This is a genomic window from Rhodothermus profundi (genome assembly GCF_900142415.1).
GTDB classification, from domain to species: Bacteria; Bacteroidota; Rhodothermia; order Rhodothermales; family Rhodothermaceae; genus Rhodothermus; species Rhodothermus profundi.
Map to the genome: position 1 here is coordinate 171,614 of NZ_FRAU01000001.1, position 56,997 is coordinate 228,610.

Genomic DNA, 56,997 nt, shown 5'->3' on the forward strand with positions numbered 1-56,997 from the left:
AAGGGGGTAAATGCTGTCGCGCAGCGCCAGCAGGCGGGTCAAACGTTCGTTGGCAATCAGCGCTTCGCGGGCGCGCGCCAGCTCGCCGGCCAGGCGGATATTTTCGGCGCGCAGCCGTTCGTTTTCCTCCAGCGTTCGAAAGTAGTGACCGGCCCAGGCCAGCCGGGCTTCGGCGCGGGCCGAAAGTTCCAACGCCAGCGCACGCAGCCCGTGCAGCACCGGCTCGTTGTGCGTGAGCAGCAGGCTCAGCGCCAGACCTAATACGACAACCAGAAGTAACGTGTCAATGAGCCAATTGGTGCGCGTCATGATTTTCAGAGCAAGACCCGCTCGTACCGTTCGAGGTCTTCCAGCACTTTACCCGTGCCTCGCGCCACAGCCGTCAGGGGATCGTCGGCTACGTAGACAGGAAGTTCCACGCGATTACGGATCAGGGCGTCCAGGCCTTTCAGCAACGCCCCCCCGCCTGTGAGCATGATGCCGCGTTCCAGAATATCGGCGCCCAGTTCTGGCGGGGTGCGTTCCAGGCAGCGTAGCACAGCGGCAGCGATCTGGTTGACGGGCTCTCGCAGGGCTTCGCGCACATCTTCTGAAGAGATCGTTCGGATTTTAGGAATGCCGCTGACAAGATCGCGCCCTTTGACCGACAGTTCCAGCTCCGGGTCCAGCTCTATAGCACTGCCAATCTCACACTTGATGCGCTCGGCCGTGCGCTGGCCGATCAGCAGGTTATGGTTGCGTTTAAAGTACTGGATGATGGCATTGTCCAGTTCGTCGCCGCCGGTACGAATCGATTCGTTCACAACGATGCCCGCCAGCGCAATAACTGCGATTTCTGTCGTACCACCGCCGATGTCCACTACCATGTTGCCAACGGGCTCTTCGACGTTCAGGCCAATGCCAATCGCGGCTGCCATCGGTTCACTGATCAAGTAGACGCGTTTGGCACCGGCGTGCTCGGCAGAGTCCCGCACGGCCCGCTTTTCCACTTCGGTAATGCCACTGGGAATGCAGACGACCATCCGCCGGATCGACGTGTACCAGTTGCGCTGGACTTTGCGGATAAATCCCCGGATCATTTGCTCGGCCACCTCAAAATCGGCGATGACCCCGTCTTTAAGGGGCCGAATAGTTTCGATTTCTGGGTGCGTGCGCTCGTGCATCTGCAAGGCTTCGCGGCCGATCGCAATGACCTTGCGCGTGCTTCGATGCACAGCGACGATGCTGGGTTCGTTCAGGACAATACCACGCCCTTTGATATAAACCAGCGTGTTAGCGGTCCCAAGGTCTATGGCAACGTCAGAAGCAAAGTTGAACAGCCCCATTGGTTGTTGCTCTGGTTTAGGTCCGGACCTACCGGCTTTCGGGAGCAGGCAGGCCAGGAACGGTTGTACTTCGCGTTAGCATCGCGGGGAATGCGCGCCCTTAAAATAGTAAACCGGCGGGGAAATAGATCCACCCGCCGGCATAAAAGTGCAAAAATCGTCCCTGTTCAGTGCCGGAAGTGCCGGGTGCCGGTAAAAACCATGGCGACGTTGTGGTCGTCGGCCGCCTGGATCACCTCTTTATCGCGGATGGACCCCCCGGGCTGGATGACAGCGCGGGCGCCGCTTTCGACAGCCGCGAGCAGCCCATCTGCAAAGGGAAAGAATGCATCAGAGGCCACCACACTTCCGGTAAAGTCGTGCCCTTCGCGTTTTCCTTTAAGCACGGCAATTTCGGAAGCGTCCACCCGGCTCATCTGACCGGCACCGATGCCCAGGGTGGCCCGGTTGCGCACATAAACAATCGCGTTGCTTTTGACGTGCTTGACCACGCGCCAGGCAAAGTCGAGATCACGCCACTCGGCTTCGGTAGGGGCGCGTCGCGTAACCACCTGCCAGGTGGCGCGCAACTCCTCTAGAGGTGGCAGAGCGCTATCCGGTTCCTGAACCAGCAGGCCGCCTACGGCCGTCCGTATGTCCAGCGTTTCCCGGACAGGCCGGAGCTGCTGGATGATGCGTCGGTTGGCTTTTTTCTGAAGGAAAGCCAGCACGCCCTCGTCGAAGTCCGGTGCGATGATCACTTCGGTAAAGACCTGATCGATAGCCTCAGCCGTGTCGCGGTCGAGCGGTCGGTTGACGACCACGATGCCGCCGAAGGGAGAGCGCCGGTCGGTAGCAAAGGCACGGGCGTAGGCCTCTGCAAGCGTTTCAGCGGTGGCTACGCCGCACGGATTCGTGTGCTTTAGAATCGCGCAGGTAGGATCCGCCTCCCGAAACTCGTCGATCAGGCGGAGGGCTGCGCTCAGGTCCAGCAGATTATTGAAGGAGAGAGCCTTTCCATGAAGTTGGCGAAAGAAGCGTTCCGGCTGGCCATAAAGGGCAGCCTGCTGGTGGGGGTTTTCGCCGTAGCGCAGTATCTGGACGCGGGGCAAGTCGATCAGGAGGCGTGACGGCAGCGGTTCGGAAGGCGAAGGGTGCAGGCGATCTTCCAGGTAGGCAGCGATCGCCCGATCGTAGGCGGCGGTGCGTGCAAAAGCTTTCTGGGCCAGACGGCGGCGCGTAGCCAGCGTCAGGTGTCCCTCATGCTTTTCTAGCTCCTCCGCTACGGCATCGTAGTCAGACGGGTCTACCACAACCGCGGTAAAGAAGAAGTTTTTAGCGGCTGCGCGGATGAGGGTGGGGCCGCCAATGTCAATATTTTCGGCAGCCAGCGCCTCATCCTCAGGCTTCTGGGCAATGGCCTGTTCGAAGGGATACAGGGTAACGACCACAAGGTCGATCGGGGCAATGCCATGCTGCTGGAGTTGGTCCAGATCGTCCGGTACGTTGCGGCGCGCCAGTAGACCGCCGTGGATAGCCGGATGCAACGTTTTGACGCGGCCATCCAGGATTTCCGGGAAGCCGGTCAATTCGGAAACGTCGCGAACGGTCAGGCCTGCTTTGCGCAGCGCCCGGGCTGTGCCGCCCGTAGAGACCAGTTCGATGCCCAGCCTGACCAGACGGTGCGCAAAGGGGACCAATCCATTTTTGTCCGATACCGATAGTAGCGCTCGGCGTACAGGCTGCAGATCTGGAGGAGGCTCGTGGGTGCGTGGTTGATGCAGCATAGCTTATGGCGTGCGATTTTCGGAGGGTTCAGGTAGGATACGAACGCGCCGCCCCTCTACCCGGACACGACCTTCGGCAAACAGCCGCAGCGCCTCGGGGTAGAGACGGTGCTCCACCGCCAGCACGCGAGCCGCCAGCGTCTCCGGCGTGTCGTCGGGCAGGACCGGCACGGGCTCCTGCAGCACAATCGGACCGTGGTCGTACTCTTCATCCACTAAATGGACGGTTGCGCCGGTCCAGCGCACGCCGTAGTTCAGGACTGCCTCATGGACGCGGCGGCCATACATGCCTGGACCGCCAAAGGCTGGCAGCAGGGAGGGATGAATATTCAAAATGCGGTTGCGATAGGCTGCTACCACGTTATCTGGAATCTTTTTCAGGTAGCCGGCCAGCGCCACCAGGCCAACGTCGTGGGCGCGAAGCACGTTAAGCAAGGCTTCTCCGAAGGCCTCCGGGGAAGGATAGTCCCGCGGAGCAAGCACAGCCGTAGGAATGCCCTGCTGCTGCGCGCGCTCCAGTGCGCCGGCTGTCGGACGATCACTGACGCACAGCACCACCTGGGCAGGCAGATGGCCGGCCTGGGTGGCATCTAGGATGGCCTGGAAGTTGGTTCCGCTCCCCGAGGCAAAGACGGCCAGGCGTAGGGGAGGGCGCGTTGATGGTTGGGGCATAGCGTGTGGGCGATGGTTGCCGCCGCAAGTATAGCGTTTTCAAGGGGAGCTTGTTGAAAAATTTTTACGGAAAAGATTCAGGGGACAGACCGGCTGCTCGGACGACGGGTTCCAGCAACGATAGCTGCACGCCCGCTTCACCGGCAATCAGCCGGGCGCGCACGCCAATAGGCAGGGTATTTTTGGACAGCACGTGTCCGTACGGAAAGTCGGTCACTACAGGATACGAGGCCCTGCCAAGATAGTCGTGCAGTACGTCCTGGAGCGTAAGCGATGGCGCAGAAGCGGCTGGTGCGCACTCTGTAAAGTAGCCCAGTATCAGACCGGCCAGCCTGTCGAGTACGCCAGCCAGGTGCAGTTGGGCAAGCATGCCGTCGATGCGATAGGGCGCTTCGCCAACGTCCTCCAGAAAGAGGATGGCACCGTTCAGGTCGGGCAGATAGGGGGTTCCGATCAGGCGCACGAGCACCGAAAGGGTGCCTCCTATCAAGAGTCCCTCAGCCTCGCCAGGACGCAGCACGTGGGGGGATGCATTGCCAACGAAGGAGAGTGGATGTGGCGCAGCGCCTTGCGCCATTTCCCAGAAGCGTTGTTCCGTTTCGCGGTCCAGGAGGGGCCAGTCGGTGGCTACCATTGGACCTGAGAGGCCTGGCACGTGGGCGCGACGCAACAGGGCCAGATGCAGCGCCGTAATGTCGCTGTAGCCAATCAGTAGCTTGGGAGTGCGGGTGGCAGCTTCGTAGTCCAGCAATGGCAGCAGGCGCAGGCAACCGTAGCCTCCCCGGGCGCAGAAAATGGCGCGAATGTCGGTGCGCTGCAGGTAGTGGTTAAGCTCTTTCGCGCGCATCTGGTCGTCGCCCGCGAGGTAGCCCCGTTGCAGGGCAAGAGTTTGGCCTCGCTCTACCGTGAGCCCCGCTGCTTCGAGCCGGCGAATGCCGGCTTCCAGCTTTTCGGGATCGGGAGGACTGGCGGGGGCTATAACGGCCACGCGGTCGCCCGGGCGCAAAGGAGGGGGATAGTGTCGAACTACAGCCATTTTCGCCGAAAGCCATATAGCATGCCTACTACCAGCACAATCATCAATGCCATGACGGCTGGATAGTCGTAGCGCCCGTGTAATGCGAACATGTCCTGGAGCGGTAATCCCTGCACTCCAGTCATGAGTATGAGCGGAATAAAGAGCAGACCAATTACGGTGAGTACTTTCATTGTCTCATGCATGCGATAGCGTAGCTGGGATAGAGATAAATCCATCAGCGTGGCCAGCAGCCCACCGAGCAATTCCGCAATTTCAATCACCTGTGTAATGCGGTGGTAAATGCTGCGCCAGAAAAGATGGGAATCGGGCGCAATGAGGGGAATTTCAAAGCGCTGCAATTCCGCAAAAACATTGCGAAGCGACCCGGCAACACGTCGAACGGCAATTATTTCGCGCTGTAGTGCAGCTAGACGATCCTGCACCGGCCGGTTCACCTGTTCCAGCACGCTGGCTTTAAGCTGATTTGTACGCTCTCCAAGTGTTTCTAACACTTCAAAGTAGTGATCAATAAGGGTATCAATCAATGCATACGCCAGATAGCTTGCATCACGCTGTCGAATGGGACTGATTGGCTGTCGCAGACGGCTTTGTATGGAGGCAAATGCTTGGCTCGGTCGTTCTCGAATCGTTAGCACAAAGCCTTTGCCCAGAATCAACTGGATCGGTTCAATTTCTATTGAACCTGTAGTGGCATTAAAGATGAGTCGCGGACATGGAATGCACAAATAAGCGCTGCCCTCCTGTAAGAGGAGAGGATTGGGATCGGACAGGGGCCTGGGCATAAGCGAAGAAATAGAAGGGCTGTCGGACAGTCCTACGACGTCGATCCAGGTGACTGTGGGGCGGTCTTTGCAACGCAGCACCGATTCGATGGCGTGAGGAGGCAGCGTCCGTTCTTCAAGACGGGTGGCGTTGTAATCGATCAGATGTATGGTAGCTGATAGGCAAGGCGGTTGCTCTGAAGAAGGACGCGTACTCGGTGGCAGGTCGATTTTGCGATACCGTTGGGCCAGTGCTATTGCGCAAATCTGCGACAGCCAGTGACTCATTCGTACGGGCTTTCTGTGATAGAATCCAGGCTTGAAGAGGAGGTAGCTTCGCTGCTGGACTGGCTCAACTGCTTGCGAAGCTGGCGGATTTCGCGTGCGGATCTGAGACGTCCGGGGACGCTGGCCAGGATGCCTACCAACACGCCCAGCGCAAAACTAACCAGTACAACCAGGGCGGTGGACTGCTCTGTCTGGTAAGGGCCGAAACGCAGGGTTACGTAGCCCGGATTCTGCAGGGCAAACATTACAGCCAGGATGGCGAGGAGCAGCGACAGAATCAGAAAGGAGGTTCGCATCGTTGCGCGCAAGATGGTTCACAAACGGTGCTTAAAAGAACAGCTTGAACGAAGAGTTTCCGCCCCATAGATTGCTTATGGGGAGGGGGCAGGTCGTGTCGGCTGCTTGATACGGCGACCTTTCCAGTGGAGCCGGCCGCGCCCGTAGTTCCAGGCTGAATCACCTTGAAGAATCCAGGCCAGGAAGTAGGAGAGCGGAGCCAGGAGACTCAACCACAGGGGGTAACCCTGGAGCCGATCGGTTATCAGCTTCAGACCGTATATGGAAAGCAACAGGGGCCACCAGATAAGGGGCGCCAGCACGAACGTCAGGCCATAGCCTAGCCAGAGGAGCAGAAAGTACAGCGAGCGTCCTCCCATAAGCAGGTAGGCATTTTTTCGGAAGCCCTGCCAGGCAGCTTTCAGGTCGGGGTACATGTGCACGGCCAACTCCCGGCGCAGATCTAACAATTCGGGGATCAGGCCATGCCGTTTCAGATAACGTCCGATCTGCACATCTTCGAGCACTTCAGCCCGGTGATGCCGATGGGGTTCCAGGCGATGGTAGCGGGTCGCATCCATGAGCCAGCATTGGCCGTTCAGCGCGCCTAGCAGGGGATGCGGCACGCGACGCACCAGCGACCAGGGCAATCCGCCTAAAATCAGCAGGGGAACCAGACTGACGAGGAGTTGGCCACCGCCGCGTAGCGATGGCAGAGCGGTCGCTACTGATCCCGGGGGAAGGGCTCGGTAACGTGCCACCAGATGGCGCAGGGCATCGGGCCGTAGCAGTTCAGCGTCGGCGTCCAAAAACAGGTACAGGGAGCCTCTGGCATGGCGGGTGGCCTGATACAACGCGTGCACTTTGCCCACCCAGCCTGGCGGTAGCTCCTTGCCCCGAAGCACGCGCAGATGTGGATCGGCTCGGTAACGTTGCAGCACAAAGGGGGTAGCGTCTTCTGAGCCATCATCGTAAACGATCACTTCGAAGTGCGGATAGTCCTGGCGCAGCAGCGTGGGCAGTAGTCGTTGCAGGTTACGCGCTTCGTTACGGGCAGGAATGAGCACCGAAAGGGAAGGCCACACGTCGGCCGTTGGCTTGGGGCAGGGTTGACGGCGCAGGTAGCGCAGCGAGGAAAGCAGCGTTCCCCAGATCAACAGATGGAGAGTGGTAAGTAAAACTGCCAGGATAATCACCGGACGAGGGTGCGTCTGCAACTGTGGGGTGTGGCGGTTAATTTAACCTAAAAAAAGATACCGACTGATTATGCTGGCTGTTGTACCTCCGGAATATTTTCCGCGGCTGGAGCGGGTAGCGCTGGCGCTTCGGGCCGGGCGTTTGGTGCTGGCCGACACCTTTCAGTACAGTCGGCAGTCTTTTCACAACCGAACGCGACTGCGCAACCCGCAGGGCTGGCAGTGGATTTCGGTGCCGCTGCGAGCGCATCAACATGGCGTCCCAATCGATCAGGCTGCTGTTGGACAATTGCGCGGGTGGCAACGCCGGCACTGGCGCGCATTCTGTTACAACTACCGGACCACCCCTTACTTTGAGTTTTTTGAACCACGTCTGGAGGAGATTTTTCAGCAAGAATGGACAACGCTGGGCGCATTGACCTGCGCAACTGTGCTGCTAACGCTTCAGCTTTTCGAGATCGACACGCCCGTTGTACGCGCTTCCGAACTGGTAGGACGCCCCGCTTCGGTGGCGGCTATTGCGCGCGTGCTGGCTGCCGACACATTGTTGTTGCCAGAAAATACTGCAGCAATCGACCGTACGGCGGCAGCGCAAGTCTATGCGCTCCGCTTTAAAGAGCCTGTATATCGACAAAATTTTGAAGGATTTGTGCCAGGAATGACTGCGCTGGATCTGCTGTTCAACCTGGGGCCTATCGAGGCAAGGGCGTTGCTGGAAGCGCACAGCGAAGTGATGCCGGTCTAACTGTTTCGCTAACCTGCTTGAGGTTGCGATGAGACCGGACCGGAGAAAACGCTGGGTGCTACGCCGTCGCTTCTCGCGTACGCAGCTCTATCTGAGCCATGTCGCTACGGAGCACGCCCGGGATCGTGATCGTGCGGTGCGGAATGGCTAAGGCGCGGGCAGCATGGCTACACCGATCCCGCATCAATGGATCTGGCGCTTTACGCCGACCCTGACGGCCAACCATTGCCAGCTCCAAAGTCCTCATAGAGGTAACCTTACCACCCCGCGGAGCAGGGCATGAGCCCTGTGCTTGCTTCCGTTGCTCCTTCCCTGGTGTCTCATGACCAGTGACGCATGGGCAGTCCCGGAATAGGAGCGCGGAACGTTGGCAATCGCTGCATCCCCAATGATCCCAGATAGACCGTACGTAAATCGGGCCCGCCAAAAGTGATGCTCGCTGGCAGTTGTAGATGAGGACCCGCGCAGGCAACCATATCGGCCGGCGTGAGTTCACCGCTCTCTATTTTCGCCTCGGCATTCCGGATGGCTGCCTCGTTGAGATCGGAGAGAATGGTGTAAACGTCCCCGTCGGGTGTAATAACGACCACCTCATTGCGGATGAGGAGTGTTACCCAGATGTTTCCTTCCGCATCGAAGGCGAAGCCGTCCACATAGGCCCCTCGTCCGAGATCGCCTGGAGGTACCTCTTCCTGGGGGCCAAGCGAACCGTCGGGCAGCACCGGGTAGCGCACGAGGCGCCGTTTCATTGTCTCGGCTACGTAGAGATACGATTCGTCGTGGTTCATGCGCACTTCGTTGGGAAAGTAAATGCCCTCGGCAACGATGCGTGCGCCGTGCTTATCGACCAGGATGATGTACCCATCAGGACGCGGATGTTGAGCTGCAGGCCACCAGGGAAGCTCGAGCGTCGAAACCGAAATCCAATACCGGTCCTGGCTATCGATGAAGATGTAGTTGACCGCGCCGAGAGGAGAACGATCGCCGAGGTGATCTAGAAAAACCGTTTCATTTCCCTGGCGATCCATGCGATAGATGCGCCCATCACCGATGTTGGCGATATAGAGCGTCTGTCGATCGGCACCCATTGCCAGGCCGTTGGGTTCGTGTCCCTGCTTCCCAAGCAATGTTTGCGTCCCATCGGGAGCGATGCGCGTAACGGCTCCACGTGCATCGGAGCACCAGAGCGTGCCGTCTGGTTCGGCGATGATGCTCTCGGGACGGGCGAGATCGTGGCCGACGAATGCGAGTGTGGCTGGATCGACGCGAAAATCTTTGAGTGACATGAGCCGCTGAAGGGTTGGTTAGCAGATGATCGTAAGGAAGATGACAGATAAATGATAAACGGACAAAAAGAAGAATGCAAATTATGGAATGGGTAGCGGTGGCGGGGGCGCCGATTGGCAGAACGGCTGGTGCGGGAATAAGAAATTGACCAGATGCTTGCGGCGGTAGCCGAGGGCATGCGGCAGGGGAAAGCTGCTTCGGAAGGTTGCGTATTTCTCTGTCTGGCTTAAGCGTCGCTGGTCTAAGGCCGATACCCTTGAAGGATAGTTGTACCCCCCCCTCTCGGCCGATTACGAACCAGATGGTCTGCGGATCGATGCGACGTGCGCTTGCTGGATGCCTGGGGCTGCTGCTCTGTGTGAGTCTTAGCCGCTGTGAGATGCCCACCGGAGCTCCTGACTTTTCTTTTGAGTCCTCCTTGCGGGTTCCATTACTGCTGGAGAAGACCTTTGTGCTGCTGGGACCTCAGGAAGGGGCTGACGCACTGATCGACACAACACGCCACGGCGTCGATACGCTCTTTCGGGTCGAATCGGACAATGTGCTGGCCCTGGTTGCTGAAGAAGAGCTGGAGGATTTTATTCAGCTCAACGAGCTTAGCCGCACGTTGGCTGAGCGTGCTACTCCGGCGCCCGTATCGGTATCGGCAGGGGTAGGGAATATTCTGGAGCAGGAGCTGAGCGCGTCCTACAGCTTTGATCTGCAGGTGCTTCGCATTGCCCCGCTGGCGCTGGTAGACACGACCATGCCGGTGCCTGTACTTCCGCTGGAAGCATCGATCCCTTCACCGCCGGCTCGTCTGGATCTGGGAACCGGATTTGTCGATCTGGAGGGAGGAACCGAAGTAATGCTGAGTAATGCCAGTGGGGGTGTCAATGAGCTGCATGTAACGATTTATAATGGGCTAAATGTACCGCTGAGCGATAGTCGAGCAAGTGGTCCCCCCAGGCTGCGCATTCGCTATGCAGACACCGGAGCCCTGCTGCAGGAGGTGGTGCTGGAGCGTACGCCATTGCCTGGAGAAACCGCTTCGGGAATGGCCAGTCTGGCCGGTAAACGGCTGGTGCCAGCGTTGATTTATGAGCTGGATCTAGGAACCCCAGGTGGTGCTGCGCAGCCGCTCGGAGCCATTCAGCTTCGGGTATGGACTACCACGCTGGAGGCAGACCGGGCGCGGGCGGCGATTCCGGCTCAGACGGTGCAGGTGGAGCGTCGGCAGGTAACGATTGCCGGAGAAAGCCAGATGGCCGGTGCCGTGCTGGCTTCCAGTGAGCTAACGTTAACGCTGCATAACCAACTGCCGGTGGCGCTCCAGATTGAGTCGCTTCAGATCCAGACCCGTGAGCCAGTGGGTCCTTATCCGGCCGGGTATGCCACGCTGCGGTTGGATCCGGTTACGGTAGGTCCGAAAGCAACCATAGCTGTGCCGGTCCAGCTTGGCGTTGTCTCGCGGGAAGTAGATGTGCTGGCAACGGTCTCGACGCCCGGCAGCACGACACCGGTAGACATTACAGCGGCTGACCGCCTGGAGATGAACCTGCAGGGGACGGTGCGTCTTGATGCGCTGTACTTTTACCCGCAAGGCGAGACCTTTCAGGCCGAAGGCGCTATTTCGATTGCAAGCGATGACGTAGTCTTTGAAGCAGGCGACTATGTGACGCTGGCGAGCGGCCGGCTGGTGCTGGAGGATCTGCTGAGCACATTGGAAGTGAGTCTGGATACGCTCCGGCTGAGCTTCCCAGATATTCGGCGGCCGCCTTATGGGCCCGGAGATACGCTGGTGATACGCTTTGTGCGCGGCGCAGTTGATGATCCGGCCCGCTACACATTTGCCGGGCTCCCAGCCGGAGTGGCCGTAACCAAAACCCTGCCATTGCAAGACTTACGCCTCTATCCAGCACAGAATACGCTGCGCTACCGCATTTACGGAAAATTAGAGACCGCAACGCAGGCGCGTGCGCTGAAGGCAACGGATTCGATTCGGGCCACCGTGCGTCTGGAACGGCTGGATCTGAAAGAAGCCCGCCTTCGGGTCAACGATCTGGTGGCCGACTTGAACAACGACGTCAACAACGATGGCCGGTTGGATGTGGCGCTGGATGCGGAAGCGCGCGTTTCCCGCATTGACGAGCTGGATGAGCTCGGCAAACGCGTGAGCGGCTTGCAAGTGCAGGGAACCGATCTGACGCTCAGCTTGACCACCAATATCGGAGGAGAGGCTACGCTGTATCTGGCGGTACTGGGGCGGGCTAATGACGGATCCGTGCGTTTCCTGAAGGGACGGGGCCCTTATGCGGTTACGCCCGGAGATCCCATAGTGGCGCCGTTAAGCTATAACGGCATGCCTCTGAATACCGATCAGCTTATCCGATTACCGTTTGTGGGCACCGACGATCCCGATCGACCGGTTACGCGCACGTATGTGCTGGATGCCACGAATTCGAATGTCGATGAGTTTCTGAGTCTGTTGCCCCAGGAGTTGCGTGTGGTGGGACGGGTTGTGGCGGCCGGAAGGGTGCAACTGCGCAAGCCGCTGGCTGTAACGGCCCGGGTCGGTCTGCGCATTCCACTGCACATTGCCGCGGATGTCATTGCAGTGCAGGATACGGTGGCGGTTGACCTGAGCACGCTGGAGCTACCGACAGATCCGCAGGATGATGTGCAGGTCGAAGAAGCGCAGCTCATCTTACGTTACGCAAATAGGATTCCCCTGGCTGTTGCTACGCAAATCGAGTTGCTTGACGCCTATGATCAGCCCATTGGCGTGCGCATTCCCGCCAAAAATGCGCTGCAGGTGGCGGCAGCACCGGTAGATAACCAGGGATTTGCCACAACCTACCGCGAAGGAGAGGTCTCGGTAGTGCTGAATCAAGAACAACTGGCGCTTTTAAAGCAGGGACGCCGGGCTCGACTGATACTGGAGGTGCAAACGCCTGCCGAGCAAGTGGCCGCCGTGCGCATCCGGGCAACCGATGCGCTTCGCCTCCAGCTTCAGGGACGTTTTCGGTACAAGGTACGTGTTCACTGAGGTAAACAAGCCATGGGACGTTTGCAGCGACGGGTTAGCCTGCTGGTGTTGCTGATGCTGATGGCCCAGGCCGGGCATGCGCAGTATGTCCGGCTGAGCGCCTGGGCCATGCAGGCTGGCTTCAATCCGGCAGCGGTTTCAAGTGCCGATGCGTTGTTTCTGAATCCGGCTGCGCTCATGAATGCAGGCGTGACGGGGCCCCGCCTGCGTCTGATGGAGGTCGGCGGATGGCTGGGAGGCAGCCTGGTGCGTTTTGATCTCTACAACCAGTATTTGACGGGGGGACGCCACCTGACATCGGCCGATGTAGATCAGATGCTTGATGCCTGGTTTGGTGACGCTAAAGCCTGGCGTACCGTAGGCGAAGTCGTAGAGATAACGCCGCTGGCACTGACGTACACCGGTTGGTGGTCAGCCTGGGGGGTGGCCTGGCGGGTTCGGCAACAGCAACGTCTGTGGACGAACCGCGGCGTGCTGGATGTGCTGTTAAAAGGGACGGAGGAGCCACGCACACTGCCTGTTAATGGAGAGTTCCGGTCGATGACGTATCATGAGCTGGTCGTTGGATATGCCCGTAAGTTAAATCCTGATCTGATTGTTGGCATAGCGCCGCGCTTGCTGCTGGGGAGCCACTATGTGGGAGGCGTCATGCGGTCGATGGTATCTATCAAGGAGGACGAAATCCAGCATCGCTACACATATACACTGGATCTGACAGGAGCCACCGAGACCCTTCTAGAAGGCTTTGATCTGTTTGATAATCCAAAGCTAAATGGGATAGACCAATGGGCGGTGGGGCGTCAGATGGCCGGTTTAAGGCAACTGGGCTGGGGGGCAGGGCTTGCGCTGGGGGTTCAGTATCGTTTGCTGCCGGGATTGCTCTTTGGCGTTAGCCTCACAGATCTGGGATTCCTACGGTGGAAGCGCGTGCGGCGCTACACGCCCCGGGATTCGGTGTTTACGTTTGCAGGGGTGCAGCTCGACGTTGAGCGCCTGCGCACGGAGTTTAACAGCGACCTGGGCGCCTACGTTGAGCATCAACTTGACAGCTTAGCACGGGCTGCTTACGAAGAGGTCAACGTACAGGAGGCTGGCGTAATAACGCTGCTGCCGGCCACGGTGCATCTGGGAACAACGTACTGGATAGGCGGGGCGACACGGCTGCATGCGGCGCTGTCGCTGGGGGTAAACCGAGCAGGTGTCAATGCACGGGCACCGCAGCTTGTGCTGGGGGCAGAAACCCGATTAGCCGTGTTGCCACTCTTTGGCGGGATGGTAGCCGGTGGCGACGGGGCGTTGATGTTCTATGGAGGAACCGGACTCCAGGTGCGCACCTGGGGGATACGTGTAGCAGCAGCCGGCACTCCGCGCAGCTACCTCATGGGAAGCGGTGCCCGCTTTATGCTGATGGTATCCTTAATGCATATCGGTTTTTAACGCGCAGCGGGGAAATGGATGAGAGAGGAGGCCGGTTGGAAGGTTGTGTTGCGTTTCTTTCAGCGGTTATTCTGGCGGTGCTGCATCCGCTCAAGCAGCTCAAAGTAGCGTTTGATGAGCGCTTCGTAGTCGGGAGCATAGCCACTTTCCAAGGCGTCGATGAGCGCGCGACGCAGGCGGTTGCGCTCCTGCTGGGGGGTGAGTTCGGGGGGGCTTTCGCGCGCAATATCTTCGCCCGGACGGCTCTGGCGGCGGCGTTCTTGTTCCTGTTCACGGATAGCGTGTTGGGCTTCCAGTAGACGAATAAGGATGCGTCGCTGCCGCTCAAGGGTCTGGCGGCTGATCTGGCCTTGCTGGAGCTCCTGAATGGTTTCCTGCATCTGACGGGCCAGTGCGTCGAGGTCGCCCAGCAGGCGGCGTCGCGCTTCGCGGTCGCGGGCCAGTTGCTGAAGCTGGCGACGGATGGCCTCCTGTTGACGGGCGAGCTGGCGCATGCGTTCAAGCTGGTCGGTAGCCAATCGCGTTCCCTGGATGTCATTCAGCAGTTGCTGGATCTGCTCGTTAAGTTGTTGCTGTTGTCCGGCCATGCGTTGTAGCTGTTCAATGATCTGTTCCAGCGAAAGGCCGCCCATTCCTTGCTGCTGTTGCAACTGATCCAGCAGATCGGCCAGCATGCGAGCCAGTTCATTCAGATGCATCATAGCCGTTGTCTGGTAACTGCTGGCCATGCGGGCGCTGCCTTCGGTTAAGGCGCCGATGGCATGGTCCATTGCCTGCAATGCTTCGGCGGCCCTCTGCTGCACGGCGCGGTCCATCTGGGGAATGCGACGCGCAAGCTGGCGAAGGGAGTCGGTGACAGTGCGCGTGCCTTGCACCAGTTGCTCCTGCCTGCGGGCCATAGGGGCCCCCGCGCGTTCTGTGCGGAGTGCCCGGATCTCATTGCGCAGCGTTTCCTGTAACTCGGACAGAAGGAGCACGTGCCGCAGCGCCTGGCGCAGCCCGGCCGCGTTCAACTGACGCTGACTACCCGCCATGTGCTGCCTGAGCCGTTCCAGGCGAGCAGCCAGTTGCTCCAACTGTTGCTCCATTTGCTGTTGCTCCTGGCGCGCCTCCGAAAAGTTACCCTGGCGGAGCTGGCGGGCGTTTTGCTGCATGCGCTCCGGTAGCTGCTGGCGGCGCAGCGTTTGCCGTAGTGAATCCAGGGCTCGACGCGGCATGCCGCGCAGCGACTCCATCTGGCGGCGAATTTCTTCCAGCAGGGATTCCAACTGGCGGGCCTCTTCGCTGGCCTGCTCCTGCTGCCGTGCCAGGGTTGCGGGATGAGGACGTGTGGTAGAATCCACAGGGGCGCGGGAGGGACTGGAGGAAGCGCGTTGCTGTTGTTCGAGCTGGGCTGTGCGCCGAGCAAGACGCTCTTGAAGGCGTGCCAGCGCTTCGGCGCGTCGGACTGCTTCCTCCAGTTGTTGCTGGGTGCGCAGGCGTCTGAACAATGCCAGGGCTCGCTCAATGCGCTCGCGAAACTGGGCTTCGTTGAATTCGATTTGCTCCATGCTTTCCAGCAGGCGGGGCAGATCGAGCGAGCGCAGCGCTTCCTGAAGCCTTTCAAGCGCTTCACGTAGTTCAGGCGACTGGATTTCTTCGACGACCCGTTGCAGCTCCTGATACAGCTCCAGCGTCTCCTCGCTGACCAGCCGATTGGCTTCCATTTCCCGCGTAATACGTTCGAGCTGACGGGCCAGCGTTTCTACCTGTTCTTCGAGCGCTTCCTGTTGACGACGAAGCTGCTCCGCCTGTTGCTGTTCGTCCCATCCGGCCTGCCGCGTGCGCTGGATGGTTTCGCGCAATTCCTGAAACGTGGAGCGAAGCTGTTCGGCCTGCTCACGAACCGACTCTAATCCTTCCGCCACCTCGTCCTGGGCGACGTCCAACTGCTCATACCGTTCGGCCAGTGAGGGCAATCGGAGATGCTGCAGGGGGGTGCGGGCTGTTTTGGGTCCGGAGATCTGGTCGTTGTCCCACACCTGCACATAGTATTCGACAACGTCTCCCGGAACCAGGTCGAGGCCGTCAGCGCGCAGGTTCCAGAGCTGTTGGAGCTCCTGATTGAGAGGGCGGGGAGTGGAGAGTGGGAGCGGGCGGCTTGAAAATTCCGTCTCAGGGGTACGGAAATGGCTTTCTGCCAGACGCCAGTAAAGTCGCAGGGCCGTAAAGCCAAAGTCGTCATGCACGCGCACCTGCAACGGTGCCTGAAGGGCGTCATCAAGCGTGTACACGGCTTCAGGCTGAAGTAAGGTGATGGTCGGGGGATCGTCCGGGACAAGCTCCAGGGAATAGCGTACCGGATCCGGGTTGGTCAGGCCGTCGGGCGTGCGCAGCTCAATCCAGTAGTGTCCTGGCTGGCGCAGAATGAAGCTACCGCGGGCCAGGCTGTCGTGCAGCGTCATGGGCTGTGTGGTGCCGTCGTCGAAGCGTAGCAGGGCCAGGGCGACCGGTGCGGCCCCTGTGCGTACGTTTAGCTCAACCCGGGTGCCTGGCAGGGCGGACACGTTGCCTACGTTGGGTGGTAGCGTCTGCGCGGGCAGTCCAGTGTAGGAGGGGTAGTGCAGCGTTAGCTGGAGACGCCGAACCAGGGGACGCTCGCGCAGCGCAACGCGATACCAGGGGGTCGTGATTGGCGGAGCTTCCACCTGGTAGGTGAGGGGACGTTGAAGGTTGGGCAGGGTGAAGCGGACATGACCGGAAGCACCAGATGGAAGCAGAAACGTCTCGGCGCGCACTTCACCTGCGTAGCGTACCCGAATCGTGAGTTGTTCTGGCCATTGGGTTCCCGTAAGGGTGATCGTAAGGTGAAGTGTATCGCCGCGCGCCAGTTCGGTGGATCCCGGCGAGACAGTCAGAGAGAACGGTAGCGGGCGTTCAAACGGTTGGCCGGGCGCCAGGAGGCGGGCAAATGCATGCTGCAGGGTGTCGGGCGCCAGGAACAGCAGAGTGCCCAGGAGCAGCAGCGGCGTGAGCGTTAGCGAGAGCAGCCGAGGCGGCAGGCGTAAGGAGACCATCTGCTCGAAGGGGACGGGCGCGATCTGGCGCGTCAGTTGTTCACGGGCGCGCAGCAGCAGCGCCTCGGGGGCAGCGCTTCGGCGGCCTGTCTCAAGCTGTAGCAGGTTGACAAGGCGGTCGGCAATTTCCGGAAAGTGCCGGCCGATCTGCCGGGCCAGATGCTCGTCGCTCAGGCGGCGCAGCGTGATCAGCGGGCGTCCTACTGTCCAGGCCAGCACGCCTGCGGAGCCTGCCACCAGCCCCCAGAAAAGTCCGGTGCGCAAACCGACAGGAAGCCACAGCAAAGCTTCTATCAGCGTGGCCGTTCCCCACAACAGCACAAGCAATCCGAGCGCCTGCACACCCCCCTGTAGCAGATAGGCTGCTAGCAGGCGACGTCGCGTGCGGGCCAACCGCTGATGAAGTGAAGCTGTGTCTGTATACGCTGGCCGGTCCATTTTCGCGCTGTAAACCCCCTGGCATGTACCCGGGGGGGCTGTCCCGGTTTCAGCGCCGTAACAAAGTTTTTGTATTCGGCCGTTCGATAATGAGGACAGGCACGTTATCTTTAGTAGGGAAAACCGAAGGATAGGGGTTGGTATGTACGTACTCCACGTAGCTTTTGAATGCGCGCCGATTGCCAAGGTGGGGGGACTGGGAGATGTGCTAGGAGCGTTGCCCAAGTTTTTGCGACGGGCAGGCATTGAGGCGGCTGTTCTCATGCCCCGCTTTGGGGATGCGCAGGTAAAGGCCGAGGCATTGCAGCTCGTGCATGAGGGGACGTTAACGTATCGAGATCGTAAGTTACCCTATCGACTCTGGTTACAGGAAGCAGAAATTCTGGGATTTCCCGTCTACCTTCTGGAGGAGCCCATGCATTTTGGGCGGCCAGGCGTGTATCAAGATCCGAGAACTGGTCTGGATTTTCCTGATCAGGGCGATCGGTTCTTTGTGTTTCAGCGGGGCGTGTTGGAAGTGCTGAAGGCCGGCGTATTGACGCCTGATCTATTGCATCTGCATGATCATCACACCGCGCTGCTTGCGGTCTGGCTACGCGAAGATCCCCTCTATCAGGATTGGGCTGAAATGCCGATTGTGTTTACCGTCCACAATGCAGAGCATCAGGGACGGTATGACTGGTCGGTCTGGGAAGCCATAGGGGTACCGGTAGCCCATCCTGAAGACCTGCAGCATCAAGGGCAGCTCAATGCGCTGAAGGCGGGATTAATCTGGGCGGATGCCGTAACCACAGTTAGTCCGGGCTATGCGCGGGAGTTACAAGAGCGCAATGATATCGCCGCCGGATTGCAGGAGGTTTTTCAGCGGGTAGCCCCCAAGATGCAAGGCATTCTCAACGGAATCGACCCAGAGCTGTGGAATCCAGCGACAGATCCGCTTATCTTTGCAAACTACTCCGTTGATGACCTCTCGGGTAAAGAAAAGAACAAGGTCGCCTTATGCAAGGCGCTGGGGCTTCGTCCTGACCGACCGCTGCTGGTGTTTATTGGACGACTTGTGCAGGAGAAGGGGATAGATCTACTGGTGGCCGGGCTGGAGCAACTGCTGACGCATCAGCTAGATGTGTCGGTAGTAGTGCTGGGGACCGGAAGACCGGCCTACCAGGCAGCCCTGGAGGATCTGCGTTGTCGTATGGTGCGGCCCGGTGGTTTTCCCCGGTTGGCCCTGCGGTTTGAATTCAACAACACGCTCGCTCATCAGCTCTACGCAGCAGGGGACATGCTCTTGATGCCTTCCCGCGTGGAGCCGTGCGGTCTTAACCAGATGTATGCGATGACCTATGGCACGGTCCCCATTGTGCACGCTGTCGGAGGATTGCGCGATACAGTGGAACCCTGGGAGCCCCATGCGCAGCAAGGCACCGGTTTCCGCTTTGAGACCTTTACGCCCCGTGCGTTTCACCAGGCTATACGGCGGGCGCTAACGGTCTACTATCGTCCGGAACAGTGGCGCGTGCTGCAGCGCAACGGGATGCGGCAAGATTGGTCCTGGAGTCGGTCCGCCCAGAAGTACCTGGAACTCTACCGGAGTCTGGTTCCGGTAACTTCGTGAGCATTCTTTTTCGGACGCATGCCTCAGACGCTATGGAACAGGTTCAACTGACCACGGAGCTGGATCTGGAAACTCTTCGACTCAATGAGCGAACCATAGCTGTTATCTTAGGAGGGGGAGCAGGAACGCGGTTGTTTCCGCTAACGCTTAAGCGCTCTAAGCCGGCCGTACCGCTGGCCGGTAAGTATCGTCTCATTGATATTCCCATCTCGAACTGCATTAACTCGGGCATCAATCGCATTTTTGTACTGACGCAGTTCAACTCGGCCAGCCTGAATCGACATATTGCGCAAACGTATCGCTTTGATCGATTCCGCACCGGCTTTGTAACGATTCTGGCGGCCGAACAGACCCCTGCCTCTCGGGAATGGTTCCAGGGGACGGCCGATGCCGTGCGTCGCAGCATGGCTCATATAGAAGTGTTCCGGCATGACTATGTGCTGATTCTATCTGGAGACCAGCTCTATCTTATGGATTACCGGGTGCTGTTGGCCTATCACCGCTCCAAAAAGGCCGACATTACCATTGCGACCATTCCAGTACGTGCTGAAGAAGCTCCGGCTCTGGGCATTTTGAAGACGGATGAAGAGGGCGTGATCACGGAGTTTTATGAAAAACCTCCCCTTCATGAGCTGGCGGGCAAAGAAAGTCCGGTATCTCCCGAAATGGAGGCGCAAGGACGTGTTTATCTTGCTTCCATGGGAATATACCTCTTCAACAAGGAGGTGCTTCGGGCGCTCCTGGAACAGCACCCGGCCGACCATGACTTTGGTAAGCAGATTATCCCGAAGGCTATTCAGCAATGCCGCGTGGTCAGCTATCCGTTTACCGGCTACTGGAGTGATATTGGAACAATTCGGTCGTTTTATGAAGCGAACCTGATGCTGGCGCAGCGACAGCCTCCTTTCGACATGTATAACCCGCAGATGCCTATCTATACCAACGCACGCATGCTCCCCCCGGCCAAGGTCCAGAGCTCCTTTGTGCAGGATTCGATAATTGCCGAGGGGAGTGTGATTATTAACAGCCAGATTGTTAACTCCGTCATAGGAATTCGCTCGGTCATCCGCGAAAATGCCACGGTCAAAAACGTGGTAATGATGGGCGCCGACTATTATCCGTGGCACGATCCTGGCCTGCGCGATCCGGTAGAAGGCCCGGATAATCCAGGGATCGGTGAAGAGTCGTATGTGGAAGGCGCCATTATCGATAAAAATGTCAGCATCGGACGGCGCTGTGTCATTAAAAATCGGGATCAAGTGCAGGAAGGAGAGGGCCCAAATTTCTACATCCGGGACGGTATTGTAGTCCTGCCTAAGAACGCACGCATCGAGGACGGAACAATCATCTAATTGCCGAGCACCATGCTGTTGGTACGGGCTGGCGCTTATACCATTAATGTGGAGCGGGTGCTATTTTTTCGCGAGACGGAGCAGGGACTGGAGGTAACCTTTGCCCTTCACGATCAGGAACGCGCGGCGCTGCACACGCTCCAGCTCTCTGGAAAAGATGCGGCGCAGCTCCGGCAATGGTTGGAGCGTAATGCGGAAGGAGCCGAACGACCCGAAGCAGGCTTTGCGCTAGGCAGTTAATTGAAGGGAAAGGCGTGAAAAAGTTCAGCAAAACGATGGCTGCCCTTCCTTTTGCCTGCGCTTTTTGAGAATTTTCAGCCCGAAGAGACGGTCGTATAGCAAAATGAGTCGGCAAGCTATGAAGCGACACCTTGGCCTTCTTGGACTGCTGGTAGCGCTGATCGGTGCCTCAGGTTGCCGGTTTTATGGCTATCCGGGCGGCGTAGCGCAGACGCTGATGCAAATTGAAGCAGCCAGTGAACAGGCGGCGCAGGATCTGGAGCAGGCGCTGGCTGAAATTGAAACGCTGCGTCAGATGGCCCGCCGAGATGAGGCGCTGGCTCCTTATGTAGCGCAGTATGAGTCGATACTGCATGCCCATCAGCGAGCCGTGCTGGAGTTTGAGCACTGGAAGGAGGAGGTTGTGAATCATCCAGATGATTACCGCCGGGCCAATCGCACGCTGGGCGCCATCACGGCGCGCCACGAAGCCCTCCTGCAGCAGTATGCAGAAGTAGCCTGGGCAGTAGCCCGGCGCGTGAATCCTACGCTACAGGCTCAGGCACCTGTGGCAGTCGGGCCCCGTTTCTTTTTCCATGTGCTACCACCTCAGTATATTCGCCTGGTGAACGAGCAGGCTATTTCACCACTACAGGTGGTGCGGTATCTGGCTGCTCAGCTTGGCTGAACATCCACATAAGCCCTCCTGGAGGGCAAAAGCTATGCTTTCCTGGAAGCGGTTCTGGGTGCTGGGTTGGGTCCTGGGTCGTGTGGCGACGGCGCAGCCGGAAACGGATACCATCCGAACCTATGTGCTGGATCCAGTGGTCATCACGCTGGAACAGGAGCAGGAGGCGTCGGCCCAGATGTCTTCGGTGCACCACGTCTCCCTGGCGGAGCTAGCCGTGGAAGATGCTGTTAGCATCTCGGAGATTGCTAACCTGCTGCCCGGGGTGTCGATTCAAACAAATTCCCGGGGGGAAACCCTGTTGTATCCGCGAGGGAGTGGGGAGCGACAGGTAGCGATTTTCCTGGATGGCGCGCTGCTTACAGTTCCCTGGGACTACCGGTACGATCTGGATCTAATTCCTACCGCCGCCCTGGGAGGTGTTACGCTCATTCCAGGCAATGCTTCGGTGCTGTATGGTACCAATGCGGCAGCCGGAGTGTTGAGCCTGCGTTCGCGCTTGCTTGCTCATCCGGGGCGGTTGACCGAGGTCAGCATGTGGGGCGGTGCGCCGGCCGCGATGCAAGCAAGTGTGGTGCATCTGGGGCATACAGGCCGGCTTGCCTATACCGTAGGGGTAGGGTACGCGTATCGCAGGGCCCTGGCACTTCCCGATGTAGATTTGCCCTATAGTCAGCCCGATCCGGAGCTGCGCACCAACACGGACCGACGTCTCTTCCACGTGCTGTCCCGGCTGCAGGCCGGGCGTGCCGGCCGGCGAATCGGCGTCACGCTTTTTCACATGCAGGGAGCGCAGGGCGTCGCTCCGGAAGGCCATCTTAATCCTCTGGTGGCGTCGGTGCGTTACTGGCGCTACCCCTTACAGCAACATACGCTCCTGATTGTAAGTGGAGAGCAGGCAACGCGCATCGGACTGCTGGAAGGCGCCTTCTGGGGCAGTCTGTTTCGACAGCATATTGATCAGTATCGGGATGTGCAGTATACCGTTCGGGAAGCCCGAGAGGAGGACGCAAACTGGACAGTAGGGAGCCGATTGGTCTGGCGCCGTCGCCTGGATGCCGGTCAATGGCGGCTGGCGCTTAACTGGGTAGGCAGTCGGCATGGGCAGCGAATCGACTCCTATGCAGAAGCCGACATTCCTCCGAGGACAACCTACTATCAGCAGCATCTGTTGAGTATAGGTACAGAGCTGGTGCAGACCCTGGGCTCGCAGACGCAGGGCATGGTAGGCATCAGCTACGATGCGATGTGGACGCCAGAGACCGGGGATAAGCCGGCACGCGATCCGATGAGCGCCTGGAGCCTGGGGATAGGCCTGCACCATCGTTGGAAAGAAGGCGTGGAAGGATTCCTAGCCGCTTCGCGCAAGGTGCGGTTCCCTACTATGCGGGAGTTGTTCAGTGAGGCGCTGGGACGCTTCCTGGTGAATCCCACCCTCCGTCCCGAAACCATCTGGATCGCAGAAGCAGGATTCCGACTCTTTCCAGCCTGGGGATATGCAGAAATCGTGGGGTATATTAACCGAACATTTGATACCATCGACCAGCGCACGGTTGTCGTCGATGGGAAACGCAAACGCCAGCGCGTTAACCTGAACGGAAGTCGCGTCTATGGTATTGAGGCGCGGATAGGATGGGCCTTTCTCAGGACCTGGCAACTGGAAGGCCATGTGGCCGGCCTGCGAAGCCGAGCGTTGCTGCCAGGGGCTGATAGACCCCTGACTGAAAAGCCTGCCTGGCTGGCAACGCTAACGCTGCGACGCATGCCTGGATTGGGGCTGGCGCCGCTTGTGCAACTGCATTATCGGGGACAGGCCTGGGCGCTGGATGAAACGAATCAACTGCAGGAATTACCTGATGCCTGGCTGCTCCATGTGCGTCTGGCTTATCGGCTGCCCATTGCATCAGGCCAGGTGGAAGGGTTTGTGCGGGTCAACAATGTAACCAATACCGCTACATGGTTGCAGCTCGGACTACCCGGCCCCGGTCGTGAATTGCGATTGGGCGTGCACGTATGGTTCTAAGCTTCCGCGTTTCCATTCCCATTCCCGTTCCCATTTCCCTTCAGAAGCATTTGCAGGTATCGCTCTGTCTCGCTGCGCTCTGCTTCGAGTCGTTCAATAAGCTGAGCTTCGGTAAGCGTGTAGCCCAGCAACAGGCGCGCCTGCTCCGGAAGGAAAACGGTGTCATGGTGGGTCAGATGCAGTTGCTCGGCCACAGCACTGCCGGTGGCTACGAGCGCCGCTTGCGTTTTCAATTCAGGGGTAGGTAGCTCCTTGGGGGACTCTAGTTTGCTCAGCATGAGTCCCAGCTCTTCCGGCAGATTCCATGCGTTGGCAGCCTGCTCATTGAGCTCAAGGTAGCTAACGCCAAAAATTGTGCGCTCGGCATCGGCCGAAGGAAGGGCTCCTTCTTCGTTTGTATACCAGAGCGCTTCGTAATCATCCGGCCGGTTGTACAGCAGGATCAGGCGACCGCTGGCATGAAGCAAGGCGGCGGTAAAGACGCGACGCGCGTAGGGCAATTGCAGCCACTGCGACAGGCGTTGGGCATAGATGGCACTGCCAACACTGAGCCGCATCAGGTTGTCAAAGATGTGCTCCTGTTCGGGATTAGAGACCGCCTCTCGAAGCTGCAACATGGCTGCGGTCAGTACAATGTTGCTGACCTCCAGGAAGCCCAGTAGAGCTATTGCTTTTTGAATTTCGGTGATGCGCCGTCGCAAACCGTAATAAGCCGAATTAATGCGTCGCAGCACCAGTTGCGTTACAATAGGGTCGGCATGAACAATTTCGATTAATTGCTCCAGATTCGGTTCGGTCGAATCATCGCTGAGGAGCCGTGCCACCTCGCTGGCCGTGCGGGGTAATGGAGGAAAGCGAACGTTAAGGTCCGCCTGAAACTTGGTAGCGGGAACTGACCGCCCCGACGGTGTCATGGAATTTAGCATGGTTTGCGACGGCCCGAGGGAACGCATGGGTTTGTCTAAAACGAACTAACGGCCCACGGTGCTCCTATCGGTAATCGGCTGAAAATATAACTTCTAAAACTTTTGCGGACTCTTCAAGACGTAAAACCCATTAAATATCGACCTATAGCGCACTTCAAACAGCGAAAGGGTTGACAGTAGGCTCGATAGAGTTGATGAAGTCCTTGTGAATAAAAGGCGTCAGGAGGGACATACCCCAGTTGCGCAAATCGCCGGGTAATCTGGTCACGCTCGGCCGGTAGGAGGTGCAGCAGGGCGTGAAGCTGGGAAGCATCCGAGAGATCAAGGGCCAGCATAAATGGAAAGATCGCATTCATCAAAAGAACGTTGGTGCGCTGCCGGCCCAGTGGAGCGCGGGCATTGTCCGGGCAAAGCAGATGGCGCAGAGCGGTCAGGGGCCGAGCATGTCGCAATGCTTCCTGGAGCTGTTTTATGGGATGCTGGCGAAGCCATCCGGCAGGCGCCAGCCAGGTAGCGGCCTGCACCAGGCGACGTTCGGGCTGGTTGGCGGGACGCAGCTTGCCGCGTTGCCAGAGTAGTGCAGGAAGAGGGGGTACGCGAAGCTGTGGTTGTAGCTTCGCAAAACGGTTGCGTAGCGCATCGCATTGCGCTGCCGTAAACAGGGAGCCAGGCTGAAGCGTTTCCAGCAAGCCAGCTGTGCCCAGCAGAGCCGCTTCGATGTCTTCAAGGGTTGGCAACGTCCGAACGGTGGCAAGCGGAAGACGCTGCGCCAGCAACCGCATCGGGTCAGCATTCGGCGCATAGCCCAGAGCCGTTAGCAACAGCTCGTAGAGAAGCTGGTCCGGTGCGGTTTCGGCCAGACGAGCCCGGATGCGCCGGGCGCGCTGTCGCAGGCGTTCCTGGCTCAATGCGTCCACCCAGGAAGTGCGCAGAGACGCTGGCACTGCTTCCCATTGGAGAGCGCAGGGAAGGGGCAGGCGAGGGCGGCGGTAAAAGGTGTAGAGCAAGGTTCGTAAGGATTGAGGCAGGTAAGGCGCCAGTATCAGTTCAGGAAGCCGGCTTCCGTCTGCTCGCTGGAGCCGACCCGTGGCGCTATCCGATTCGAGCACAACGTGCAGGATGACGCTATTGTAGCGCGGGTCTTGATGGTGACCATGGGCGGTCCAATCGGAGGAATAACTATGCACTTCAACGGTGCCGTACCACCGCGTACCATCGATCAAGAGACAGGCATTGACAAAGTCAGGGCCTGCTTCGGCATTAGCCTGACCGGGATGAAAAATCTGAACGGTTTCACCGGTTACCGTTCGGAGCTGTTTTCCGACCAGTAAGCCCTGGGCCCACAGGTCGTGCAGCAAGGCTTCCGGAGGACGCCTGCGCATGGTAAACAGACAATTGTCTGCTCAACTTCAGATAGGACAGGCTGCTGTCAGTTGGGCACGTAGCGTTTCGGCTGCTCGGGCGGCTGCTTCCATGAAGTCGTCTTGATCGGAAGCGTAGAGAATCTGACGACTGCTATTAACCAGCACAGGGTTGCGCCGCGCCACTTGCAGAATAGGGGGAATAGCTCCTCCCTGGGCCCCAACACCAGGGATAAGCAGGGGCAATCCCGGGCAGGCCAGGTGTACGGCGGCAAGCGCATAGGGATCGGTGGCGCCCACCACCAGTCCAGCTGTTCCCGGCAATTCCTGATCCCAGCGGGCAACAGCGCGCGCAACAGTCAGGTACAGGGGCTCGTTGTCGCAGCGCCGTTCCTGAAAGTCACGGGCGCCCGGGTTTGAGGTGCGCGTGAGTACAAACACCGCCCGATTTTCGTACGCCAGGAAAGGGGCAACGGCGTCACGCCCCATGTAGGGAGAGACGGTGCACGCGTCAAATGGCAATAGCTCAAAGACAGCGCGTGCATAGAAGCGAGCGGACGAGCCAATATCGCCGCGTTTTCCGTCCGCTATGGTCATGACGCCGTCCGGCATGTACTGTAACGTGGCTTCTAATACCGACCAGCCATCACGGCCCAATGCCTCGAAAAAGGCCAGGTTGAACTTGTAAGCGCACGCTACATGACTGGTGGCATCAATGATGTGTTGAAGAAACTTGCGAACGGCGGTGATCAGATTCGACTCGCGCCGAAGGGGCCGAGGCAACCGGGCCGGATCTGGATCCAACCCAACGCACAGAACCGTCTGTTTGCGACGTTGTAGCGCGCGTAGTCGATCGGTAAACGTCATCGGTGTGGCACTGCTGGTGAGGAGCTTCAAAGATACAATGCGAAAAAAACAACGCGTGCGAATTACCCGGAAAGATCCGGATTTTTAACAGCGAAGCGCGGAACCCTGCTTTTCACAAGCAGGTTGGCTTAACGCGCTTGTTCGTTCACGATCGCTTGCCCACATAGAATCAAACCCGCACAGCCATGTCGTTACTGAGTCGTCTGAAGGGCATCTCGGCGCAAGACCGCCGAATGATCGAAGATATTGAGGCCATGCTGGGGCCGGAGCCCGACGAGATGGGCTTCATGAAAAATCTGTTCTGGGGCCGCTTCCGAGAGGATCTGGTCTTTCCCTATCCTGAAGAGTCCAAAGAAGAGCGGGAGAAGTGTGATGCCTTGCTGGCCGAACTGGAAGCGTATCTCAAAAATGAGCACCCGGCCATCCTGATTGATCAGGAGCAGTACATTCCAGACTGGGTGCTGGAGCGGCTGTTCGAAATGGGGGTGATGGGCCTGACGATTCCAGAGGAATATGGTGGATTGGGGCTGGGAGTAACCAGCTACAACCGGGTGCTGGAGCTGATCGGTCGCTACTGCGCTTCGACCGCCGTGGTCGTCTCGGCGCATCAGTCGATCGGCTGCAAGGCCATTATGCTATTCGGGACCGAAGAGCAGAAGCGGAAATATCTCCCCATTGTCGCGCGGGAGAAACTGGCGGCCTTCTGCCTGTCGGAGCCCAATGTCGGATCAGATGCGGCCGGCCAGCAAACCCGCTGTGAGTTGAGCGAAGACGGCCAGTATTACATCCTGAATGGCGAAAAGAAATGGTCCACGTCGGGGGCCCTGGCCGGTGTGCTGACAGTGATGGCCAAGCAGCGCCTGCAGAACCCCAAGACGGGTAAGTGGGAAGACCGCGTGACGGCTCTGATCGTCACGCCCGACATGGAAGGCGTGGATGTCTTTGAGAAAAACCGCAGCAAGGCGGGTATCCGGGGGACCTGGCAGGCGCGCATCCGCTTTACGAATGTCAAGGTACCTCGTGAAAACCTGCTGCACAAAGAAGGCAAAGGCCTGAACGTGGCGCTGACGTGCCTGAACTATGGCCGCTGCACGCTGTCGGCCGGAGTGCTGGGCGGCGCCACCTGGGCGTTGGAGCAGAGCACAAAGTGGGCCCAGACGCGCTACCAGTTTGGCCGTCCTATTGCCGACTTTGAGGCGATCCAGCAGAAAATCGCCAAGATGGCGGCGCTTACCTACGGCATGCGGGCCATGCTCTACATGGTTACCGGCATGCTGGATCGCCACGACCAGGACGTGATGCTGGAGACGGCCGCCGCTAAGGTCTTCTGCTCGGAAATGGGCTGGGAGGTGATTGACGAAGCGCTCCAGATCATGGGAGGCGAAGGCTACATGACCGAAAACGAGATGGAGCGCGTCTGGCGCGACAACCGCATCCACCGCATCGTGGAGGGGGCTAACGAGGTAATGCAGTCGTTCATTTTCGGCTACGGCGGCAAGCAACTTGCCGAGCAGATGCTGGCCATTAAACAGGCGCTGGGATGGGACGCTGACCAGTCGCCTGTCGAAAACCTGCAACGCATTGTCCGCAATGCGTTGAATCCCACGTTGCTACGCCGAGCCTTACCTCTGGCAGCTGAACTGTTCCTGGGCATTCGTCCCCAGGCTCCGCGTATTCGCAACATTCATCCGCAGTTGTGGCCCTGGGCCGACCGCCTGGCGCGTCTGGTTCAGCAACACGCTCACTACTTCAAACTGGTGAGCAAGTGGGAAGGCGATGCTATCGTAACCCGGCAGGCGCAGCAGGCCCGCCTGGCGGACAACGCTATGTATCTGTTCGCATTGAGCGCGGCGCTTTCGGACATGGATCGCCAGCTTCGCAAAGGAGCTTCTGGCGTGGCTTTTGAACGGGACTGGGCCGCTTTCGAACACTTGTTCGATCTGCTGGAAATCCGCATCCAGCAAAACCTGGGGCTGCTGCGCCGTAATGGAGATGCCAGCATGCGTCGGGCTGCCCAGGCTATGCTGCGCTACGTGGACACGCTGCCTAACCGCGACTACTACATCCATGAAGCGTCGCCCGTGGCCAAAGGAACGGGCAAGCCCGTGCAAAAGGAGCATATCAAGCAGTTTCCAGGCGACCGCTACGTAACGACCGGAGGGAATGGAGCCGCTGCGGAATCATCTGCCGCGCGCTCAGAAGCGTAACTGTCCCTCTGGGGATGCCTCCAGGCGGGGCCGCCGGGCAAGTCCGGTGGCCCCGCCTGTTTTGCAGAACCGCTGCTCACACAGGCAGAGGAACCCTGCAGTGAGAGGTATCCGGCAGGCTAACCCCTATGGCGTGGGAGGTGTGTGTTGAAGTGCCTGTTGCACGTACCGGCGCAACCGGTCCGCCGAAACCCCTACGGGCACCCGCCGACCGTTCAGAAAGAATGTGGGCGTGCCTGTCACTCCTACCCGTCGCGCCAGCGATATGTCGCGCGTCAGCAGCGTGTCGATGGGCGTCTCCCACCCGTACAGACATCGCTCCATCGCCTTCCGATCCCGCGCTGGCCGATCGTAGAGCAGGCTTTCGAGGTCCAGCCGCTGCGCTTCCAGCAACCGTCGGTGCATCGTTTCGAACCAGCCTTGCTGCGCCGCACAGAGCGCGATGCGGGCCGCCCCCGATGAATAGGAGGTGACAAAAGGATAGTGCCGATAGCGCAGCTGTAGCGTTGGGTATGTGCGTACCAGGGCTTCCAGGGTGGGATGAATCTGGCGGCAGCCGGAGCACCCGTAATCGAAGAAGGCGACAAGAGTAGCTCGGGGGGAGACTGCACCGACCGGATGACCACCCTGCTGGAGGACCTGCCAGAGCGTGTCGGGCAGGGCGGGCAGCTCCTGCCAGTGTTCGGGGAAAGGCGGCCCGGTCGTCGGAGAAGAGGCGCCCGGAGCTACGAGCCGATAGAGAACAGCGGTGGTAACGATCAGGGCGCATCCGGCGAGAATGCCGGAGAAGAGGAGTTGGAGGCGTTCGGTTGTCATGGTAGTTCGGGGAGGGTGTAGACGTAGAGCAGATCGTCAGGGTTCATCCAGGCAAGCAGCTTGTTTGTCTCAGCGATCACTTCGAAGTAGCCAACCCGGAACCACTGCTGTAGCCAATCGGGCGGCAGCTCGGCCTGCAAGGCCTTTTCGTTGCGGTGCAGCCGGAGCAGGTGAGAAAGCCGCATGCCCTCGGGCGTGACCCGCACCACGATGATCACAGTGACGTCTCGCGAAAGCCCGGGCCAGGGACGGGCAGGCGCCAGGTACAGCCAGCCCTGCTTATAGACGGCGTCTTCCCAGAGGGAATAGATCATAAACGGCTGACCCTTCCGGTGGGCCGTTTCGGTCTGGCGAAGGGCCTGACGGGCCAGCTGCGCAATCGGTCGGAAATGATCCAGTTCCAGCACTTCACGCAGCGTGCCATCGAGGCGATAGCGCTCCACCTGGGGGAAGAGCATAAAGACGCTGAGCAGCTCATCCCATTCCGTAAAGAAGACGCCGACCCGTAGGTTGAACACCCAGCTATTGTCCCGGTCCTGGTAGAGCTGTCGGCCAAAGTTTAAGGGCCGTTCGCGCGGGCGCACAAGCTGTAACGGGGACTGGGGGGATCGACGCGCCCTCAGGAAAAGACTGTCAGTGCGAAGGTCGAGGGCGTGAGGAGCAATGGCCAGGGGGGAAACCGGCAACTGGCCCAGGTACTCAAAGGCCGGCAGGCGGAAAAGCCGTCTTCCCACCACCAGCGTGTCGCCCCAGAAGCGAAGCAGCGTAGCAGATGGGTATTCTTGAGGACCTCCCCCAAAACGTCCCAGCCTCTGGATGGGACGGAACTGAAGGTCCGTTAAGACGAGGCCCCCTACATCAGAGTCTAAAAAAGCATAGCCATACCTGTCTGAATAGGCAATGGCCTGCAACCCGCCTAAATAAAGCGTATCACCCAGCGCGGTGAGTACCGTATCGGGATACAGATCAAAGACGGGCTGGGCCGCGGCGCCTGTGATGATCGCAAGACTAATAATCACCCCTCCTACCACCCTTCGCAGAGGGTGATTCGGGGCACCAGAGCGATTCCACATGTTTGGATGTTTATGGAATGGTACAATGGAAGCACTGCCGCTGTTTAGTCCATTTGTCGAAACAGTTGAGATCAGTGGGGACAGAAGGCACGCGCGCTGGATCCACCTCCTGAGCACACAACCCCTACCGTTTCGCAATTATTCGAGTTTGGAGGATCACATATCTGCACATAATCGCAAGTAGTTCCACCACCATCCGCGGAGCAGGATATCTGAGCACCTCCACCGCAGTTGAGCGAAACGGTACCGCTTGCGTCCACAGCATGAGAAGCAGTGGGTAGGCCCAGAAGCAGGCCGCCGAGCAGTACGATGGTGGCACTGAATAGCTGAATAGTCGGCAACCATTTTTGAATGGTGCGTGTGTACATGAAACCCTCCTTGTTTTAGAGCTGACTGCATCATCAAGTGCAGCAGCATTTTTAAGAAATAAAGAAAAAGATATCAAGGGAGAACGATCCATAGTGAAAACCTCTAACAAATCCGTCAACACTTGCTAAAAAGCGTTTCTCAGCCCCTATTGTCTGAGCTAGTGGGCTGAAGTATCAGAAGTAATCTCCGGGCTCAATCTGGAAAGTGGGAGGCAGAGGATAGCGGATAGCCTGTCTTAACAGTTTGAAGGGGGGCATGGTAGCGGTTTTGCGGGGTTCGTCGTAAAGGGCTACGTCAGGCAGTTGGTGAGGGGGGCAGTGCTTGAAAGTATTCCGCCTGGCTTGCATCTTGGGAGTCATACGTGGCAGGAAGTAGTGCGTCCGATTGGAAGAGAGCATACCGCTAACGGGTTTGAGGCTGCTACGGACCAGCAAGCATCTGCGGCAGACCATGACGCGTCGGCAGCAATGGGGATTCTGGTTGGGGCCGCTGGTTTTTTTAGGATTTGTGTTGTTGCCCCGACCGGAGGGCCTTTCGCAGGCAGCCTGGTATGCCGCGGCCGTCAGTCTCTGGATGGCTATCTGGTGGATCACCGAGGCGATTCCAATACCGGCTACAGCACTGCTGCCCATTGTGCTCTTTCCGTTACTGGGCGTTCGCTCGGTCGGGGACGCCACAGCGCCGTATGCACATCCTATCATCTTTCTGTTCATGGGCGGTTTTTTGCTGGCGCAGGCGATGCAGCGCTGGCGGCTACACCGACGACTGGCGCTGCATATCATTCGGCGGGTAGGTACCCGGCCGGCTCGGCTGATTCTGGGCTTTCTGCTGGCAGGGGCATTTTTGAGCCTCTGGGTCAGCAACACGGCCACCGCGCTGATGATGTTACCGATCGGGCTGTCGGTGCTGGAGCTGCTGGAAGAGCGTGTGGCCGAAACGCCTGCGCTGCACGCCTTCAAGGCAGCGTTGGTGCTTAGCATTGCCTATGGCTGTAACATCGGCGGCATGGGGACGCTGATCGGCACGCCACCCAATGCGCTGCTAGCCGGTTTTCTGAGCGAAACGTACGGCTATGGACTGAGCTTTGCTGGCTGGTTACCGTTAGGTATTCCTGTAGTAGCCCTGGGATTGCTGCTGACGTATCTGTTTTTGGTTTATGGGCTATTCCCGGCAGGACGACAGTTGCAAGTAGAAGCAGCAGAACTGATTCAGGCGGAACTGGAAGCTCTTGGGCCTGTCCATCCGGCCGAGCGGCGCATTGCCTGGATTTTTGCAGGGACAGCCCTGCTATGGATTGCGCGTCCTGTGCTAAGTCGTTGGATCCCTGGTCTTTCGGATGCCGGTATCGCTATGGGGGCAGCTCTGGTGCTGTTTTTACTTCCGGCGGAGCCAGGCCGTCGGTTGCTCGACTGGGAGTCGGCGCGGCATCTGCCCTGGGGACTCTTACTGCTTTTTGGCGGCGGCCTCAGCATGGCTGGTGCCATCACCGGTACCGGCCTGGCTCACTGGATTGGCGAGCAGGTCAGGGTGCTGGCCGGGTGGCCGCCTTGGGTAATCGTGTTGCTGGCAACAGGAACGATCGTTTTTTTGACCGAGATTACCAGCAACACGGCCGTTACGGCTGCTTTTCTACCTGTGCTGGCCTCGGCAGCCGTGGGATTGGGGCAGAACCCGTTGCTGCTGGCCGTGCCGGCTACGCTGGGCGCTAGCTGCGCCTTTATGTTGCCGGTGGCCACGCCCCCCAATGCCGTGGTGTACAGCACCGGACGCGTGTCGATGCTTGAGATGGCACGGGCCGGCTTCTGGCTAAACCTGTTGTTTATTGGGCTGTTGACGCTATTGGCCTTCACGTTGCTTCCCCGGGTGCTGGACGTGCAGCCTGGGGTGGTGCCTCCCTGGGTCCATCCCTGACGCTATGGCGTTACGCGGGTAGCCTGGCGGCGCGTGAGCAGGTCGTCAGGAGCCAGGATGTACACTTCTGGAATGTGTTGTGCCAGCGCTTGAAAGGCAACTTCTAATTTGACCTGCATGCCGCCCCGAATCCATCCTTCACGAAGCCCTGCCTCGAAAGTAAGCCGGTCGCAATGGTGCAGCAGGCTGGTGGGATCGTCTGGCCTGCGCCGCACGCCACCCGTTTCTGTAACGAGCAGGAAGGTGTGGGCCTGCAACGCGGCGGCCAGGGCGCAGGCCACGGTGTCGGCGTTCACGTTGTAAAGCAGGCCTTCGTCGTCTATGCCGAGGGGGGCTACGACCGGCACATAGCCTCCCGCCAGCAGGTGCTGCAATAGCGCGGGCTCAACGCGCGACACATCGCCGACCCACCCAAAATCTACCGTTTCCCCTTCGATGGTCCAGGGAGGGCGGCGCCGGACGCGCAGCGTGCCGCCGTCAGCCGCTGAGAGACCAACAGCGGGCAGGCCATACTGCAATGCTGTGGCCACCAGGCGCAGGTTCAGTTCACCCCGAAGGGCCCATTGCAGGATCTGCAGGTCCAGGGCAGTTGTAACGCGACGTCCCTGAACGATGCGCGGCTGATGGCCCAGGCGTTGGGCCAGCGCAGTAGCCTGAGGACCGCCACCGTGCACCACGACGACAGGAGCCTGTTGGCGCAGGCCGACCACACCCTTCCAGAAAGCCTCAAGGGATTCGGAGGCTTCCAGTAAGGCCCCGCCGATCTTGACAACAATCGGATGGTTGGTCATGAGTCAAACGGAGGTAAGTGCCAGACGTACTCCAGAATGGCTTTCTGCGCATAGAGTCGAAAAGCAGCCTGTTTCAGGTGGATTGCCTGAGGGCTATCAAGCACGGCATCATCTACCACCACGTTACGACGGACGGGCAGGCAGTGCATGAAGGCAGCCTGCCGGGTGCGCGCCATCAGCTCGGGCGTAACGCGCCAGTGACGATATTGCTGGCGCAGGGCCGCTTCTTCTTCGGGCGAGGTGTAGTACAGTCGGCTGCCCCATGATTTGGCATAGACAATGGCCGCTCCGTCGAAGGCTTCGGCCTGGTCATGCACCACGGTAACCCGCCCGCCGCGAGCGGCTGCGTCGGCCTGGGCGCGGGCCAGGACGCCTTCGTCTAGCTCAAAACCCGGGGGATGGGCAACGACTACTTCCATGCCCAGACGTGCTGCCATGAGCAGGGCCGAGTTAGGGACGGCCATGGGCAACGCGCGCGGATGATAGGCCCAGCTCAGCACAAAGCGCCGGCGCTGCACCGAGCCGTCCAGATGGTCGAGAATGGTAGCGGCGTCGGCCAGCGCCTGGCAGGGATGATAGAAAGCAGACTCCAGGTTAATAACAGGTACAGTGGCAGCACGTGCGATTGCGTTAAGCAGGCGCTCCTCTCGATCCTGCTCGTAGTCGGTCTGGGAAGCAAAAATGCGCACGCCCAGTGCGTCGTAGTACTGAGAGAGCACGCCAATAGCCTCCCGGATGTGTTCGGCTGCAGCGCCGTCCATGACCACCCCATCGCGCCATTCAAGCTGCCAGGTGCCCTGGCCGATCACCAGCGTGGTAGCATGGGCCCCCAACTGGACGGCTGCCAGCTCCATGGACGTGCGCGTGCGCAGGGACGGATTAAAGAACAGGAGCCCCAGGCTTCGATGGCGAGCCACTTGGCTCCAGGCCTGTTTGCCTTGGTGGTAATGCTCCAGCGTACGCGTCAGACAGCGTTGCCAGATGTCGTCGCTGAGATACTGCCAGTCAAGTAAATGCCGGGGAGGCGGAAGCTCATCCATTAGACCGTCCGGGTTGCTGGCTGGTTATTGCGGGTGAGAACCTGCAGGAAAATTTCCAGAAACTCGTCAATTGCTTCCTCCGGAGTGTTAAGCGGAGGCATGAGCCGGATAACGTTTGGATGGCTGGCACTGCCGGCCAGGATCCCCTTGGCCCGTAGCTGGGCCAGCACAGGGGCGGCCGGGCGGTCCAGTTCCAGCCCGATCAAACAGCCTCGGCCCCGTACGGCTACAACATGCGCCGCGACCGCCTGGCGGATGCGTTCGAAGATGGCCAGGGCGCGCGCCATCAGTTTTTCGTCACGGATCGTTTCGAGCGTGGCCGTTACAGCAGCCATGGCCAGCATGCCGCCGCCAAACGTAGTTCCCTGGTCGCCGGGTTTGACCGTTGCGGCAATGGCATCAGAAACCAGCACGGCGCCGACAGGCACGCCAGATCCCAGACTTTTGGCCAGCGTGATCAGGTCTGGACGTATGCCATATTGCTCGGCGATAGAAAACGTGCCGGTTCGGCCCACGCCTGTTTGCACTTCGTCGAAAATCAAAACGACCCCGTAGCGGTCGCACAGTGCCCGAAGGCCCTGGTAGTAGGCTACCGGTGCTTCATAGACGCCGGCCATGCTCTGAATAGGTTCCAGGATGATGGCAGCAATGTCGTGATGCCGGGTGAGCAGGTGTTCAATAGCTTCCAGGTTGCCCATGGGTACGAAGTGCGTGGGCGGCAGCACCGACAGGTATGGTTTGCGGTAGCTGAGCGGTTCGGTAGCTGCCAGGCTGCCCAGTGTGCGGCCATGAAAGCTGCGTTCGAGCGCAATCAACCCGGGTTTTCCGGTCCAGGCTCGGGCCAGTTTGAGTGCCGTTTCGTTGGCCTCAGTACCTGAATTGCAGAAAAACACGTGGCGCAGTCCTTCCGGGGCCATCTCGGCCAGCAGGGCAGCCGCGCGTGCCCGTACCGGACTGTAGACAACATTCGAGTAAAACAAGAGCTGGGAGGCCTGGTCCTGGAGGGCCTGCACCACGCGGGGCGGGCAGTGGCCCAGCAGTGTGACACAGTGGCCGCCGTAAAAGTCCAGGTAACGGCGTCCCTCGGCATCCCACACGTAGCACCCTTCGCCGCGCACAAGCGCGACGGGCATCTTGCGATAGGTGGGAAGCTGAACGGTCTCTTCAAGCTGAATGATTTCCTGCGTGTTCATGGGTGCGATTACCATTTGGAGGTAAACAACCCGGGGATCGGGCGGCGAACTCAGGCGTCGACTGCGGCAGGAGTCGGGAGCAGACCGGCTGTCTGCGGGAGCCCCAACAGCAGGTTCAGGTTCTGGATAGCCTGGCTGGCCGCGCCTTTGAGCAGGTTATCGAGGGCAAAGCCCACAACCAGATGGTGGTGGCGCACCACCCAGCCCAGGTCACAGAAGGGGGTATGGACGGCATAACGCAGTTCGGGGAGCTGGTCGGGCCACAGGCGCACGAAGGGAGCCTCTCCATAGGCGGCCTCATACCATTCCGACACGTCACGGGTTGTAATGCCTGCGGGCAGCGTTACATGCACTGTGCCCCAGATGCCCCGCGTCCACGGTCCAGAAACCGGCACAAATGCGATATGGAGATAGGGCCCGACCACCTGTTGCACCTCAGGCAGGTGCTGGTGCGTCAATACCTTATAAGCACGCACGTTGCCGTCGCGCTCTGGAAAGTGCGTGGTAGCTTTCGGACGGGTGCCTGAACCGGAGGCGCCCGTCAGGGCCGTGACGGCAACGGTACGTTCGCGGAGGGGGTGGCGTAGTGGCCAGAGCGCCAAGGCCAGTCCGGTGGCAAAGCAGCCTGGATTGGCCAGCAGGCGGGTGCCCGGTGCGTAGGGCGCATAAACTTCTGGTAGGCCGTAGACAAACCGACCGAGCAATTCAGGGGCAGGGTGATCAAACCCGAACCATTCCGGATAGCGGGCAGCGTCCCGAAAGCGAAAGTCAGCACTCAGATCGATAATCAGGCCCTGATAGCCGTTTTCAAGCAGACGCTGCACCGTGCGGGCCCCCTGACCGTGTTCGGCTGCAATCAGCACCGCGTCCAGCTCCGACAGCGTCAGCGCTGCTTCTTCGACGAACGTCAGGTCGGTCTGTCCCCGCAGGGTGGGGTGGGCACGCCAGAGCGGCTGGCCGGCGAATGTGCGGCTGGTCACAGCAGTCAGCGTGCAATACGGATGCGTCAGCAGCAGACGAATCAGTTCGCCGCCGACGTAGCCGGCTCCATGTAGAATGGCAATGCGCAAAGGCGTTGACATAAGCCCTTCAGAAGGTTCAGGTTGCAGCAACTGCGACACCACTTCCATTATGGTAATGGGGTAAAGGGCGGGCTGCCGTACGTACCGAGCGGGCGATAAGCTGCCCCAGCGCTTCGGCATCCTGGCGGGCGTTAAGCGCTGGGATGCCCATGGCGTGCTGGATATACCGCTTGCCGACGGCGTTGTCGGTGACCGGCCCGGTAATTACCGTAATCGGTGCGTGGTAGCGCGTCCGGAAAAGCTGATCGGCAGCCCAGGCACCGGCCAGGTCGGTGGCGGCTACTACATGCGCCCGCGTGAAGCGCTGCAGTTCTTTATCCAGCAAAAGTTCGTCAACGCCGTAGTAGCCGATAAAGCCGTCGCCGAGCTCGACCACAATCACGTCCGGGGCGAACGTGTTGAGATGGGCAATGAGTCCTTTAGCAAGCGGAGCCATCTCCTTGTTGGTGGATGAGACGACCCCGGCATCGATGAACGTCACGCTGGCAATGGCGCCGTTTTCTTCCATGAGCCGGGCATCGCGCAGCAGGGCGGCACCGGTGAGCTTGCCGGCGGCCACCCGCAGGCCGTGTTCGCTCAAATAGCGGATGATCTGGGCGGCCGCAAACGTCTTGCCCGTGTTCATGGAAGTGCCGCTGATCATGACCAGGGGCGCCGAGTGCGTGAGCGAAAAGACGGGCTCCAGAGCATGATCCTGCACGCGAGCGTGCCGTTTCTGACCGTCCACTTCAACGACTACTGCGCCCAGCACTTCCACGCGCAGCGCTGGACCTAAGTCTGGGTGATCTGAAATGCACTGGCCCAGAATGCCTCCCATGTTTAAGATGTGCAGCACATCCCCTACTTGAATGCGTCGAGGGATGCGGCCGCTGTACCCTTTGAGCGCCTGGCGTTCGCCAAGAGCCCCCACAATCAGGTCACCTCGCCGGATGGTCTGGAACGTACCATCGGTGCACTCCAGCAGGTTGTACGTAGTTTTTTCTTCCAGGGCCCGTACGACCAGGCAGTAGCCCTCTTCTGCAACGATGTACGAAGTGATTTCGAGCTCGTGAGTAAGCTGGCACGGGGCCGTGCTTGATCCGATTTTGTCAACGGTCAGTTGCTGGTACATGGCTCCAGAGGTTTACGGGGTTAAGCGGCCGTCTGGTTGGTTTCGTAGGACGCGGCCGACTGCCGGGCTCGGGCAGCCAGCAGGGCCTGCACACCATAAATGCGCGTGAACCCCTGGGCATCGCGCCCGTCCCAGAGCCGGTTTTGTTCGCCGTAGGTAGCTACTTTTGTATCCAGGAGCGAGTAGGGACTGTCGCAGCCGAGCACCTCGATATGGCCTTTAAAAAGCCGCACCCGGACCGTACCCGTTACGGTCTGCTGGGAAGAGTCCAGGAACGCTTCGATGTCGCGCATAACGGGATCGAAGTACTGGCCTTCGTGGAGCAGCATGCCGTAGAAGTCGGCCAGATGATCTTTCTGATACCGCTGCCAGCGCGTCAGCACGATCTTTTCCAGCTCTCGGTGCGCAGTGATCAGGATCAGGGCAGCCGGGGCCTCGAAGCCTACGCGTCCTTTGATGCCCAGGATGGTGTCACCGACGTGGATGCCCCGGCCCACGCCATGCGCGGCACCAAGCCGGTTGAGGCGCTCAATCAGCGTGACAGGATCCAGCGTCTCGCCGTCCAGGGCCGTGGGAATGCCCTGCTCAAAGGCGATCGTGAGTTCCAGGGGAGTGTCGGGCGCCTGGGCAGGCGGGACCGTGTCGGGATAGGCCGCATCGGGCAGCGGCTCCGAGGAAGTGTGCGTCTCGCGACCACCAATCGTCGTGCCCCACAGGCCCCGGTTGATGGAATAGGCGGTTTTCTTTTCGGGGACTTCGATGCCGCGTTCTTTCAGGTAGGCGGTGGCCGCCTCACGGCTGAGTCCCAGCTCCCGGATCGGTGTCAGAATTTCCAGATCATCGGCCAGGATACGCAGCGCTACGTCGAAGCGCACCTGGTCGTTGCCGGCGCCCGTCGAGCCATGGGCAATTGCCCGCGCGCCAAGCCGACGGGCTACTTCCACCACCTTACGGGCTTGCACAATGCGTTCCGGCCCGACGCAGAGAGGATAGACGCCACCGCGTAATACATTGCCCTTGATCAGATAGCTCAGGTGATCGCGAAACAGGTCGTGGCGGCCGTCAATCGTGAAGTGATCGGCTGCGCCGAGGCGTTGCGCGAGCGTCTGGATTTCGGCAATAGCCGCTTCGGTCAGTCCACCCGTGTTCACGGTTACGGTGTAGACCGGCTCGCCATAGGTCTCCCGCAGGTACGGGACGCAGAACGACGTGTCTAACCCGCCGCTGAATGCCAGCACGATGGACATCGCTGTCTTGGCTCGTTTCGGGTGAAAAAGAAAGGCGCCGGCTCCTTGCTGGAACCGGCGCCCTGTCTATGTTCAACGCTGTCAGCTCAACTCATCCTCATCCTGCCACAGGACAGCATGCGCCGGTTCCACCCCCGCGGGGGCGACGGGGACGTCGCACAGGTCGGATGGGTCGAACCGGCTGCATCCTATGGAACCTCTGTGGCAGCATGATGGCTCGCATGATACAACAAAATTTTATGCCTGTCAAGAGCACATGCCCTGGCGATACGGCAAAAATCCTGCGAATGGACAGGTAGCCTCGTCGTTCGAAAGGTCTGAGGACACCACCACAGGGCGGCAGGAAGGAAGCAGCAGGCACCGGACGCGGTGGTCCTGACAGCATGAAGGGCCGGATCGGTCGACTCGGTTGGGGGTGCGCTTCAGGAAGGACGGCTTGAAGGGCAGGCCAGCGTGACATCTGGACAGACGCCTGGCACGAATGCCGGTCAGAGGTTCGATGTATAACAGACGGGCGAAGGAGGAAGCAACGGTCCTGGAGGTCCGACGACAGGGCTTTTTTTTTTCTGTGGATGCCTGGATAGGGAAATCTGTTAGAGGTCCGGCGACAGGGCTTGCCTTTTTCCAGGACGTCTTTTGCCTGGTGCAGAGAAGTTAGACGACAGAGCTTTTCTGCGGCCCCCGCCCCTCCGAGGAGGGGGTGGCTGTGTCGAGATCGATGGGACCTTCCACAGTTCCCTTTCCTGGGAGAAGAGGGGACGATGGTAGATCGAGCGCATTGGCCCCGGTCTCCCACAGTATCTTCTTCCCTCTCCCCTCTGGGGAGGGGGTTCCAGGTTGAAATTAGCGCTGGCGTTCGGGGCCTTGGTGGTCTGGCTGAGAGCCCCCTCCACCCTTCGGGCAGTTTCCTCTGAGAGAGGGAGCGAGGTTTCTGGGGGGCCAGGGTGGCCCATCTTGCCTGAGCGGTTGGCGCTGGCAGTTTTTCCTGGGAGGTTGCCGTTCTTGCTTGATCCACCAGCAGAGCTTATCTCTTTTCACCCTCTCCCCTCTGGGGGGATCAGGGGGGGCTATTTTCTCTTGGCCACGGTGGTTGATACGGGCGGCGTGCTTATTTTCGCGATGCTCCCCTCCGCCCTTCGGGCAGCTCTCCCCGGACGGAAGGGCAGGTCTTTTTCTTCTGGTTGGCGCTTGGTCCTGGCCTCCCTGCCTCCCCTCAACCTCGTGGTCCAATCCTTCCATCCTGTTGCTCATCCGCCCATCCCGACCGAACCCGAATCGTCGCTGCACGGGAAAGCACGCTGTCCAACAAAGCAATAGATCACCATAATTTATTTTTCAAAACTGTTGCATAAATAGAAGCAATTTCACTCAGGCCAAGCGCTTACCAATCAAAGAAAAACTGACTATTATTCATGGAATCATGATACATGATCACTTGCCCTGTTAAAAAAAAATATAGTAGCGTTTTATGGTACGTTTCTCACACCAAACCTATCTATGTCCTGAAAGGGATGGCTCGTTTTCGCTCCGGACGCCCTGTCGTTGCGATCGGACTTTTCACGCTGCTGGTGGGCCTGTCGGGGTGCGAGGGCTGGACACCAACGCCGAACCAGGAGGCGGTGCTGGATCCTTCGCGTTTTCGGCGAGCGCTGGTCGAAGAGCAGGAGCGTCTGGCGCGTTTCGTGGTGCGTTATGTGCGGCGCCAGGAAGCGTTTCGGGCGGGCAAGCGGCTGGCACCGTCAGGCGGTGAGTCGGTTGCTGGAGGCGGCGCTGGCAGCTTATGAGCGGACGCATGGGGTGACGGGTGTGCTGACGGGGTATCGTCGGGCGCAGTTGGTGTTGGCGCAGGCTCGCTCGGGGGATCGTCAGACGGCCTGGTGGGACAGTCTGGGGTTGGATGCGGAGCAGCAGGTGTGGATGGAGCGATTGTGGGAGGTGTTTCGGACGTCGCATACGGTGGCGGAGTTGGACGAGCGGCTGGGTCGGTATGAGGCGGCGGTGGTGGCGGCGTTGGGGGCGGAGCGTTCGGGGGTGTTGCTGTGGAGTTCGGGGGTGTTGTATAGTGTTGCGGTGTTGGTGTTTGGTCGGGAGGAGTGGGTGGAGGCGTTCTGGTCGGTGGTTCGGGAGTTGTTGGAGAAGTCAGGTAGTGGTGGGATGGCGCGTTGGGGTATTCTGGGTGGTAGGGGATGGATTCGGCTGGCGCAGCAGAACACGACATGTGAGCTCAACAGCATGCCGGAGTATGGAGATTACTGGTCGTGGGAGGGGATCGCTCAAGGCGCGCTCGTCGGTACTGCTGCTGGATGCTTGGGTGCGCTGGGGTTGATGGAAAAGGTTCCTTTCCCGGCATTATGGGGTCCCTTCAAAAGTTGTGTTGTAGGAGCAGCGATAGGCGCAGTCGGGTCAATAGGTGTTTATCTGCTACTCAAACGCGATATATACAAAACAGAAAAAGCAAGGTGGTGCCGCGAGAATTACACAAATTGCAAAAACAATGAGTATTATCTGAACGCATGTGACGAAATAATTAATCCCCAGTAGAGAAAAAAATTAATGGATGCTATGATCGTATATGATCTAATCAGAAAGATTAATAGGCGATATCCTGCTCTAATTCTTTTTGTTTCCATAGTTATGTTTTCTTTAAGTTATGTTTTGACAGTTGTTACGGAGGGATTAAGTCTTCAATGGGACAAATGGTTTTTCACATTTGCTTTTGGATGTCTATTATTTTTTGTAATAACAGGATATATTACCTTCTCTCAAACATTATATATAAAAGAACAGAAATCGATTTTACTTACCTCTATAATATCGAGCATTTTGTTAACATCTCCATTGTACATATTCTTTAAAAGTTTATTTGATGATACAAAAATTCAAATAGGTATTATTATTACTATATTCATATCCACCTCTATCTTTATGTATATAAAAATAAAAAATCGACAAACGGCAACCTGATTCATCTGACCCGTAATCTGGCAGACCGCATGATACACTTCGCGCAAAGGCCTCGAAGCCTGCCGCACAGGCGCCAGGAAAGCATCGGAGCATGAGGAAGGATCGCATTAAACGTCAGGGTAGAAGCAGCGTGCAGCCGCTCAGGCAGCGCAGCAAGTGGCCGGCCGGGCAGGCGCAGGGCGCGTGTCAGAACGTGCGCACCGGCACGGGCAGGCAGTTACGTTCCCGCCCGCAGCGGTGCAGATAATCCCACGGCACGGCCGGCACCCGAAACCGCCCCACAAAATGCAGCTTCGCGTCCGGATACCGACTCCGATACGAACGGAAATCCGGCGAGAGCATCAGCTCGAAGCTTCCTTCGTAAAAGACCAGCAGAAACGGCTCGGTCTGCACCGTATCGATGCGACTGAAACGCACCCAGCTCTGCAACGAATCCTCCCGCGCAATCCAGTACAAGCTGAGCCCCAGATCCCATCATCTTCTCCAAAACTGCCCATCATCCCGCGGAAGCTCTCTCCTGGCGACCCTTTCTCGGTCGAAGGGATTGGCGTTGAACAGGTAGTAAGTGGTGTCGGTCTGGAGCGGTTTTTTGTAGAGGTCAAAACGTGACCACATAGCTTCCCGAGGGCCAGTTGCCTGCGGCCAGCGTCATCCGGTGCCAGTCCGCCGCCATGCAACCCGGCCGCCGACGCACCACCTCCCGACCCAACACGTCGTAGACTACCGGCGCCACCTCCTGCGCCTCCGGCAACGCCTCCACCCCCTGCCCCTGCACCACCTGCACCGAATCCCCCGAGGGCTCCTGCGCCCAGAAAATTTCCTTCCCACCACGCGAATCCAGCACGTAGATTTCCTGCAGCTTGGTGGCCGGCAGCTCCAGCCAGCGTTCCGGCTGGAAAATGGGTAGGGGAAGCCATGGGCTTCTCATGGCACCTTTCGCTTTCGGTTGGGGAAAGGGCTTGCGGATCAACCAAGAACGGCCGGTGACGGGGATCATCCCGTCGCCGTGGTTATAGACAAGAAAACGCGAAAGCGGAAAATGCAAGCCCAGGGGTTGTCTGCATGGATGTGGTCTCCCCTCCCTCAGGAAGAAAAATCATCAAGCATGCCCCTCTTCAGCGGAGAGAGGGCAGCCAAAGGCAGCCTATCCGTATCACGTTCCCTGCACAGTCACGATGATTTCGCGCTGGCGAGCCCGGACGTCGCATTCCAGCAGCACGATCTGCTGCCAGGTGCCCAGCACCGGAGCGCCATCACGCACCGGTACGGTTACTGAGGCCCCTATCAGCGTGGCTTGAAGATGGGAATGCGCGTTGCCGTCGTGCCAGGTGCGTTCATGCAGGTAGGATCTTCCAGGTGGAATCAGCCGATCCAGCACGGCAGGCAGATCTTGTTGCAAGCCCGGTTCGAACTCAATCGTCCCAATTGCCGCCGTGCTGCCTACCACATGGATGTGCACCAGCCCACGCTGCACGCCTGAACGCGCCACAACCGCCGCAACGTCCGGCGTGAGATCCTGCAAATCACCGTGCCCGCTGGTGCTCCGATGCAGCGTCTCCTGATATGTTTTCATTGGGCTTCGAGGGAGAAATTTCCGAATGGCACGGCAAGGTGTCGGCCTCCCAGTTCCATTGGCTCAACATAGACCGGTAGGCATGGGCTGTCAGATCATGTTGTAGCGGCGTTATGGAGACATAACCCTGCTTGACCGCTTCCAGATCCGTATCATCTCCATCGTCCAGATTTACAAAACGTCCGGTAAGCCAATAGTAGGGCCGGTTGTAGGGATCTCGGCGTTCGGCGAAGCTTTCTTCCCAGCGCGAGCGAGCCTGTCGGGTAACGGCAATCCCCTTGATGGCGTCAAGCGGCAAATCGGGAATGTTCACGTTGAGGAGAATACCCGGTGGCAGCCCGCGGGTTAGTACGGTATGAGCAATTCGTTGCGCGTAGTGAGCGGCTGCGCGGTAGTCACGTGCCTCCCAGTTGCATAGCGAAAAAGCGATGGCATCAATGCCCAGAATAGCGGCTTCGGTTGCCGCGCTGACCGTACCCGAATAGATCACGTTAACGGCCGTGTTGGGTCCTCGGTTAATGCCGCTGACGACCAGATCCGGGCGACGGGGTAATAGCTGATTGACCGCCAGCTTGACGCAATCGGCCGGCGTGCCCGAGACAGCATAGGCCGGCACTTCGCCGGAAGGCACCGCAAAGGGCTGCGGGTAAGCGCGTACGGGATCGCGCACGGTGATAGCATGGCCCACCGCACTTTGCTCGGTAGCCGGAGCCACCACGTACACCTCGCCCAGGGCATCCATGGCAGCAGCCAGGGCGGCAATACCGGGCGCATTAATTCCGTCGTCGTTGCAAACCAGAATCAACGGCTGTCGGATTGACTCAGGCGTCCGATGACTCATAGCGCAAGCTCAGTAGCTTTCTTCAGGGGAAGGAAATGCGCGCTGCCGCACGTCCTGCACGTAGTGCTGCACAGCTTCCGTGATCGTTTCTGAAAGTCGTGCATAGCGACGCACAAAGCGCGGGTTAAAGTCGGTGGTCAATCCGAGCATGTCATGCAGCACCAGAATCTGTCCGTCGCACTCCACACCGGCTCCGATGCCGATGGTGGGGATGTGCAGCGACGCGGTTACCTCACGAGCCAGCGCGGCCGGGATCTTCTCCAGCACGATGGCAAAGCATCCGGCCTCTTCAAGCAGCTTGGCGTCGCGCCGCAACTGTTCCGCTTCGTCGGGCTCCTGCGCCCGTACTTTATAGGTGCCAAAGCGATAAATGCTCTGGGGCGTTAACCCTAGATGCCCCATTACAGGGATGCCGGCAGTCACGATGCGCTCCACAGCTTCCAGAATTGCCTGTCCCCCCTCCAGCTTAACCGCATGTGCCCCGGCTTCTTTCATAACCCGAATGGCAGAGGCCAGCGCTTCATTCGGATTGCCCTGATAGGACCCAAAAGGCAGATCGACCACCACCAGTGCCCGCCGCACAGCCCGCACGACACATTGCGCATGGTAAATCATTTGATCCAGCGTAATAGGCAGCGTCGTCTCATGACCAGCCATTACATTAGAAGCCGAGTCGCCCACCAGGATCACATCGATCCCAGCCGCGTCCAGGATGCGTGCCAGCGTGTAGTCATAGGCAGTCAGCGCCGCAATAGGAATGCGGGCTGCTTTCATTTCCTGAAGCGTCTGGGTGGTCACTCGCCGCGCGTTGACCACCGTCGAAGAAGGGACGGTCTGTGTACTCATGCCGAAGCCGGGTCAGGTGCGTTGGAGGTATGCGTGTTTATTCCAACGAAAAAGCGGGCGCCTGGCTCCGACGCCCGCCGAGAACAACCCGATAGCTGGCGTTCAGTTCTGCTGAACCGCAGTTGTATCCTCCGGCACCTGAATGCCCAGGCGGCGTGCAACCTCCCGCGTAATATCCACCACACGGCCTTCCTTGACATACAAAAGCGCTTGTGCCCGCAACACCACGTCCAGGTTCTGCTCCCGGGCTACCTGGTCGATCACCTGCTGCACGCGTTCCAGAAGCGGCTGCATCAGCTCAGCCTCGCGCTGCGCCAGTTGCTGCTGGCGGCGCGCGGTAGCTTCCTGGATTTCCTGCTGAAGCTGCAGCAGCTCCTGCTCTCGCTCCTGACGGCGCTGTTCAGAAAGCAAGGCGCGCTGGCGTTGATAACGCTCCAGCTTCTGCTGGTATTCATTGAACATTTCCTGCAAAGCCGTCTGGCTCTCCTGCGCTTCCTTCTGCAGTTGCTGCTGAATATCCTGGTATTCTTTCATATTGATAATGATCACATCGGGATCGGTGTACCCGATGCGCAGCGGTTGCGCCAGGCTACCTTCGGCCTTGAGTAAGCTGACTGTCAGAGCGGCGCCGACCAGCGCCCACAACGTGAAGCGACGATTGCGCATAGGTGGTTTCCTTGTTGGTTAACCCTCAATTTCTCGAATCAACATTCACATTAAGCTCGGCGAGAACCCGATCACTCAGGTCATGTTCCGGCGGTGCGTACAGCAACACAGGCGCTGCTGCCTTGTCCAGCACATAGTCATACCCCTGGTCACGCGCTACCGCTTCAATAGCTTCTAACACCCGTTCCTGAATAGGGCGCAGCAGCGTCTCCTGCTGACGGAACAGTTCGCCTTCTGGCCCAAAGTATTGCTGCCGCAGACGGTCGAGCGCTTCCTCCGCACGCGCAATCTCCTCCCGCCGCCGTCGCCGTTCTTCTGGCGTATAAAGCAACTCACGCGCCTGATATTCTTCAAACATGCGGTCAATTTCCTGCCGCCGCCGGTCCAGCTCAGCCTGCCAGTCGCGGACCATCTGGTCCAGCCGCTGTTGCGCCGCCTGATATTCCGGCAGTTTACTCAGAATATACTCTGTATCTACATACCCGATGCGGTGCTGCGCCTGCCCTGCGCCGGCCAGACACAGCATCCCTGCCACGAGTACAGGCCATAGCCGCCCCATACGTAAGCCAATCTGTTAGTTATTGAAGCCCTGTCCCAGCGAGAACTGGAAGTACCAGCGCCGTGATCCGTCGTGTCCCTGCGTCGGGATGGGCTGAAATTCGTCAAAGTTGTACCCGTAGACCAGCTCAACCATTCCCAGGATAGGCAGGAAGAGTCGCACGCCCAAACCGGCCGAGCGGAAAAGCTGCGCAGGATTATAGGTAGCAAAGCGATCCCATGTATTGGCCGCATCCATGAACAAATACGGGGCCGCCTGAAGCTGCGGACTTTGCACCGCCAGCCAGCGCAATTCCGAAGTGTATTTGTTCAGAATGCGTCCTCCAATCGGCTCATTATTGAGGCGCGGCCCCAGCACCCCCAGCGGATAGCCGCGCATGTAGACAATATCCTTGCCATAGTAGCCAAAGGCCCCCTGCGTATCAAAGGGCGAGCCGCCTACAATAAACCGCTGAAAAACTACCGGATCACCGGTGATCGATCCAATAAAGCCAAACTCTGTCCCAAAGCCCAGCGACACCTTCTTAAAGAGCGGCACGTTCCAGCTTGTCTTCAGCCGCCATTTGTGGTACTGCACGAAGTCGCCAAACGGCAGCGCCACATCTACCGATAGCCGTACGAGCGAACCGACGGTTGGAAACAGCGGATTGTCCAGTGAATTGCGCGTCAGTCCGGCACGCAGCGTGATCTCTTTGCTAACGCCGCGCGGCAACGTAGCGGTAAAGTTATTGTTTTCAAAATACTGAAAACCTAACCCCAGCGACCCGGTGAAGTAATCATCGGGCCATTTCAGCCGCCGCTCATAAAAGACGCGACTGGTAAAGGTGGTCAAATCGCCTACGTTGTTGAAAAAGGGATAATCGCTAAAGCGTGTGTAGTCGAGTGCAAACCCGACTGGGTTCGGACGCCCCCTGAACCAGGGCTCCGTAAACGAAATCCCGTAGCTCTGATAGAACGTGCCGTTGGTTTGTACGCTCAGAGAAAGCTGTTGTCCATCGCCGGCCGGCAGCGGTCGCCAGGCTTTACCGTTAAACAGATTCTGCGCCGAAAAATTATTGAGCGTAAAGCGCAACATAAGAATCAGACCTAACTGTCCCCACGTGCCCGAAAGCTCAAGCTGGTCGCTGCCTACCTCTTCTACCTTATAGGTCAGGTCAACGGTCTTTTTTTCCGGATTGATCTGGACCTCAGGGCCGGCAGCCAGGGCCTCCTGGTTGAAATAATTGAGCTGGGCCAGGCGTCGAATCGATTCCTGAATGGCATCCCGGCTGAAGGTCTGTCCCGGAATCGTGTACAGCTCCCGACGAATGACGTGCTCCTTTGTCTTGGTGTTACCCACAATGTTGATGGTGCCAAACTCAAACACATCGCCTTCATATACATCAAAATGCAGATCCAGCGAGTCGCGCCCCACTACCCGAATCGTAGGCTCCGCTCGAAAGAGCATGTAGCCCCGGTTCATGTACAGGCTGGAGACGTCGGTGCTATGCCGGTTTCCGTACAGATTTTCTTCCAGCTTCTTTCGGTTGAACGGATCCCCTTTCTTGAAGCCCAGGGCCTCGGTCAACGTCTCGTCCGAAAACACCGTATTTCCTTCCCATTCAATATGGCGAATGTAGTAGCGAGGCCCTTCGTGGACGGTAATTTTAACAATCAGCTCCGGACTCTCCGTATTGTCAGCCAGGTAAACAGTGTCGTCTACGATGCGCGCATCGTAGAAACCTTTTTCGTTGTAATAGTCAATAATAGCTTGCAGATCTTCCTGGAATTTATCCGGATCAAAACGGGCTTTACGCCAGAAGCGCCACCAGCTTTTCTGCTTGGTGTGCTTCATCTTGCCCCGCAACTTGCCATCGGAGATCTGCTTGTTTCCCTCGAAAATAATCTTACCAATCTTGACCTTTTCTCCACGATCCACCGCAAAGTGCAGCACAACTTCGCCGGCCTCATTCTCTTCGCGGTGGGTCGTAACTTTTGCCAGCAGGTAGCCTTTTTCTTTCAGATAGTCGCGAATGATCTGCTCGGACCGTTCAATATCGGTCGGGCGAACCCGCGCGCCCCGAAACAGCGGGAGCCGCTTGCGCAGTTCCTTCCGGTCACCTTTCTTTAGGCCCGAAAACGTATAGCTTGCCAGCCGGGGCTCCTCCTTGACGCGAATGGTCAAATACACGGCATTTCCCTCACGGCGTTGCTCTACAATCTGCACCTGGGAAAAAAGTCCCAGCCGGTAGATGCCTCGGATGGCCTCAGCCAGCGCCGGATCGCCCGGCAGCGTCAGCTCCTGGCCAATGCGCAATCCACTGGCCTGCCGCACAATGTCTTCGGTGCTTTCTCGGCTTACCCCTTCAATCTCCAACCCCTGCAGTACCACACGGCTAACGCCATTGGGCGTAAATGTCTGCGCCTGCGCTACGCCCAGCGCCAGCAGCAATCCACTGCACCACCCCACCATTATCCGTTTTATGAGCGGCATGCCCGGCATAGCAGCTCCTGCGTAGTGCGTTCGGTTCTTTCTTAACGTTTTATCGGACGCCATTCGTATCGGATGCATCAATGCGGCCAAACCGTCGCTCGCGATTCTGATAGCTACGGATGGCCTCGTAAAGCTGACGCCGCCGAAAAGCGGGCCAGTAAATATCGGTAATGTACAGTTCGGTGTAGGCAATCTGCCAGAGCAGGAAGTTGGAGACGCGGAACTCCCCTCCTGTTCGGATCAGCAAATCTGGATCAGGCAGCTCGGCACTGGGCAGAGCTGCTGCAAACGTCTGTTCGTCGATGTCGTCGGGTTGCAGCGCGCCCTCCTGCACTTTGCGCGCCAGCTTTTGCGCCGCCTGCACAATTTCCCAGCGGCCGCTATACGAGAGCGCCAGCGTCAGCACCAGCCGATCATTCCGGGCCGTTTCTCGAACAGCCTGCGCCAGTTCCTTCTGGCATACAGCGGGCAGTTGCGCCACATCGCCGATCACACGCAACTGCACCCCATTTTCAAGAAGCGCTTTTTTCTCCCGTCGAATCGTCTTCACCAGAAGCTGCATGAGCGCATTAACTTCGGAGGCCGGCCGTTGCCAGTTTTCCGTGCTGAAGGTATAGAGCGTCAAATACGGAATGCCCAGTTGCGCACAGGCCTCTGTAATGTCGCGCACTGACTCAACGCCTTCATAATGGCCGACCACCCGCCGCTTACCCTGCTGCTGCGCCCAGCGACCGTTGCCGTCCATAATGATAGCAATATGAACGGGCAGCGGTCCTCGCTGCCGGAGTTCTTCCTGCAACGCCCGGTCTTCCTCGGTCTGCTCCTTGCCCGTGAGCGTCACGGGCTCGGCCATGTTGGTGGTACTGCGCACGTCTTTCCGGTTCAGGTCCCTCAGTTAAACCCGTTACAGCCGCAATAGATCATTCAGAATGACAAACGCCATAAAGGCTATCAGGAGCATCATGCCTACCTGCTGCAGAGCCAGGCGCACGCGCACCGACGGCTCGCGCCGCGTTACGGCCTCATAGAGCAAAAAGAGCAAATGCCCTCCGTCCAGCGCTGGCACCGGCAGAATATTCACAATAGCCAGCGTGATCGATAGAATGGCCACAATATTCCAGAAAGCACGGGCGCCCGCCTCCGCCGCCTCCTTCGTGACCTTGGCGATCATGATGGGCCCTCCTACATTTTCCCGGAAGCTCTCCTGGCCCGTCACCATGCGGCGGAGGCTGGTCAGGATCACGCGCGTGTGCGTCCACGTCTCCTTTGCACCGGCCAGCAGCGCCGACCCGATTCCATAGCGCACCTGCTGCACTCCGAAGTATTCCATCAGGAGCCGCGGCGTAGGCGCCGCAATGCCCAGGTAGTAACGCTTGGTCTCCGGGTCGTAGTACGGCGTGATGGTAGCCTCATATACCACCCCATCGGGACGGCGCGCTACTTCAACCGCTCCTTCAGGCACCGCAGCACTGGTGTCCGCGCGCAGCCAACGCACCCGCATCGGTTGGCCGCTCCGCTGCTGCACCACCGCGACCAGCTCATTCCAGAAGCTAATCGTTACCGAATCGATGGCCAGGATCCGGTCACCTGTTCGCAGGCCAGCTTTCGCTGCAGGCGATCCCTCCAACACCCCGCCTACCAGAGGCGGATCTACCGAAATGCCCAGCACCCCACCCCGACGGCTGAGCTGTGTCATCAGGTCGGGCGGACCGGTAAACGTCAGCGTATCGCCGTTGCGCACAACGGTGACCGTAAACGGATCAGCCAACAAGGCCTCCAGATTACGCAGGTCGCCATAGCGTTCAAGCGGCCGCCCGTTTACCGCCACAATATGATCTCCGGTGCGCAGCCCCATTTCATACGCCAGCGAGCCCTCTGCTACGTACACAGCTTCCACATTCTCAGCAGGAATGTAGAGCTCGCCATAGGCCAGCTTCAGCCCGGCAAAAATGACAACGGCCAGGAGCACGTTAAAAAGTACACCGCCCGAAATGACCAGCATGCGTTGCCAGATGGGCTTCGCGCGAAATTCCCAGGGCTGGGGAGGCCGATGCACAAACTCGGCGTCCAGGTTTTCATCAATCAGACCGGCAATCTTTACATACCCACCTAGCGGCGTAGCCCCAATCACGTACTCTGTTTCGCCGCGACGCCAACGAAAAATTTTTGGAGGAAAACCTATAGAGAACTTCTCTACCCGCATGCCGAAAAGCCGGGCAAACAGGAAGTGGCCCATCTCGTGCGTAAACACGAGAATCATGATGGCCAGGACCACCCAGAACACGTAGGTCAGCAAACTCAGCACGCTTTCCATGCTTGAATGGCAGCAAAAGCTTCAAACGGTGGATCGCTCGCCTTCAATGGGCGGCTACACCTGCGAGTTCCAGCACATATTGCCGCGCCCGCCGGTCGGCTTCCTGCAGATGCTCATAGGAAGGCACCGCATCCGGCTCGCTCAGGTGCTCCAGCGCTGCCTCAACCAGACGCGCTATGTCAGTAAAGCGAATCTGTTCCTGCAAAAAGAGCTGGACGGCCTGCTCGTTCGCTGCATTAAGGACAGCCGGGGCTGTTCCTCCACGCCGCAGCGCCTCGTAGGCCAGCGGCAGGCAGGGAAAGCGTGCCGGATCAGGCGTTTCAAAATCCAACCGTCCCAGCCGCGCCCAATCGATGCGTTCATGAGGGGCCTCCCAGCGTTCCGGATAACTAAGCGCGTACTGGATGGGCAGCCGCATGTCGGGGACGCCAAGCTGTGCTTTAGTCGACCCATCCACAAAGGTTACCATGGAGTGAATGATCGACTGCGGGTGCACCAGTACCTGAATGCGCGCGGCAGGCAGCTCGAAGAGCCAGTGGGCCTCGATCACTTCCAGGCCCTTGTTCATCATGGTAGCGGAATCAACCGTTACCTTGGCGCCCATCGACCAGTTTGGATGGCAGAGCGCTTCATCCGGTGTAATACGATCAAAGGTCTCCAGCGGACGCGTGCGAAACGGCCCGCCCGAAGCTGTTAAGATCAGGGTTTCCACAGACGCAGGGGTCTCGCCGACCAGGCACTGGAAAATCGCCGAATGCTCGCTATCTACCGGAATCAACGTCCCACCATACCGACGCAGCGTCTGCCGCACCAGGGCACCACCCGCTACCAGCGTCTCTTTGTTGGCCAGCGCTACCTGCTTCCCGGCTTCCAGGGCAGCCAGTACCGGACGCAATCCGGCAAAGCCCACGAGCGCTGCCATCACCACATCCACATCCGGCCGCTGGACGCAGGCGCACAACCCCTGCTCTCCCTGCAACACTTCTATGCTTGTGCCTCGAAGCGCCTCACGGAGTTGCCGGTATCCTTCCGGATCATCAATCACCACACAGGCAGGACGAAATTCCAGGGCTTGCTGAAGTAAACGGGCTGCATTGCGCCGGGCCGTCAAGACCTGCACTGTGAGCCGATCCGGAAAAAGCCGTACGATGTCAAGCGTCTGCGTGCCAATCGAACCCGTAGCCCCCAGCACGGCCAGCCTACGGGGCGCAGCAACCGATGAAGCCGATGTTGTATCTGCCGTTTCCTGCATAGGTTGCCTGGTCGGTGGAAACGAATCGGAGCGCTCTCTGTACGACGAAGGGTTCCCTTTTGCTTCCAACGTTCCTGCGTATGCCTCGAAGCTTTGCACGCATAATGGGCAGGATTTGCTTCCCGGTGGTTCTGTCTCTTGTCCTGGCCTATGCTGCCCAGGCGCAGGCTCCCGATAGCCTGCTCATGGTGCGCTATCGCGCTGCCGAGCAATTGCTTCGTAGCGGACAGTACCAGCAGGCCCTTCCACTGCTGGAATCGCTGTACCGGGAACGCCCCGACGTGTACATTTTCTATGATCGGCTCAAACAGACGTACGAAAATCTCAAACGCTACGATGATGCGATCCGGCTTATTGAAGCACGCCTGGACGACCAGGCTCCCAATCCTTCTTTGCTCGCCGAAAAAGGCCGGTTGCTTTACCTGAAAGGAAATGAAACAGCCGCCAGAGCTGCCTGGGAAGCAGCTATCCAGGCAGCTCCCCGGAAAAGTGGCACCTATCGCGTGGTCTACCAGACCCTGCTTGCGTTGCGCCGGTTTGATGAAGCAATCCGCGTGCTGGAACGCGCCCAACAAGCCCTGTCCAATCCTTCCCTCTTCCTACTGGACCTGGCCTACCTGTACAGCCTGAACGGCCGTTATCAGGAAGCTATGGAAGCCTACCGGCGCTTTCTGGAGCAGGATGCCCGTCGCCTTGGTCTGGTGCAGACGCGCCTGGAGCCTTTTCTGGAAGAGCCGGCAGCCCGTGAGGCAGGAATTAACGTCTTCAAGCGAGCGGTCCGCCGCACTCCCTTAAATCCTGCCTTCCGTCAGATGCTGGCCTGGCTCTACCTGCGCAATGACAATTACAACGAGGCGCTGAAGGTCTACCGGGCACTGGATCGACTCCAGCAGGCCCAGGGCCAGTTACTCCTGCAGTTCGCGCTGCAGGCGCGGGATGCCGGCGCCCTGGAGGTAGCCCGGGCTGCACTGGAAGAGATTCTGCGGCAAGCTGGCAGCCCCATCCTCCCAGAAGCCCACTATGAACTGGGGCGGCTCTACGAACAACAGGCGCGTGCTGGCGATACTACGGCGGCCCAGCATGCCCGCATGATGTACCAGCGCTTTCTGACCACTTTTCCCGGTCATCCCCTCTTTCCAGACGTCCTGCATCGTCTGGCCCGCCTGGAGCTGGACGTGCTGCATCATTCCCACCATGCCGACTCCTTATTGGCCGTAGTGATTCGGCGGTTTGGCGGACACGAGGTGGCCTGGCAGGCCCGCTTCGACCAGGGACGACTGGCTTTGCAAAACGGCAACCTGAGCGCTGCACGCCTGGCCTTCCTCCGGCTGCTTGAAACGCGCCGAACGGGCCCGCTGGCCGAAGCGGCCCGTTACCAGCTCGCTCTGCTTGACTTCTACGAGGGTGCCTTCGAGGCAGCACTAGCCCAACTGGATATTCTCGTTGAAGATGCTGCCTCTGACATTGCAAATGATGCCCTCTCGCTCCGGCTGCTCATTCAGGAGAACCGAGGTCCCGACTCGCTCCACACACCGCTGCGACGGTACGCCTATGCCCGGTTGTTGCTGGCTCAGGGCCAGCTCGCTGCTGCGCTCGACTCCCTCAACGCATTGCAACAGAACGTAGGCCTGCATCCCATTGCCGACGACGTAACGTTGCTGCGGGCTCACCTGCTGCGCCAACTGGGACGCCCTGCAGAAGCTCTGGCACTCCTGCTCGAATTTCCTCTGCGCTACCCGCAGAGTCCACTACGAGACCAGAGTTTGTACGAGGCAGCGCGCATTCAGGAAGAAGACTTGCACAATCCAGCGGCTGCGCTTAAAACGTACACGCGCCTGCTTACCGAATTCCCTGGTTCGCCGTTGATCCCAGAAGTGCGCCTGCGCATTCGTACCCTCCGAGAACAAGACGCCTGAACGGCCATGCGACGCGGGTACCTGTTACTGATATGGCTGCTGGCGGCTGCTCCGGCAGCATCCCAGCAGATCCTTATTCCAATGGACGCTTACCAGACCGACCACCTGAAAGCCTACGGCATAGCTTACTGGGCCCTCAACCAGGGCATTGACGTGGACTGGCTGCTCAACTACCGCGGCGGTGCTTTTCTGCTGCAGGACTTTCCCGGCCTGCAGGCCGAACTGCGCATTCGCGGGGTCGCTTTTGAATCCATTGACCCGGCCACCGCCGCTCGCATTTTAGCGGAAGTAGAAGCTGAAGACCGCAACACCGCGGTCGTTCGCCTCGAAAAAGCACCCCGCATTGCCGTCTACGCTCCTCCCTACACCCAGCCCTGGGACGATGCCGTTATGCTGGCCCTTACGTATGCGGAAGTGCCCTACCAGCAGATCTACGACGATGACGTGCTAAACGGGGCCCTGGCGGACTACGACTGGCTACACCTGCATCACGAAGACTTTACTGGCCAATTCGGCAAGTTTATCCAGTACCGAAACCGCCCCTGGTACATTGAACAGCAACGCCAGGACGAAGCCACTGCTCGCAAGCATGGCTTTCGCAAAGTCAGTCAGCTCAAACTGGCCGTAGCCCAGGCCATTCGAGAATATGTGCGCCGGGGGGGCTTTCTGTTTGCCATGTGCTCGGGCACGGATACCTTCGACATTGCGCTGGCAGCGCACAACACCGACATCGTACCGGCCGAATATGACGGCGATCCGGTCGATCCCGATGCGCTTCAGAAACTCGACTATAGCCAGACGCTGGCCTTTACGAACTTCACCCCCGTTTTTAATCCATACGAATACGAGCATTCCGACATCGACGTAGGCCCTCCCCCACCCCAACTGCGCGATCCAGCCCTCGACTACTTCACGCTGCATGAGTTCAGCGCCAAATGGGACCCGGTCCCCACCATGCTCACGCAGAATCATGTGGCCACTATCAAGGGATTCATCGGACAAACAACCGCCTTTCGCAAATCCCTGATCAAACCCGAAGTCGTTATTCTGGCCGAAGCACCAGGTCGAGACGAGGTTAAATATCTTTATGGCCCGTTCGGACGGGGTTTCTTCACGTTCTACGCAGGCCACGATCCGGAAGACTACCAGCACTTTGTGGGCGACCCTCCTACCGACCTGAGCCTGCACAAAAACTCTCCTGGCTACCGACTTATCCTGAACAACATTCTATTTCCGGCCGCTCGTAAGCAAAAACGAAAGACCTGATTTTTCCACGCCTTTCAAACATGCCCTCTTGTGCAGCCCATGCGAGATTGCAGAATTTTGCGCGACGCCACCTTAAACGCAGCGCACGTAACCATGGAAGCGCGACCTGTACGCCACTCTCGATGCGTCATGACCGAAATGGTCATTCCCAATGACCTGAATGGCCTGGGCAACCTGCTGGGCGGACGCCTCCTCCACTGGATGGACCTGTGCGCGGCCATCTCAGCCCAGCGCCATACCAACCGCGTGTGCGTAACGGCGGCCGTCGACTTTGTCGAGTTTCGTTCCCCTATCCGCCAGGGAGAGATCGTCGTTCTTGAAAGCCAAGTCAACCGTGCCTTTCGCACCTCGATGGAAGTCGAGGTCAACGTCTGGGCTGAAAATCCGCTCACGCAGACGCGGCGTTTCTGCAATCGTGCGTTTTATACGTTTGTGGCCGTCGACGAGACGGGACGCCCGGTCCCTATTCCTCCGGTCCAGCCAGAAACCCCGGAGGAACAGGAACGATACGAGCAGGCAGCTCGTCGACGGGAGCTCCGACTTTTGCTGTCCGGCCGTTTACCCTCTGAAAAGGCTCGGCAATTGCAGGCCTCGCTCACTGAGCTGGCTGCTTCGGCCTCTTCCTCCGATGAACCTAACCCCTGAGGGCTTCCTATGCGACGCGTGCTCACTGCACTGCTGCTAACCAGCCTGCTCCCCCTTATCGCCCAGGCTCAGTCCTACTCCCACACGCCCCCGGGACATACTGGCCTGGGCGGCATGATCGGCAATCCCAGCGGTCTATCGCTAAAGGTCTACGGGACCGATCCGGCTTCGTTTACGGCATACGACTTTCTGCTGGCTTACGATCTGGACCGCTTCTTCTTTTTTAGCCTGCACGGCCTTTACGAACGGCCCCTGCCCGACTCTCCGCTGAATTACTTTCTGGGTCCCGGTGCGCTGCTGGGCGTGCGTGAAGGCTCGTCGCACGCAAATGAAATGGTGCTGGGACTCAGCGCGAACCTGGGCATCAACTTTTTCACCGAACGATTTGAGGTATTTCTGCAGGTGACTCCCCGTTTGCATTTGATTCCTGAAACGGAAGGCGACATCGGGGGCGGCATTGGCCTGCGTTACTATTTTGGCA

Annotated in this window: 50 protein-coding genes (2 of these 50 only partly in view); 16 read left to right on the top strand and 34 right to left on the bottom strand. The window is 58.9% G+C overall.

From position 1 onward, the window contains the following. The 8 genes from mreC to BUA15_RS00765 all read right to left on the bottom strand — a co-directional run. Positions 1–309, bottom strand: the 5' portion of a protein-coding gene (gene mreC / locus BUA15_RS00730) for a rod shape-determining protein MreC (protein WP_072713956.1). The gene continues 516 nt to the left of window position 1, outside the view; 309 of the gene's 825 nt are visible here — the first part of the coding sequence; it begins with the start codon at positions 307–309; its stop codon lies off the left edge, out of view. Between the two features lie 5 nt (positions 310–314). Next, a complete protein-coding gene (locus tag BUA15_RS00735; RefSeq protein ID WP_072713958.1) occupies positions 315–1,325 on the bottom strand; it encodes a rod shape-determining protein in 1,011 nt (336 codons plus the stop codon). 167 nt (positions 1,326–1,492) lie between these two features. After that, a complete protein-coding gene (purH, locus tag BUA15_RS00740; RefSeq protein WP_072713959.1) occupies positions 1,493–3,091 on the bottom strand; it encodes a bifunctional phosphoribosylaminoimidazolecarboxamide formyltransferase/IMP cyclohydrolase in 1,599 nt (532 codons plus the stop codon). A gap of 3 nt (positions 3,092–3,094) precedes the next feature. Continuing rightward, complete coding sequence (gene purN, locus BUA15_RS00745) at positions 3,095–3,763, bottom strand: phosphoribosylglycinamide formyltransferase (RefSeq protein ID WP_072713961.1); 669 nt, start codon at positions 3,761–3,763, stop codon at positions 3,095–3,097. A gap of 64 nt (positions 3,764–3,827) precedes the next feature. Beyond that, positions 3,828–4,799 (bottom strand): S66 peptidase family protein, encoded by a 972-nt coding sequence (locus BUA15_RS00750; protein ID WP_072713963.1) that lies wholly within the window; start codon positions 4,797–4,799, stop codon positions 3,828–3,830. Next, a complete protein-coding gene (locus BUA15_RS00755) occupies positions 4,790–5,851 on the bottom strand; it encodes a CorA family divalent cation transporter (RefSeq protein ID WP_072713965.1) in 1,062 nt (353 codons plus the stop codon). Before BUA15_RS00755 ends, BUA15_RS00750 begins: the two co-directional genes overlap by 10 nt. Continuing rightward, the gene (locus BUA15_RS00760) at positions 5,848–6,147 is read right to left on the bottom strand and encodes a LapA family protein (protein WP_072713966.1); all 300 of its coding nucleotides are present in this window, start codon (positions 6,145–6,147) and stop codon (positions 5,848–5,850) included. Before BUA15_RS00760 ends, BUA15_RS00755 begins: the two co-directional genes overlap by 4 nt. A gap of 75 nt (positions 6,148–6,222) precedes the next feature. Continuing rightward, positions 6,223–7,323 (bottom strand): glycosyltransferase family 2 protein, encoded by a 1,101-nt coding sequence (locus tag BUA15_RS00765; RefSeq protein WP_072713968.1) that lies wholly within the window; start codon positions 7,321–7,323, stop codon positions 6,223–6,225. Positions 7,324–7,393: 70 nt separating this feature from the next. On the opposite strand from BUA15_RS00765, the gene BUA15_RS00770 reads away from it, so the two are divergent. Beyond that, entirely contained in the window at positions 7,394–8,068 is a 675-nt protein-coding gene (locus BUA15_RS00770) for a WbqC family protein (RefSeq protein ID WP_072713969.1), read from the top strand. Between the two features lie 58 nt (positions 8,069–8,126). On the opposite strand, the gene BUA15_RS13555 is transcribed toward BUA15_RS00770, so the two are convergent. Both BUA15_RS13555 and BUA15_RS00775 read right to left on the bottom strand, forming a co-directional pair. Next, positions 8,127–8,315: a hypothetical protein gene (locus tag BUA15_RS13555; RefSeq protein WP_143149537.1), complete on the bottom strand. Its 189-nt coding sequence runs from the start codon at positions 8,313–8,315 to the stop codon at positions 8,127–8,129. A gap of 73 nt (positions 8,316–8,388) precedes the next feature. Continuing rightward, complete coding sequence (locus tag BUA15_RS00775) at positions 8,389–9,354, bottom strand: SMP-30/gluconolactonase/LRE family protein (protein WP_072713971.1); 966 nt, start codon at positions 9,352–9,354, stop codon at positions 8,389–8,391. A gap of 317 nt (positions 9,355–9,671) precedes the next feature. Here BUA15_RS00775 and BUA15_RS00780 point away from each other — a divergent pair, with 317 nt between their 5' ends. Both BUA15_RS00780 and BUA15_RS00785 read left to right on the top strand, forming a co-directional pair. Further along, a complete protein-coding gene (locus tag BUA15_RS00780; protein WP_072713972.1) occupies positions 9,672–12,383 on the top strand; it encodes a hypothetical protein in 2,712 nt (903 codons plus the stop codon). A 12-nt stretch (positions 12,384–12,395) separates the two neighbouring features. Then, on the top strand, positions 12,396–13,820 hold the full coding sequence (locus tag BUA15_RS00785; RefSeq protein ID WP_072713974.1) for a DUF5723 family protein: 1,425 nt from the start codon (positions 12,396–12,398) through the stop codon (positions 13,818–13,820). 59 nt (positions 13,821–13,879) lie between these two features. Here BUA15_RS00785 and BUA15_RS00790 read toward each other — a convergent pair whose 3' ends face one another. Next, entirely contained in the window at positions 13,880–17,314 is a 3,435-nt protein-coding gene (locus BUA15_RS00790; protein ID WP_072713976.1) for a DUF4175 family protein, read from the bottom strand. Between the two features lie 142 nt (positions 17,315–17,456). Between BUA15_RS00790 and BUA15_RS00795 the strand changes: the two genes are divergently transcribed. The 5 genes from BUA15_RS00795 to BUA15_RS00815 all read left to right on the top strand — a co-directional run bounded on the left by BUA15_RS00795 (position 17,457) and on the right by BUA15_RS00815 (position 23,208). Then, a complete protein-coding gene (locus tag BUA15_RS00795; protein ID WP_072713977.1) occupies positions 17,457–18,926 on the top strand; it encodes a glycogen synthase in 1,470 nt (489 codons plus the stop codon). 32 nt (positions 18,927–18,958) lie between these two features. Further along, positions 18,959–20,278: a glucose-1-phosphate adenylyltransferase gene (locus tag BUA15_RS00800; protein ID WP_072713979.1), complete on the top strand. Its 1,320-nt coding sequence runs from the start codon at positions 18,959–18,961 to the stop codon at positions 20,276–20,278. 12 nt (positions 20,279–20,290) lie between these two features. Beyond that, entirely contained in the window at positions 20,291–20,518 is a 228-nt protein-coding gene (locus BUA15_RS00805; protein ID WP_072713980.1) for a hypothetical protein, read from the top strand. 118 nt (positions 20,519–20,636) lie between these two features. Beyond that, positions 20,637–21,185 carry a 3'-5' exonuclease family protein gene (locus BUA15_RS00810; protein ID WP_072713982.1) on the top strand — a complete coding sequence of 183 codons (549 nt, stop codon included), beginning with the start codon at positions 20,637–20,639 and terminating at the stop codon, positions 21,183–21,185. A 34-nt stretch (positions 21,186–21,219) separates the two neighbouring features. After that, positions 21,220–23,208, top strand: a complete 1,989-nt coding sequence (locus BUA15_RS00815) for a TonB-dependent receptor (RefSeq protein ID WP_072713983.1) — start codon at positions 21,220–21,222, stop codon at positions 23,206–23,208. Here the strand turns inward: BUA15_RS00815 and BUA15_RS00820 are convergent. The 3 genes from BUA15_RS00820 to pyrF all read right to left on the bottom strand — a co-directional run bounded on the left by BUA15_RS00820 (position 23,205) and on the right by pyrF (position 26,362). Then, positions 23,205–24,134 (bottom strand): HDOD domain-containing protein, encoded by a 930-nt coding sequence (locus BUA15_RS00820; RefSeq protein ID WP_072713985.1) that lies wholly within the window; start codon positions 24,132–24,134, stop codon positions 23,205–23,207. The two genes, BUA15_RS00815 and BUA15_RS00820, sit on opposite strands and share 4 nt — an antisense overlap. 113 nt (positions 24,135–24,247) lie before the next feature. Beyond that, the gene (locus BUA15_RS00825; protein ID WP_072713986.1) at positions 24,248–25,516 is read right to left on the bottom strand and encodes a DUF2851 family protein; all 1,269 of its coding nucleotides are present in this window, start codon (positions 25,514–25,516) and stop codon (positions 24,248–24,250) included. 27 nt (positions 25,517–25,543) lie between these two features. Further along, entirely contained in the window at positions 25,544–26,362 is an 819-nt protein-coding gene (gene pyrF, locus BUA15_RS00830; RefSeq protein WP_072713988.1) for an orotidine-5'-phosphate decarboxylase, read from the bottom strand. Between the two features lie 185 nt (positions 26,363–26,547). Here pyrF and BUA15_RS00835 point away from each other — a divergent pair, with 185 nt between their 5' ends. After that, a complete protein-coding gene (locus BUA15_RS00835) occupies positions 26,548–28,569 on the top strand; it encodes an acyl-CoA dehydrogenase family protein (protein WP_072713990.1) in 2,022 nt (673 codons plus the stop codon). Positions 28,570–28,695: 126 nt separating this feature from the next. Here BUA15_RS00835 and BUA15_RS00840 read toward each other — a convergent pair whose 3' ends face one another. The 3 genes from BUA15_RS00840 to BUA15_RS00850 all read right to left on the bottom strand — a co-directional run bounded on the left by BUA15_RS00840 (position 28,696) and on the right by BUA15_RS00850 (position 31,225). Beyond that, a complete protein-coding gene (locus BUA15_RS00840) occupies positions 28,696–29,385 on the bottom strand; it encodes a DsbA family protein (protein WP_072713991.1) in 690 nt (229 codons plus the stop codon). Beyond that, positions 29,382–30,458: a hypothetical protein gene (locus BUA15_RS00845; protein WP_072713992.1), complete on the bottom strand. Its 1,077-nt coding sequence runs from the start codon at positions 30,456–30,458 to the stop codon at positions 29,382–29,384. The genes BUA15_RS00840 and BUA15_RS00845 overlap by 4 nt, the downstream gene beginning before the upstream one ends. A 542-nt stretch (positions 30,459–31,000) precedes the next feature. Beyond that, positions 31,001–31,225, bottom strand: a complete 225-nt coding sequence (locus BUA15_RS00850; protein ID WP_072713993.1) for a hypothetical protein — start codon at positions 31,223–31,225, stop codon at positions 31,001–31,003. Between the two features lie 52 nt (positions 31,226–31,277). Here BUA15_RS00850 and BUA15_RS00855 point away from each other — a divergent pair, with 52 nt between their 5' ends. Further along, the gene (locus tag BUA15_RS00855; RefSeq protein WP_072713994.1) at positions 31,278–32,738 is read left to right on the top strand and encodes an SLC13 family permease; all 1,461 of its coding nucleotides are present in this window, start codon (positions 31,278–31,280) and stop codon (positions 32,736–32,738) included. Between the two features lie 2 nt (positions 32,739–32,740). Here the strand turns inward: BUA15_RS00855 and argB are convergent, their stop codons facing one another. The 6 genes from argB to BUA15_RS00885 are packed head-to-tail and all read right to left on the bottom strand — an operon-like array spanning position 32,741 to position 39,202. Continuing rightward, the gene (gene argB, locus BUA15_RS00860) at positions 32,741–33,529 is read right to left on the bottom strand and encodes an acetylglutamate kinase (protein WP_072713995.1); all 789 of its coding nucleotides are present in this window, start codon (positions 33,527–33,529) and stop codon (positions 32,741–32,743) included. Continuing rightward, entirely contained in the window at positions 33,526–34,569 is a 1,044-nt protein-coding gene (locus BUA15_RS00865) for an N-acetylornithine carbamoyltransferase (protein WP_072713996.1), read from the bottom strand. Before BUA15_RS00865 ends, argB begins: the two co-directional genes overlap by 4 nt. Beyond that, positions 34,569–35,762, bottom strand: coding sequence for an aspartate aminotransferase family protein (locus tag BUA15_RS00870; protein WP_072713997.1), 1,194 nt, complete (start codon positions 35,760–35,762; stop codon positions 34,569–34,571). The genes BUA15_RS00865 and BUA15_RS00870 overlap by 1 nt, the downstream gene beginning before the upstream one ends. A gap of 50 nt (positions 35,763–35,812) precedes the next feature. After that, a complete protein-coding gene (gene argC, locus BUA15_RS00875; protein ID WP_072714566.1) occupies positions 35,813–36,844 on the bottom strand; it encodes an N-acetyl-gamma-glutamyl-phosphate reductase in 1,032 nt (343 codons plus the stop codon). Positions 36,845–36,860: 16 nt separating this feature from the next. Further along, positions 36,861–37,955 carry a P-loop NTPase family protein gene (locus BUA15_RS00880; RefSeq protein ID WP_072713998.1) on the bottom strand — a complete coding sequence of 365 codons (1,095 nt, stop codon included), beginning with the start codon at positions 37,953–37,955 and terminating at the stop codon, positions 36,861–36,863. A gap of 20 nt (positions 37,956–37,975) precedes the next feature. Beyond that, entirely contained in the window at positions 37,976–39,202 is a 1,227-nt protein-coding gene (locus BUA15_RS00885; protein ID WP_072713999.1) for an argininosuccinate synthase, read from the bottom strand. 1,511 nt (positions 39,203–40,713) lie between these two features. Here BUA15_RS00885 and BUA15_RS00890 point away from each other — a divergent pair. Together BUA15_RS00890 and BUA15_RS00895 are read left to right on the top strand one after the other, a co-directional pair. After that, a complete protein-coding gene (locus BUA15_RS00890) occupies positions 40,714–40,986 on the top strand; it encodes a hypothetical protein (protein ID WP_072714000.1) in 273 nt (90 codons plus the stop codon). After that, entirely contained in the window at positions 40,949–41,743 is a 795-nt protein-coding gene (locus BUA15_RS00895; protein ID WP_143149539.1) for a hypothetical protein, read from the top strand. Before BUA15_RS00890 ends, BUA15_RS00895 begins: the two co-directional genes overlap by 38 nt. A gap of 609 nt (positions 41,744–42,352) precedes the next feature. Here BUA15_RS00895 and BUA15_RS00900 read toward each other — a convergent pair. From BUA15_RS00900 to BUA15_RS00950, 11 genes are all read right to left on the bottom strand, one after another. Then, on the bottom strand, positions 42,353–42,622 hold the full coding sequence (locus BUA15_RS00900; protein ID WP_072714003.1) for a hypothetical protein: 270 nt from the start codon (positions 42,620–42,622) through the stop codon (positions 42,353–42,355). 142 nt (positions 42,623–42,764) lie between these two features. Next, positions 42,765–43,094 (bottom strand): hypothetical protein, encoded by a 330-nt coding sequence (locus tag BUA15_RS00905; protein ID WP_072714004.1) that lies wholly within the window; start codon positions 43,092–43,094, stop codon positions 42,765–42,767. A gap of 225 nt (positions 43,095–43,319) precedes the next feature. Continuing rightward, the gene (locus BUA15_RS00910; protein ID WP_072714005.1) at positions 43,320–43,739 is read right to left on the bottom strand and encodes a secondary thiamine-phosphate synthase enzyme YjbQ; all 420 of its coding nucleotides are present in this window, start codon (positions 43,737–43,739) and stop codon (positions 43,320–43,322) included. Beyond that, the gene (gene surE / locus BUA15_RS00915; RefSeq protein ID WP_072714007.1) at positions 43,690–44,580 is read right to left on the bottom strand and encodes a 5'/3'-nucleotidase SurE; all 891 of its coding nucleotides are present in this window, start codon (positions 44,578–44,580) and stop codon (positions 43,690–43,692) included. The genes BUA15_RS00910 and surE overlap by 50 nt, the downstream gene beginning before the upstream one ends. Positions 44,581–44,589: 9 nt before the next feature. Continuing rightward, complete coding sequence (gene panB, locus BUA15_RS00920; RefSeq protein ID WP_072714009.1) at positions 44,590–45,426, bottom strand: 3-methyl-2-oxobutanoate hydroxymethyltransferase; 837 nt, start codon at positions 45,424–45,426, stop codon at positions 44,590–44,592. 102 nt (positions 45,427–45,528) lie between these two features. After that, positions 45,529–46,092, bottom strand: a complete 564-nt coding sequence (locus BUA15_RS00925) for an OmpH/Skp family outer membrane protein (protein WP_072714011.1) — start codon at positions 46,090–46,092, stop codon at positions 45,529–45,531. A gap of 25 nt (positions 46,093–46,117) precedes the next feature. After that, the gene (locus BUA15_RS00930; RefSeq protein WP_245771902.1) at positions 46,118–46,618 is read right to left on the bottom strand and encodes an OmpH/Skp family outer membrane protein; all 501 of its coding nucleotides are present in this window, start codon (positions 46,616–46,618) and stop codon (positions 46,118–46,120) included. A 48-nt stretch (positions 46,619–46,666) separates the two neighbouring features. Next, positions 46,667–49,123 carry an outer membrane protein assembly factor BamA gene (gene bamA, locus BUA15_RS00935; RefSeq protein ID WP_072714568.1) on the bottom strand — a complete coding sequence of 819 codons (2,457 nt, stop codon included), beginning with the start codon at positions 49,121–49,123 and terminating at the stop codon, positions 46,667–46,669. 49 nt (positions 49,124–49,172) lie between these two features. Then, positions 49,173–49,976, bottom strand: a complete 804-nt coding sequence (locus tag BUA15_RS00940; protein ID WP_245771866.1) for an isoprenyl transferase — start codon at positions 49,974–49,976, stop codon at positions 49,173–49,175. Between the two features lie 51 nt (positions 49,977–50,027). After that, the gene (gene rseP / locus BUA15_RS00945; protein ID WP_072714014.1) at positions 50,028–51,437 is read right to left on the bottom strand and encodes an RIP metalloprotease RseP; all 1,410 of its coding nucleotides are present in this window, start codon (positions 51,435–51,437) and stop codon (positions 50,028–50,030) included. 43 nt (positions 51,438–51,480) lie between these two features. After that, a complete protein-coding gene (locus tag BUA15_RS00950) occupies positions 51,481–52,689 on the bottom strand; it encodes a 1-deoxy-D-xylulose-5-phosphate reductoisomerase (protein WP_072714016.1) in 1,209 nt (402 codons plus the stop codon). Between the two features lie 125 nt (positions 52,690–52,814). Here BUA15_RS00950 and BUA15_RS00955 point away from each other — a divergent pair, with 125 nt between their 5' ends. From BUA15_RS00955 to BUA15_RS00970, 4 genes are all read left to right on the top strand, one after another. Next, a complete protein-coding gene (locus BUA15_RS00955) occupies positions 52,815–54,605 on the top strand; it encodes a tetratricopeptide repeat protein (RefSeq protein WP_245771867.1) in 1,791 nt (596 codons plus the stop codon). A gap of 6 nt (positions 54,606–54,611) precedes the next feature. Further along, positions 54,612–55,871 (top strand): SDR family oxidoreductase, encoded by a 1,260-nt coding sequence (locus tag BUA15_RS00960; protein ID WP_072714020.1) that lies wholly within the window; start codon positions 54,612–54,614, stop codon positions 55,869–55,871. A 93-nt stretch (positions 55,872–55,964) separates the two neighbouring features. Next, positions 55,965–56,516: an acyl-CoA thioesterase gene (locus tag BUA15_RS00965; protein WP_072714022.1), complete on the top strand. Its 552-nt coding sequence runs from the start codon at positions 55,965–55,967 to the stop codon at positions 56,514–56,516. 9 nt (positions 56,517–56,525) lie between these two features. Continuing rightward, positions 56,526–56,997, top strand: partial view of a hypothetical protein gene (locus BUA15_RS00970; protein WP_072714024.1) — the 5' portion only. Its footprint extends 8 nt past the window's final position; only the first 472 of its 480 coding nucleotides appear in the window; the start codon lies at positions 56,526–56,528; its stop codon lies off the right edge, out of view.

Excerpts from the sequence above, each read along its gene's own strand:
- BUA15_RS00735 (WP_072713958.1), bottom strand. The coding sequence starts at position 1,325 with ATGGGGCTGTTCAACTTTGCTTCTGACGTTGCCATAGACCTTGGGACC.
- purH (WP_072713959.1), bottom strand. The coding sequence starts at position 3,091 with ATGCTGCATCAACCACGCACCCACGAGCCTCCTCCAGATCTGCAGCCT.
- purN (WP_072713961.1), bottom strand. The coding sequence starts at position 3,763 with ATGCCCCAACCATCAACGCGCCCTCCCCTACGCCTGGCCGTCTTTGCC.
- BUA15_RS00750 (WP_072713963.1), bottom strand. The coding sequence starts at position 4,799 with ATGGCTGTAGTTCGACACTATCCCCCTCCTTTGCGCCCGGGCGACCGC.
- BUA15_RS00755 (WP_072713965.1), bottom strand. The coding sequence starts at position 5,851 with ATGAGTCACTGGCTGTCGCAGATTTGCGCAATAGCACTGGCCCAACGG.
- BUA15_RS00760 (WP_072713966.1), bottom strand. The coding sequence starts at position 6,147 with ATGCGAACCTCCTTTCTGATTCTGTCGCTGCTCCTCGCCATCCTGGCT.
- BUA15_RS00770 (WP_072713969.1), top strand. The coding sequence starts at position 7,394 with ATGCTGGCTGTTGTACCTCCGGAATATTTTCCGCGGCTGGAGCGGGTA.
- BUA15_RS13555 (WP_143149537.1), bottom strand. The coding sequence starts at position 8,315 with ATGAGGACTTTGGAGCTGGCAATGGTTGGCCGTCAGGGTCGGCGTAAA.
- BUA15_RS00775 (WP_072713971.1), bottom strand. The coding sequence starts at position 9,354 with ATGTCACTCAAAGATTTTCGCGTCGATCCAGCCACACTCGCATTCGTC.
- BUA15_RS00780 (WP_072713972.1), top strand. The coding sequence starts at position 9,672 with ATGCGACGTGCGCTTGCTGGATGCCTGGGGCTGCTGCTCTGTGTGAGT.
- BUA15_RS00785 (WP_072713974.1), top strand. The coding sequence starts at position 12,396 with ATGGGACGTTTGCAGCGACGGGTTAGCCTGCTGGTGTTGCTGATGCTG.
- BUA15_RS00790 (WP_072713976.1), bottom strand. The coding sequence starts at position 17,314 with ATGGACCGGCCAGCGTATACAGACACAGCTTCACTTCATCAGCGGTTG.
- BUA15_RS00795 (WP_072713977.1), top strand. The coding sequence starts at position 17,457 with ATGTACGTACTCCACGTAGCTTTTGAATGCGCGCCGATTGCCAAGGTG.
- BUA15_RS00800 (WP_072713979.1), top strand. The coding sequence starts at position 18,959 with ATGGAACAGGTTCAACTGACCACGGAGCTGGATCTGGAAACTCTTCGA.
- BUA15_RS00805 (WP_072713980.1), top strand. The coding sequence starts at position 20,291 with ATGCTGTTGGTACGGGCTGGCGCTTATACCATTAATGTGGAGCGGGTG.
- BUA15_RS00810 (WP_072713982.1), top strand. The coding sequence starts at position 20,637 with ATGAAGCGACACCTTGGCCTTCTTGGACTGCTGGTAGCGCTGATCGGT.
- BUA15_RS00815 (WP_072713983.1), top strand. The coding sequence starts at position 21,220 with ATGCTTTCCTGGAAGCGGTTCTGGGTGCTGGGTTGGGTCCTGGGTCGT.
- BUA15_RS00820 (WP_072713985.1), bottom strand. The coding sequence starts at position 24,134 with ATGCTAAATTCCATGACACCGTCGGGGCGGTCAGTTCCCGCTACCAAG.
- BUA15_RS00825 (WP_072713986.1), bottom strand. The coding sequence starts at position 25,516 with ATGCGCAGGCGTCCTCCGGAAGCCTTGCTGCACGACCTGTGGGCCCAG.
- pyrF (WP_072713988.1), bottom strand. The coding sequence starts at position 26,362 with ATGACGTTTACCGATCGACTACGCGCGCTACAACGTCGCAAACAGACG.
- BUA15_RS00835 (WP_072713990.1), top strand. The coding sequence starts at position 26,548 with ATGTCGTTACTGAGTCGTCTGAAGGGCATCTCGGCGCAAGACCGCCGA.
- BUA15_RS00840 (WP_072713991.1), bottom strand. The coding sequence starts at position 29,385 with ATGACAACCGAACGCCTCCAACTCCTCTTCTCCGGCATTCTCGCCGGA.
- BUA15_RS00845 (WP_072713992.1), bottom strand. The coding sequence starts at position 30,458 with ATGTGGAATCGCTCTGGTGCCCCGAATCACCCTCTGCGAAGGGTGGTA.
- BUA15_RS00850 (WP_072713993.1), bottom strand. The coding sequence starts at position 31,225 with ATGCTCTCTTCCAATCGGACGCACTACTTCCTGCCACGTATGACTCCC.
- BUA15_RS00855 (WP_072713994.1), top strand. The coding sequence starts at position 31,278 with ATGACGCGTCGGCAGCAATGGGGATTCTGGTTGGGGCCGCTGGTTTTT.
- argB (WP_072713995.1), bottom strand. The coding sequence starts at position 33,529 with ATGACCAACCATCCGATTGTTGTCAAGATCGGCGGGGCCTTACTGGAA.
- BUA15_RS00865 (WP_072713996.1), bottom strand. The coding sequence starts at position 34,569 with ATGGATGAGCTTCCGCCTCCCCGGCATTTACTTGACTGGCAGTATCTC.
- BUA15_RS00870 (WP_072713997.1), bottom strand. The coding sequence starts at position 35,762 with ATGAACACGCAGGAAATCATTCAGCTTGAAGAGACCGTTCAGCTTCCC.
- argC (WP_072714566.1), bottom strand. The coding sequence starts at position 36,844 with ATGTCAACGCCTTTGCGCATTGCCATTCTACATGGAGCCGGCTACGTC.
- BUA15_RS00880 (WP_072713998.1), bottom strand. The coding sequence starts at position 37,955 with ATGTACCAGCAACTGACCGTTGACAAAATCGGATCAAGCACGGCCCCG.
- BUA15_RS00885 (WP_072713999.1), bottom strand. The coding sequence starts at position 39,202 with ATGTCCATCGTGCTGGCATTCAGCGGCGGGTTAGACACGTCGTTCTGC.
- BUA15_RS00890 (WP_072714000.1), top strand. The coding sequence starts at position 40,714 with ATGGCTCGTTTTCGCTCCGGACGCCCTGTCGTTGCGATCGGACTTTTC.
- BUA15_RS00905 (WP_072714004.1), bottom strand. The coding sequence starts at position 43,094 with ATGAGAAGCCCATGGCTTCCCCTACCCATTTTCCAGCCGGAACGCTGG.
- BUA15_RS00910 (WP_072714005.1), bottom strand. The coding sequence starts at position 43,739 with ATGAAAACATATCAGGAGACGCTGCATCGGAGCACCAGCGGGCACGGT.
- surE (WP_072714007.1), bottom strand. The coding sequence starts at position 44,580 with ATGAGTCATCGGACGCCTGAGTCAATCCGACAGCCGTTGATTCTGGTT.
- panB (WP_072714009.1), bottom strand. The coding sequence starts at position 45,426 with ATGAGTACACAGACCGTCCCTTCTTCGACGGTGGTCAACGCGCGGCGA.
- BUA15_RS00925 (WP_072714011.1), bottom strand. The coding sequence starts at position 46,092 with ATGCGCAATCGTCGCTTCACGTTGTGGGCGCTGGTCGGCGCCGCTCTG.
- BUA15_RS00930 (WP_245771902.1), bottom strand. The coding sequence starts at position 46,618 with ATGCTGTGTCTGGCCGGCGCAGGGCAGGCGCAGCACCGCATCGGGTAT.
- bamA (WP_072714568.1), bottom strand. The coding sequence starts at position 49,123 with ATGCCGCTCATAAAACGGATAATGGTGGGGTGGTGCAGTGGATTGCTG.
- BUA15_RS00940 (WP_245771866.1), bottom strand. The coding sequence starts at position 49,976 with ATGGCCGAGCCCGTGACGCTCACGGGCAAGGAGCAGACCGAGGAAGAC.
- rseP (WP_072714014.1), bottom strand. The coding sequence starts at position 51,437 with ATGGAAAGCGTGCTGAGTTTGCTGACCTACGTGTTCTGGGTGGTCCTG.
- BUA15_RS00950 (WP_072714016.1), bottom strand. The coding sequence starts at position 52,689 with ATGCAGGAAACGGCAGATACAACATCGGCTTCATCGGTTGCTGCGCCC.
- BUA15_RS00960 (WP_072714020.1), top strand. The coding sequence starts at position 54,612 with ATGCGACGCGGGTACCTGTTACTGATATGGCTGCTGGCGGCTGCTCCG.
- BUA15_RS00965 (WP_072714022.1), top strand. The coding sequence starts at position 55,965 with ATGGAAGCGCGACCTGTACGCCACTCTCGATGCGTCATGACCGAAATG.